Source organism: Phycicoccus mangrovi (assembly GCF_018729305.1).
Lineage (GTDB): Bacteria > Actinomycetota > Actinomycetes > Actinomycetales > Dermatophilaceae > Phycicoccus > Phycicoccus jejuensis.
This window is the reverse complement of sequence record NZ_JAHHWP010000022.1, coordinates 1-56621: the sequence shown is the minus strand read 5'-3', so window position 1 is coordinate 56621 and position 56621 is coordinate 1. Positions and strand designations below refer to the sequence as shown.

General features: G+C 72.9%; 52 protein-coding genes (1 of these 52 running past the window's edge). 28 read left to right on the top strand and 24 right to left on the bottom strand.

The features are described 5' to 3' along the window. The 3 genes from KMZ30_RS18860 to KMZ30_RS18850 form a co-directional block, all read left to right on the top strand. Window positions 1–247, top strand: partial view of a 2'-5' RNA ligase family protein gene (locus KMZ30_RS18860; protein ID WP_215514248.1) — the 3' portion only. 290 nt of this gene lie to the left of the window's left edge; only the last 247 of its 537 coding nucleotides appear in the window; its start codon lies off the left edge, out of view; the stop codon is at window positions 245–247. After that, window positions 244–633 (top strand): hypothetical protein, encoded by a 390-nt coding sequence (locus tag KMZ30_RS18855; protein ID WP_215514247.1) that lies wholly within the window; start codon window positions 244–246, stop codon window positions 631–633. Before KMZ30_RS18860 ends, KMZ30_RS18855 begins: the two co-directional genes overlap by 4 nt. 67 nt (window positions 634–700) lie before the next feature. Further along, complete coding sequence (locus tag KMZ30_RS18850) at window positions 701–1063, top strand: VOC family protein (RefSeq protein ID WP_215514246.1); 363 nt, start codon at window positions 701–703, stop codon at window positions 1061–1063. A gap of 50 nt (window positions 1064–1113) precedes the next feature. Here the strand turns inward: KMZ30_RS18850 and KMZ30_RS18845 are convergent, their stop codons facing one another. Next, on the bottom strand, window positions 1114–2703 hold the full coding sequence (locus KMZ30_RS18845) for an HNH endonuclease signature motif containing protein (RefSeq protein ID WP_215514245.1): 1590 nt from the start codon (window positions 2701–2703) through the stop codon (window positions 1114–1116). Between the two features lie 419 nt (window positions 2704–3122). Further along, entirely contained in the window at window positions 3123–4439 is a 1317-nt protein-coding gene (locus KMZ30_RS18840; RefSeq protein WP_226903265.1) for a PucR family transcriptional regulator, read from the bottom strand. A gap of 76 nt (window positions 4440–4515) precedes the next feature. Here KMZ30_RS18840 and KMZ30_RS18835 point away from each other — a divergent pair, with 76 nt between their 5' ends. The 3 genes from KMZ30_RS18835 to KMZ30_RS18825 are packed head-to-tail and all read left to right on the top strand — an operon-like array spanning window position 4516 to window position 8215. Continuing rightward, on the top strand, window positions 4516–5325 hold the full coding sequence (locus KMZ30_RS18835) for an oxamate carbamoyltransferase subunit AllH family protein (RefSeq protein WP_215514243.1): 810 nt from the start codon (window positions 4516–4518) through the stop codon (window positions 5323–5325). Beyond that, window positions 5322–6812 (top strand): AllF/FdrA family protein, encoded by a 1491-nt coding sequence (locus KMZ30_RS18830; RefSeq protein ID WP_215514242.1) that lies wholly within the window; start codon window positions 5322–5324, stop codon window positions 6810–6812. Before KMZ30_RS18835 ends, KMZ30_RS18830 begins: the two co-directional genes overlap by 4 nt. Continuing rightward, window positions 6809–8215 (top strand): YlbE family protein, encoded by a 1407-nt coding sequence (locus KMZ30_RS18825; RefSeq protein WP_215514241.1) that lies wholly within the window; start codon window positions 6809–6811, stop codon window positions 8213–8215. Before KMZ30_RS18830 ends, KMZ30_RS18825 begins: the two co-directional genes overlap by 4 nt. A 22-nt stretch (window positions 8216–8237) precedes the next feature. Here the strand turns inward: KMZ30_RS18825 and KMZ30_RS18820 are convergent, their stop codons facing one another. Further along, the gene (locus KMZ30_RS18820) at window positions 8238–8588 is read right to left on the bottom strand and encodes a hypothetical protein (RefSeq protein ID WP_215514240.1); all 351 of its coding nucleotides are present in this window, start codon (window positions 8586–8588) and stop codon (window positions 8238–8240) included. A gap of 248 nt (window positions 8589–8836) precedes the next feature. On the opposite strand from KMZ30_RS18820, the gene KMZ30_RS18815 reads away from it, so the two are divergent. Both KMZ30_RS18815 and KMZ30_RS18810 read left to right on the top strand, forming a co-directional pair. Continuing rightward, entirely contained in the window at window positions 8837–9718 is an 882-nt protein-coding gene (locus KMZ30_RS18815) for a bifunctional methylenetetrahydrofolate dehydrogenase/methenyltetrahydrofolate cyclohydrolase (RefSeq protein WP_215514239.1), read from the top strand. A gap of 1 nt (window position 9719) precedes the next feature. Continuing rightward, complete coding sequence (locus KMZ30_RS18810; protein WP_372447532.1) at window positions 9720–10832, top strand: calcium:cation antiporter; 1113 nt, start codon at window positions 9720–9722, stop codon at window positions 10830–10832. Between the two features lie 93 nt (window positions 10833–10925). Here KMZ30_RS18810 and KMZ30_RS18805 read toward each other — a convergent pair whose 3' ends face one another. From KMZ30_RS18805 to KMZ30_RS18795, 3 genes are all read right to left on the bottom strand, one after another. Continuing rightward, window positions 10926–11915 (bottom strand): malate dehydrogenase, encoded by a 990-nt coding sequence (locus tag KMZ30_RS18805; protein ID WP_215520097.1) that lies wholly within the window; start codon window positions 11913–11915, stop codon window positions 10926–10928. Window positions 11916–12057: 142 nt separating this feature from the next. After that, window positions 12058–12873: an aquaporin Z gene (aqpZ, locus tag KMZ30_RS18800; protein WP_215514238.1), complete on the bottom strand. Its 816-nt coding sequence runs from the start codon at window positions 12871–12873 to the stop codon at window positions 12058–12060. A 152-nt stretch (window positions 12874–13025) separates the two neighbouring features. Further along, a complete protein-coding gene (locus KMZ30_RS18795; RefSeq protein WP_215514237.1) occupies window positions 13026–15242 on the bottom strand; it encodes an NADP-dependent isocitrate dehydrogenase in 2217 nt (738 codons plus the stop codon). A 21-nt stretch (window positions 15243–15263) separates the two neighbouring features. Here KMZ30_RS18795 and KMZ30_RS18790 point away from each other — a divergent pair, with 21 nt between their 5' ends. From KMZ30_RS18790 to KMZ30_RS18780, 3 genes are read left to right on the top strand one after another with little or no spacing between them, the layout of a single operon-like run. Further along, window positions 15264–16652 (top strand): glycosyltransferase family 4 protein, encoded by a 1389-nt coding sequence (locus KMZ30_RS18790; RefSeq protein WP_215514236.1) that lies wholly within the window; start codon window positions 15264–15266, stop codon window positions 16650–16652. Continuing rightward, window positions 16649–17521, top strand: coding sequence for a sulfotransferase family protein (locus KMZ30_RS18785; RefSeq protein ID WP_215514235.1), 873 nt, complete (start codon window positions 16649–16651; stop codon window positions 17519–17521). Before KMZ30_RS18790 ends, KMZ30_RS18785 begins: the two co-directional genes overlap by 4 nt. Next, a complete protein-coding gene (locus KMZ30_RS18780) occupies window positions 17514–18188 on the top strand; it encodes a sugar transferase (protein ID WP_308279882.1) in 675 nt (224 codons plus the stop codon). The genes KMZ30_RS18785 and KMZ30_RS18780 overlap by 8 nt, the downstream gene beginning before the upstream one ends. Here KMZ30_RS18780 and KMZ30_RS18775 read toward each other — a convergent pair. Next, window positions 18166–19326: an aminotransferase class I/II-fold pyridoxal phosphate-dependent enzyme gene (locus tag KMZ30_RS18775; RefSeq protein WP_308279881.1), complete on the bottom strand. Its 1161-nt coding sequence runs from the start codon at window positions 19324–19326 to the stop codon at window positions 18166–18168. The two genes, KMZ30_RS18780 and KMZ30_RS18775, sit on opposite strands and share 23 nt — an antisense overlap. Before the next feature lie 158 nt (window positions 19327–19484). Between KMZ30_RS18775 and KMZ30_RS18770 the strand changes: the two genes are divergently transcribed. Next, a complete protein-coding gene (locus KMZ30_RS18770) occupies window positions 19485–20825 on the top strand; it encodes an O-antigen ligase family protein (RefSeq protein ID WP_215514234.1) in 1341 nt (446 codons plus the stop codon). Here KMZ30_RS18770 and KMZ30_RS18765 read toward each other — a convergent pair. From KMZ30_RS18765 to KMZ30_RS18735, 7 genes are all read right to left on the bottom strand, one after another. After that, window positions 20776–21996 (bottom strand): glycosyltransferase, encoded by a 1221-nt coding sequence (locus KMZ30_RS18765; RefSeq protein ID WP_215514233.1) that lies wholly within the window; start codon window positions 21994–21996, stop codon window positions 20776–20778. The two genes, KMZ30_RS18770 and KMZ30_RS18765, sit on opposite strands and share 50 nt — an antisense overlap. Further along, window positions 21993–23210, bottom strand: a complete 1218-nt coding sequence (locus tag KMZ30_RS18760) for a glycosyltransferase family protein (protein ID WP_215514232.1) — start codon at window positions 23208–23210, stop codon at window positions 21993–21995. Before KMZ30_RS18760 ends, KMZ30_RS18765 begins: the two co-directional genes overlap by 4 nt. A 74-nt stretch (window positions 23211–23284) precedes the next feature. Then, on the bottom strand, window positions 23285–24664 hold the full coding sequence (locus KMZ30_RS18755) for an oligosaccharide flippase family protein (protein WP_215514231.1): 1380 nt from the start codon (window positions 24662–24664) through the stop codon (window positions 23285–23287). A 32-nt stretch (window positions 24665–24696) separates the two neighbouring features. Further along, window positions 24697–25833, bottom strand: a complete 1137-nt coding sequence (gene wecB, locus KMZ30_RS18750) for a non-hydrolyzing UDP-N-acetylglucosamine 2-epimerase (protein ID WP_215514230.1) — start codon at window positions 25831–25833, stop codon at window positions 24697–24699. Continuing rightward, the gene (locus KMZ30_RS18745; protein ID WP_215514229.1) at window positions 25833–26933 is read right to left on the bottom strand and encodes a polysaccharide biosynthesis C-terminal domain-containing protein; all 1101 of its coding nucleotides are present in this window, start codon (window positions 26931–26933) and stop codon (window positions 25833–25835) included. The genes wecB and KMZ30_RS18745 overlap by 1 nt, the downstream gene beginning before the upstream one ends. After that, window positions 26930–27970: a polysaccharide biosynthesis protein gene (locus KMZ30_RS18740; RefSeq protein ID WP_215514228.1), complete on the bottom strand. Its 1041-nt coding sequence runs from the start codon at window positions 27968–27970 to the stop codon at window positions 26930–26932. The genes KMZ30_RS18745 and KMZ30_RS18740 overlap by 4 nt, the downstream gene beginning before the upstream one ends. A 70-nt stretch (window positions 27971–28040) precedes the next feature. Then, window positions 28041–29819 (bottom strand): polysaccharide biosynthesis protein, encoded by a 1779-nt coding sequence (locus KMZ30_RS18735; RefSeq protein WP_215514227.1) that lies wholly within the window; start codon window positions 29817–29819, stop codon window positions 28041–28043. 163 nt (window positions 29820–29982) lie between these two features. Here KMZ30_RS18735 and KMZ30_RS18730 point away from each other — a divergent pair, with 163 nt between their 5' ends. After that, window positions 29983–30576 carry an arsenate reductase/protein-tyrosine-phosphatase family protein gene (locus KMZ30_RS18730; protein WP_215514226.1) on the top strand — a complete coding sequence of 198 codons (594 nt, stop codon included), beginning with the start codon at window positions 29983–29985 and terminating at the stop codon, window positions 30574–30576. Between the two features lie 10 nt (window positions 30577–30586). On the opposite strand, the gene KMZ30_RS22505 is transcribed toward KMZ30_RS18730, so the two are convergent. Next, a complete protein-coding gene (locus tag KMZ30_RS22505) occupies window positions 30587–31972 on the bottom strand; it encodes a tyrosine-protein kinase domain-containing protein (RefSeq protein WP_215514225.1) in 1386 nt (461 codons plus the stop codon). A 159-nt stretch (window positions 31973–32131) separates the two neighbouring features. Between KMZ30_RS22505 and KMZ30_RS18720 the strand changes: the two genes are divergently transcribed. Continuing rightward, window positions 32132–33094, top strand: coding sequence for a beta propeller repeat protein (locus KMZ30_RS18720; RefSeq protein WP_215514224.1), 963 nt, complete (start codon window positions 32132–32134; stop codon window positions 33092–33094). Window positions 33095–33138: 44 nt separating this feature from the next. Then, a complete protein-coding gene (locus KMZ30_RS18715; RefSeq protein WP_215514223.1) occupies window positions 33139–33936 on the top strand; it encodes an exodeoxyribonuclease III in 798 nt (265 codons plus the stop codon). A gap of 30 nt (window positions 33937–33966) precedes the next feature. Here KMZ30_RS18715 and KMZ30_RS18710 read toward each other — a convergent pair whose 3' ends face one another. From KMZ30_RS18710 to cysC, 3 genes are read right to left on the bottom strand one after another with little or no spacing between them, the layout of a single operon-like run. Beyond that, window positions 33967–34722: a 3'(2'),5'-bisphosphate nucleotidase CysQ gene (locus tag KMZ30_RS18710; protein ID WP_215514222.1), complete on the bottom strand. Its 756-nt coding sequence runs from the start codon at window positions 34720–34722 to the stop codon at window positions 33967–33969. Window positions 34723–34754: 32 nt separating this feature from the next. Next, window positions 34755–35669, bottom strand: coding sequence for a sulfite exporter TauE/SafE family protein (locus KMZ30_RS18705; protein ID WP_215514221.1), 915 nt, complete (start codon window positions 35667–35669; stop codon window positions 34755–34757). Continuing rightward, window positions 35662–36795, bottom strand: a complete 1134-nt coding sequence (gene cysC / locus KMZ30_RS22155; RefSeq protein ID WP_308279878.1) for an adenylyl-sulfate kinase — start codon at window positions 36793–36795, stop codon at window positions 35662–35664. The genes KMZ30_RS18705 and cysC overlap by 8 nt, the downstream gene beginning before the upstream one ends. A gap of 107 nt (window positions 36796–36902) precedes the next feature. Here cysC and cysD point away from each other — a divergent pair, with 107 nt between their 5' ends. Both cysD and KMZ30_RS18690 read left to right on the top strand, forming a co-directional pair. Continuing rightward, complete coding sequence (gene cysD / locus KMZ30_RS18695; protein ID WP_215514220.1) at window positions 36903–37814, top strand: sulfate adenylyltransferase subunit CysD; 912 nt, start codon at window positions 36903–36905, stop codon at window positions 37812–37814. Next, window positions 37814–39055, top strand: coding sequence for a sulfate adenylyltransferase subunit 1 (locus KMZ30_RS18690; protein ID WP_215514219.1), 1242 nt, complete (start codon window positions 37814–37816; stop codon window positions 39053–39055). Before cysD ends, KMZ30_RS18690 begins: the two co-directional genes overlap by 1 nt. A gap of 76 nt (window positions 39056–39131) precedes the next feature. Here KMZ30_RS18690 and galK read toward each other — a convergent pair whose 3' ends face one another. After that, window positions 39132–40289: a galactokinase gene (gene galK / locus KMZ30_RS18685; protein ID WP_215514218.1), complete on the bottom strand. Its 1158-nt coding sequence runs from the start codon at window positions 40287–40289 to the stop codon at window positions 39132–39134. Between the two features lie 33 nt (window positions 40290–40322). Between galK and trpS the strand changes: the two genes are divergently transcribed. Both trpS and KMZ30_RS18675 read left to right on the top strand, forming a co-directional pair. Next, window positions 40323–41357, top strand: coding sequence for a tryptophan--tRNA ligase (trpS, locus tag KMZ30_RS18680; RefSeq protein ID WP_215514262.1), 1035 nt, complete (start codon window positions 40323–40325; stop codon window positions 41355–41357). An 11-nt stretch (window positions 41358–41368) separates the two neighbouring features. Continuing rightward, a complete protein-coding gene (locus KMZ30_RS18675; protein WP_215514217.1) occupies window positions 41369–41881 on the top strand; it encodes a 2'-5' RNA ligase family protein in 513 nt (170 codons plus the stop codon). Between the two features lie 13 nt (window positions 41882–41894). Here the strand turns inward: KMZ30_RS18675 and KMZ30_RS18670 are convergent, their stop codons facing one another. Next, the gene (locus KMZ30_RS18670; RefSeq protein ID WP_215520095.1) at window positions 41895–43067 is read right to left on the bottom strand and encodes a glycosyltransferase family 4 protein; all 1173 of its coding nucleotides are present in this window, start codon (window positions 43065–43067) and stop codon (window positions 41895–41897) included. Between the two features lie 89 nt (window positions 43068–43156). Here KMZ30_RS18670 and KMZ30_RS18665 point away from each other — a divergent pair, with 89 nt between their 5' ends. Both KMZ30_RS18665 and KMZ30_RS18660 read left to right on the top strand, forming a co-directional pair. Continuing rightward, on the top strand, window positions 43157–44233 hold the full coding sequence (locus KMZ30_RS18665) for a mannose-1-phosphate guanylyltransferase (RefSeq protein WP_215514216.1): 1077 nt from the start codon (window positions 43157–43159) through the stop codon (window positions 44231–44233). A 150-nt stretch (window positions 44234–44383) separates the two neighbouring features. Then, window positions 44384–46033 (top strand): DUF3352 domain-containing protein, encoded by a 1650-nt coding sequence (locus tag KMZ30_RS18660; protein ID WP_215520094.1) that lies wholly within the window; start codon window positions 44384–44386, stop codon window positions 46031–46033. Window positions 46034–46102: 69 nt separating this feature from the next. On the opposite strand, the gene KMZ30_RS18655 is transcribed toward KMZ30_RS18660, so the two are convergent. Continuing rightward, window positions 46103–47701 carry an ABC transporter permease gene (locus KMZ30_RS18655; RefSeq protein ID WP_215520093.1) on the bottom strand — a complete coding sequence of 533 codons (1599 nt, stop codon included), beginning with the start codon at window positions 47699–47701 and terminating at the stop codon, window positions 46103–46105. Then, window positions 47698–48612, bottom strand: a complete 915-nt coding sequence (locus KMZ30_RS18650; protein WP_215514213.1) for an ABC transporter ATP-binding protein — start codon at window positions 48610–48612, stop codon at window positions 47698–47700. The genes KMZ30_RS18655 and KMZ30_RS18650 overlap by 4 nt, the downstream gene beginning before the upstream one ends. A gap of 54 nt (window positions 48613–48666) precedes the next feature. On the opposite strand from KMZ30_RS18650, the gene KMZ30_RS18645 reads away from it, so the two are divergent. The 4 genes from KMZ30_RS18645 to KMZ30_RS18630 all read left to right on the top strand — a co-directional run bounded on the left by KMZ30_RS18645 (window position 48667) and on the right by KMZ30_RS18630 (window position 52293). Next, window positions 48667–49170, top strand: a complete 504-nt coding sequence (locus KMZ30_RS18645) for a GbsR/MarR family transcriptional regulator (RefSeq protein WP_215514212.1) — start codon at window positions 48667–48669, stop codon at window positions 49168–49170. Window positions 49171–49282: 112 nt separating this feature from the next. Further along, a complete protein-coding gene (locus KMZ30_RS18640) occupies window positions 49283–50500 on the top strand; it encodes an amidohydrolase (protein ID WP_215514211.1) in 1218 nt (405 codons plus the stop codon). After that, window positions 50497–50904: a cytidine deaminase gene (locus KMZ30_RS18635; RefSeq protein WP_215514210.1), complete on the top strand. Its 408-nt coding sequence runs from the start codon at window positions 50497–50499 to the stop codon at window positions 50902–50904. The genes KMZ30_RS18640 and KMZ30_RS18635 overlap by 4 nt, the downstream gene beginning before the upstream one ends. Before the next feature lie 99 nt (window positions 50905–51003). Further along, entirely contained in the window at window positions 51004–52293 is a 1290-nt protein-coding gene (locus KMZ30_RS18630) for a thymidine phosphorylase (protein ID WP_215514209.1), read from the top strand. 72 nt (window positions 52294–52365) lie between these two features. Here the strand turns inward: KMZ30_RS18630 and KMZ30_RS18625 are convergent, their stop codons facing one another. After that, the gene (locus KMZ30_RS18625; protein ID WP_215514208.1) at window positions 52366–52521 is read right to left on the bottom strand and encodes a DUF6131 family protein; all 156 of its coding nucleotides are present in this window, start codon (window positions 52519–52521) and stop codon (window positions 52366–52368) included. A 227-nt stretch (window positions 52522–52748) separates the two neighbouring features. On the opposite strand from KMZ30_RS18625, the gene KMZ30_RS18620 reads away from it, so the two are divergent. Then, on the top strand, window positions 52749–53843 hold the full coding sequence (locus KMZ30_RS18620; protein WP_215514207.1) for an adenosine deaminase: 1095 nt from the start codon (window positions 52749–52751) through the stop codon (window positions 53841–53843). Window positions 53844–53868: 25 nt separating this feature from the next. Here KMZ30_RS18620 and KMZ30_RS18615 read toward each other — a convergent pair whose 3' ends face one another. After that, on the bottom strand, window positions 53869–54702 hold the full coding sequence (locus KMZ30_RS18615) for an RDD family protein (RefSeq protein WP_308279876.1): 834 nt from the start codon (window positions 54700–54702) through the stop codon (window positions 53869–53871). A gap of 52 nt (window positions 54703–54754) precedes the next feature. On the opposite strand from KMZ30_RS18615, the gene KMZ30_RS18610 reads away from it, so the two are divergent. Together KMZ30_RS18610 and KMZ30_RS18605 are read left to right on the top strand one after the other, a co-directional pair. After that, window positions 54755–55750, top strand: coding sequence for a stage II sporulation protein M (locus KMZ30_RS18610; protein WP_215514206.1), 996 nt, complete (start codon window positions 54755–54757; stop codon window positions 55748–55750). A gap of 111 nt (window positions 55751–55861) precedes the next feature. Beyond that, on the top strand, window positions 55862–56425 hold the full coding sequence (locus KMZ30_RS18605; protein WP_215514205.1) for a DUF2231 domain-containing protein: 564 nt from the start codon (window positions 55862–55864) through the stop codon (window positions 56423–56425). Window positions 56426–56621: the final 196 nt, after the last annotated feature.

The following is a 56621-nucleotide window of genomic DNA, read 5'->3' as shown; positions in this document are numbered from 1 at the left end:
CGCCGCGCTGGCGCGCCTCGTGGCCCCGGTGTCCTCGCCGCTCGTGGAGCCGGGCCGGTGGGTCCCGCACGTGACGCTCGGCCGGCGGCTGTCGTCATCCCAGGTGGGGGAGGCGCTGGCGCTGCTCGGCGACGGGCCGGGCGAGGTGGTGTTCGAGGCCGCGCGGCACTGGGACTCCGTCGCCCGCGAGACCGAGGAGCTCACCCCGCCCCGCGGCCCGGCCGGCGCCCGTAGCGTCGACGGATGACGTCCCGCCGCTTCGACTTCGCGTTCGACCCCCGCTACCGGATCGCGGGGCTGCCGTTCGGCGTGCTGCCGGCGACGACGTGGGTCGAGGTGGGCGGCGGGCGGCTGCGGGCGCGGTTCTCGTGGTGGACCCTCGACACCTCGCTCACCAATGTGGCGGGGGTGGAGCAGTCGGGCGGCTACGCGTTCGTCAAGACCGCCGGTCCGCCGCACCTGTCGTTCACGGACCGGGGCGTCACCTTCGCCACCAACGGTGAACGGGGCGTCTGCGTCTCGTTCCACGAGCCGGTCCCGGCCATCGACCCGACCGGGACCATCCGGCACCCCGGCGCCACGTTCACGGTCGTCGACCCGGACGGCTTCGAGGCCGCCCTGCGCGACGCCTGATGATGTCCGTGGGGTCAGAGGCCCGCGGGCTACGCGTGCGGCATCGCCGACAGCGAGGACGGGGACCGTGGATGCGTCGCTGAGGGTCGAGATCTTCGTGGCCGACCTGGACGAGACCGTCAGGTTCTACGAACGGCTGGGCTTCGGGACGACCGGCCGGTCGGACGGGCCGCCGCGGTACGCGGCCTTCCGGATGGGGCGCGCACGGATCGGTGCCGCCGAGGCGCCGGCCGTCGACCCGGTCCGTCGAGCGGTCCCGGCCGGTGCCGAGATCGTCATCGACGTCGACGACGTCCGTGACGTCCGGGACCGGGTCGTCGGTGCCGGCCTCCCACTCGCCGAGGACCTGCAGGACAGGCCGTGGGGCCTGCGGGACTTCCGCCTGAGCGACCCGGACGGCTACTACCTGCGGTTCACCAGCCGTCACTGAACGCCGGACGTGGCCACGCCGGAGCTGCCGACGGTCCACGGTGCGTCGTGTCAGAAGGGGGGTGGGGCGATGACCCGGGAGGTGTCTGCTCGGCGCGATCGAGGGTGCGGCCGGAGCGCGCAGGTCATCGGGACCAGTGGGCGGATGACGTGGACGCGGCAGGCGGGGGCGGGGAGCTCGTGCTCGAGGTGGTGCTCGAGGGCCGAGTGGGGGCCGTCGGGCAGGGCGAGCCGGGGCCTTCGGCGGGGCGGCGGCTCGGCGTCGGTCCCGGTGTCCGGCAGCACGGTGAGACCGAGCCGGTCGGGCGGCTGGGTGGTCCGGACCCGGCCCGTGGGGTCGGTCCAGGTCATCGTGGCGTCGGGATGGAGGACGGCCCGCCAGCCGGGGCGCTGCTTGGTGCGGTGGTGGCGGCGGCAGAGGCAGGCGAGGTTCGACGCGCGGGTGGGCCCGGCGGGGAACGGGACGACGTGGTCGAGGTCGCAGAACCGGGCGGCGACGTGGCAGCCGGGGAAGCGGCAGTGCTGGTCGCGGTCGCGGACGAAGGCCGCCAGCCGGACACCGGGTCGGTAGGCCGCGGTGGCGAGGGCGCCGTCGGGGTCGACCGGCGCACCGCTGGACGGGTCGCAACGGAGGAAGGGTGTCGAGTCGGCAGCCTCGGCGCCGCTGTTGCGTTCGAGGACCGTGGCCAGCCATCCGCGGGGGACGAGGACCGGGTCGCCGGGGCGCAGGCCGGTGACCTCGACGAGGTCGGAGTCCGAGCCGGCAGCGAGCGGCGCCATCGAGTTCCGTTCGGCGACAACGGCGGAACCGACCGGGGTGGCGAGGCTGACCCGGAGGTCGATGGTGGCCTGTCCGATGACGAGGTCCGTGAGCGCCTTCGCGCGGGCGCGGTCGATGCGGTCGCAGACCCCGTCGGCGACGTACTGCTGGGCGAGCCGGTCGATGGCGGCCCAGGCCGCGCAGGCCTCCTCGGACGGGAAGGTGCCGTGCCAGGTGTCGACGCCCGGCTCGTCGACCCACCGCTGCAGGGAGGACTCGGAGCGGGCACGGACGGCGCGCTGCCGGAGCAGGTCCGGCGAGATGCGGGCAAGGGCGCGCCGGACCCGCCGGCGCAGCGCCGGCGCGGCCTCGCGGTCGAGGTGCTCGTCGATGGTCGCGACGACCGTCGCCGCCACGTCGGCGGGCACCTCCTCGAGCTCGTGGGCGACGACCTGGGCGCGGAAGGCGTCGAGCCGGCCTCCGCCCATCGCGTCGTGCAGCCCGCCGAGGCCGGTGTGGGTGCCGGTCCCGTCCGGACCGTCGGCCGCGCGCCGCACGGCGTCGCGGACCCGACGCTCCGCGGCGACGGACGAGAGGCACAGGACACCGGAGACGATGGCCGGCGCGTCGAGGGCGACGTGCCCCGGCGCACGACGGCGCTCGACGACCGTGCCGTCCTCGGCCACGTCCGTCTCCACGGCAGCCAGGGCGACGATCGCGCTGTCCTGCAACGCCGTCACGACGTTGGCGAGGGACTGGAGCTCGCCGACGAGGGAGGCGCAGTGCTCGAGCGAGCCACCGACCGGAGCCGGGGAGTGGACCCCGTCGAGAAGCTCGCGGGCGGCGCGCACGACCGCTGTGACCTGTGTCGGGTCGACCATGAGCACCCCCTCGTTGCGATGGCCCCAGTCTATCGAAAGCGTGTTCGAGAGGCAAGGGCTAGAGGGGCCAATCTTGTTGTCGGTCAGTCCTTTCCGTCACTTTCAGGGGCGTCCGCCTGGATGGGTGGCGCCGGTGCGGGCCAGGCGTTGGCGTCGGCCCGTTCCGCCCGTTCGGCGGCAGATGAAGACGGGCGGCCGGGCAACCCCGCCGTCACTGGGGTGACGCGGAAACTGGCGCTGGACGCGGATGTATCCGCGTCCGCGGGCGATTGCTGCGTCATCACGGTGACGACGCGGAAACTGGCGCTCGTCGGCGTGGGCGGTGACTCTCCGGCCCGGCCATAGGGGCCTGTGGCACACCGGACGAGGCCGCGCGGCCCGCTGCGACCCGCCGACCTCCAACCGGCAGCGTCCGACTGTCAGAGGCCCTTCATGCGGTGGACGCGCAGCGCGAGGGCGAGGGTGAGGCGCAGCTGGGGATCGGTCGTGAAGGGGCCGAGCATCCGCTCGAGCTTGGCGATGCGGTAGCGCAGCGTGTTGTAGTGGAAGAACAGCCGGCGCGCGGTCTCGGCGACGTTGAGGTTGGTGTCGATGAGCACCGACAGGGTGTTGCGCAGGTCGGCGTTCTCGGGGACGTCGTCGGTCGCGAGCTCGCCGAGGCTCTCGGTGACGAACCGCCGCAGGTCGGCCGAGTCGGGGACGAGCGCGAGCAGGCGGTAGATGCCGAGCTCGTCGAAGTGCGCGAGCCCGGAGTCGCCGTGCACCTGGCGGCCGACGTGCACCGCCGTCAGCGCCTCGTCGTAGGCGCGGGGCAGGTCGGCCGGCGAGGTGACGAGCCGCGAGACGCCGGTGGTGAAGGTGCGCCTCCCACCGCCGCCGTCGCCGCGGACGACCCGCGCGAGCTCCGCCACGGGGCGCAGCACGGCCTCGGTGTCGGCGTCCTCGTCGACCGGCAGGAGCACGACGACCTCCTGGCTGAACCCCGCGACCGCCACCGAGGTGTCGCGCGAGCGGACGGCCTGGGTCCACGCCCGGACGAACCGGTCCTGCAGCCCGCGCACCTCCTCGGCGCTGCGGGTCGTCGCCGAGTCGTCCTCGTCGGTCTCGGCGGCGACGACGACGAGCGGCCGGTCGACCCGCCACCCGAGGGACGCCGCGTGCGAGGCGACGTCGGCGGGGTCGCCGGCGCGCCCGGCGAGGGCGTCGCGCAGGAACTCCGCGCGGTACTTGCCCTCGACCGCCGCGACCGCCTGCTCCTTCGTGATGGCCAGCGCCGCCACGGTCGCAGCCCGCTCGAGCATGTGGACGTCGGTGCGGGACAGGGCCGGACCGGGGGAGTACGCGCCGAGCATCCCGAGGTCGGACGAGCCCGCGACGATGCGCACGAAGGCGCGGGTGGGGTCGGCGCCGCGGTCCGGGTCGCGCCAGCCGACGGGCTCGTCCTCGACGAGCAGGCGCCCGGTGCGGTCGAAGCAGGCGAGGTCGGTCACGTCGGCGACGCCGTCGAGCGAGCCCGCCTGCGACAGCAGGCGGCCGTCGGTCGTCGTCACGGTCGCCGCGCCGCCGAAGAACCCGGCGACGGCCTCGGCGACCTGCGCCAGCCCCCCGCCGTCGAGCACGACGTGGACGAGGACGCGGTGCACCTCGTCCTCGCGGGCGAGCAGGGCCCGCTGGTGCTCGACGAGGGCGGCGAGCTCGACCGGGTCCGCGCTCTGCTCCGGCGGGACGGCTGGCAAGGTCTGTGCGCGATCGGGCCCATCGTTGGCAACTCTGACCATCCGGGCACTCTAGCGGCGTCACTAGCGTCTCGGTATGCCCATCCCGGACCCCACCGCCGCGCCCCGCGTGCTGGCCGGTGCGGTCTCGCCGCTGACCGCCGACCTCGTCCACGGTCCGCCCCGACGCGCCGAGGTGCTCGCTGCCGGCCGCGTCGGCGTCTACCTGCGGCTCGACGGGCGCGTCCTGCCGGTCCTCGGCCCGGACGCCGTCGCCCTCCCGTCGGCCCTGCGGGTCGCCGAGCCCGTGCACGTCGCCGCCCTCGCCCCGGGGGACGGGGTCGTCGTCGGCGAGGGGACGGTGCGCCTGCCCTCGGCCACGGTCGTCGCGCGGCGCACCTGGCGTCCGGCGCGCGTGCCGGCCGGACGCCTGTGCAGTGACCTCGGACGGGTCGTCGCGCTGCTCGCCGCCGCCACCGCGGATGCTCCGGGGTGGCTCGTCGACGGCGTCGCCCACGCCGTGCACCGCGCCGAGCCGGAGGTCGCCGTCCGCGCCCTCGTGGGCCGCGGCCCCGGGCTCACCCCGAGCGGGGATGACGCCCTCGCCGGCGCCCTCCTCCTGCACCGTGCCGCCGGCTCCCCCTCCGACGCGCTCGCCGCCGCCGTCCGCGCGCGGCTCACCGCGACGACGGCGGTCTCGGCGGCCCTCCTCGAGGGCGCCGTCGACGGCTGGGCCGCCCCCGACGTCGTCGCGCTCGTCGCCGCCGTCGCCCGCGCCGACGCCGCCGGCGTCACCACGCACCTGCCCGCCGTCCTCGCGGTGGGCCACACCTCCGGCCGCGACCTCGTCACCGGGCTCGCCGCCACCCTCGCCGCCCTGGCACCCACCGGAAGGATCGCCGCATGACCGTCCACGTCGAGCTCCGTCGAGGGGCCTACCACGACTCGGTGAGCCTCATGCAGGTCTCCCGCAGCGTCGCCGGCGCCCCGGGGGTGCAGGCGGCCCAGGTCGCGATGGCCACCGAGCTCAACGTCGACGTCCTGCGCCAGATGGGTTTCGAGGTGCCGGCCGACGCCGGGCCCAACGACCTCGTCGTCGCCGTCCGCGCTGATGACGAGGCCGGCGTCGAGAGCGGCCTCGCGGCCGTCGAGGACGCCCTGCGCGCGCTCTCCGCCACCTCGTCCGACACCGGTGCGGCCGACGAGGTCCCGCCGGCCACGCTCGGCTCGGCCATCCGCCGGGCGGGCGCCGGCCTCGCCGTCGTCTCGGTCCCCGGCGCGCACGCCGTCACCGAGACCTACGACGCGATCGCCGCCGGCGCGTCGGTGATGCTGTTCTCCGACAACGTCTCCGTCGAGGACGAGGTCGCGCTCAAGGACGCCGCTGCTGCCGCCGACGTCCTCGTCATGGGGCCGGACTGCGGCACCGCGCTCGTCGGCGGGGTCGCGCTGGGGTTCGCCAACGTCGTGCGCCAGGGCCCGGTCGGCATCGTCGCCGCGTCGGGAACCGGTGCGCAGCAGGCGATGTGCCTCCTGGAGGCCGCGGAGGTCGGCGTCAGCCACTGCCTCGGCGTCGGCGGCCGCGACCTCAAGGCCGCCGTCGGTGGTCGCTCCACGCGGCAGGCGCTGCGCGCGCTCGCCGAGGACGCGTCGACCGAGTGGGTCCTCGTCGTCTCCAAGCCCCCGGACGACGCCGTGCTCGAGACCGTCCGGGCGGAGGCGGCCGACCTCGGCCTGCGCGTGCACTGGGCGACCCTCGGCGCCGGCCGGCCGGACCTCACCGCCGCCGTCGAGCAGGCGCTCGCCGCGGAGGGCGTCACCGTCCCGACCTGGCCCGCGACGACCGCCACCCCCGAGGACGCCGGCCTCGCCGTCGGCCCGGCCCTGCGCGGTCTCTTCTGCGGCGGGACGCTCGCCGAGGAGTCGCTGCTCGTCGCCACCGGGACGCTCGGGCCGATCGCGTCCAACCTCGGCCACGAGCCGGCGCTCGGCGCCGACCTCGCGGCCACCGGGCACGTCGTCGTCGACTTCGGCGCCGACGAGCTGACCCGCGGCCGGGCCCACCCGATGATCGACCCGACCCTGCGGATGGAGCGGATCGCCGCCGAGGCCGCCGACCCGACCTGCGGTGTCCTCCTGCTCGACCTCGTCCTCGGGCACGGCGCGCACCCCGACCCCGCCGGCGAGCTCGCCGACGCCGTCCGCGCCGCCCGCGACACGGCGCACGCCGACGGCCGCGCCCTGCCGGTCGTCGTCTCCCTCACCGGGACCGACGCCGACCCGCAGGGTCGCAGCCGCTGCGCCGAGGCGCTCGCCGCGGCCGGCGCGTCCGTCTTCCTGTCCAACGCGGCGGCCACCCGGCACGCCGTCTCCCTGCTCGGAGGTGCCCGATGACCGCCCCGCTCCGCGGCCTGCTCGCTGCCGACCCCGTCGTCGCCACCTCCGGCGTCGCGCTCTTCGCCGACGCCCTGCGCGACCAGGCCGTGCCCGTCACGGACGCCGGCTGGCACCCCCCGATGCCCGGCACCGACGGCGCCCTCGCCCGGGTCATGGCCGACCCGCGCCGCGAGGAGGCCAACGCCACCGCCCTGGCCCGGATGACCGCGGCCGAGGCCGTGCTCGTCGACGTCGCCCCCGCCTCGGAGGCCCTCGGCCTCGAGCGCGGCACCTTCCTCCACGCCGGGCCGCCCATCACCTGGGAGCGCGCGTCCGGGCCGCTGCGCGGGGCCCTCATCGGCGCGGTGCTCCTCGAGGGCCTCGCCGACACCGCCGAGGACGCCGAGCAGCGCCTCGCGGCAGGCGAGTTCGAGCTCGAGCCCTGTCACCACCGTGGCGCGGTCGGTCCGATGGCCGGCGTCGTCAGCCCGTCGATGTGGACCTACGTCCTGCGCGACGAGGTGCACGACAACACCTCGTGGTGCTCGCTCAACGAGGGCCTCGGCAAGGTGCTGCGCTACGGCGCGTACGGCCCCGAGGTCGTCGAGCGCCTGCGCTGGATGGGCGACGTCCTCGGACCGATCCTGCGACAGGCCGTCCGCAGCACCGGTCCCATCGACATCCGCGCGATCGTCGCGCAGATGCTCCAGATGGGCGACGAGGGCCACAACCGCAACCGCGCCGGCTCGCTCATGCTCCTGCGCGACCTGCTGCCCGGGATGATCACCGCCGACGCGTCCTCGACGGACGTCGCCGAGGCCGTGCGCTTCTCGGGGGCGAACGAGCACTTCTTCCTCAACCTCGGGATGCCCGCCTGCAAGCTGGCGACCCTCGCCGCCGAGGGCATCCCCGGGTCGAGCGTCGTCACGACGATGGCGCGCAACGGCACCGACTTCGGCATCCGCGTCTCGGGCACCGGCGACCGCTGGTTCACCGGCCCGGCGAACACCCCGCAGGGGCTCTTCCTCGGCGACTACGGTCCCGAGGACGCCAACCCCGACATCGGCGACTCGGCCATCACCGAGACCGGCGGCATCGGCGGCTTCGCGATGGCCGCCGCGCCGGCCATCGTCCGGTTCGTCGGTGGCGACGTGCCGTTCGCGCTCGCGGCGACCCGACGGATGTACGAGGTGACCGTCGGCGAGCACCCGGTCTACCAGGTGCCGGTGCTCGGCTTCCGCGGGACGCCGGTCGGCATCGACGTGACCAAGGTGGTCCGCACCGGCGAGCTGCCCCAGATCAACACGGGGATGGCCGGCCGCGTCGCCGGCACCGGGCAGGTCGGCGCCGGTCTCGTCATGCCGCCCGAGCAGTGCTTCACGCAAGCCGTCGAGGCCCTCGCGGAGGCCGTCCCCCGCTGACCGGCAGCCCGGCCTGCCGCGGTCAGCCGCTCGTCGCGTCGAGCAGCTGGAGCAGGTCGTGCGCGGCCAGCTCCACCTCCTTGTGGCGCCACTCCGACGCCCGGTACACGCACGCGATGAGCGCGCTGCGGTGCACGCGGCGGAAGTCCCCGGCGACGAACGCGTAGCGCGCCTTCGTGCCGTCGGTGGCGCCCTCGGTCAGGCCGAGGTGCCACGCGGCGTACTCCGGCCAGGTGTGGCGCTCGAGGAAGGCGTTCTGGGCGGCGGCGTCCGGCTGGACCGCACCCCAGTCGCTGTCGAGCACGTACTGGTGGGCCGCGATGCGCGCCCGCGCGTGCTCCACCGCCTCGTCGTTGACCCGGTAGACCGCCACCTCGACCACGCTAGCCGCGCGAGGGGACGTACGGCGTCCGGTCGCCGACGGAGGTCGTGCGCGACCGGCCCCATCCGGACCCCCGGACAGCTCCGAACGACTCGTCGTGACCGGCTCCTGGCAGAGGAGGACCGGCCACGGGTGCCGGTGGGGCGGCGTTGCAGAGGGGCCGCCCCACCGGTGCTCCCGTGCCCGGCGTGGTCCGGACGTCGTCCCCACCCCCGTCGCGTCGATGGGAGGATGGCCGGGTGAGCGCCACGACACTCGACGGCAAGGCCATCCTCGCGACGATCAAGGACGAGCTGCGCGCCCGCGTGGCCGCGCTCGCGGAACGCGGCGTGGTGCCCGGGCTGGGCACCGTCCTCGTCGGTGAGGACCCCGGCAGCCAGTGGTACGTCGGCGCCAAGCACCGGGACTGTGCCGAGATCGGCATCCACTCGATCCGCCGCGACCTGCCGGCGACCTCGTCCCTCGACGACGTCCTCGGGGTCGTCCGCGAGCTCAACACCGACCCGGCGTGCACCGGCTTCATCGTCCAGCAGCCGACCGGCCTCGACGAGAACGCGATCCTCTCGGCGGTCGACCCGGCCAAGGACGTCGACGGGCTGCACCCGACGAACCTCGGATGGCTCGTCCTCGGTGAGCCGGCACCCCTGCCGTGCACCCCCGTCGGCTGCATCGAGCTCCTGCGCCGCTACGACGTGCCGATCGCCGGCGCGAAGGTCGTCGTCGTCGGCCGCGGCCTGACCGTCGGCCGCCCGCTCGGGCTCATCCTCACCCGGCGCTCCGAGAACGCCACCGTCACGCTCTGCCACACCGGCACGCGTGACCTCGCGGCCGAGGTGCGCCAGGCCGACATCGTCATCGCCGCGGCCGGTGTGCCCGGCATCGTCACGGCCGAGATGGTCAAGCCCGGCGCGGCCGTGCTCGACGTCGGCGTCTCGCGGATCGTCGACGAGGAGACCGGCAAGGGCCGGGTCGCCGGCGACGTCGCCGACGACGTGTGGGACGTCGCGGGCTTCGTCAGCCCCAACCCCGGCGGGGTCGGGCCGATGACCCGCGCGATGCTCCTCTCCAACGTCGTCGAGGCCGCCGAGCGCGCCGCCGGGCTGCACCCCGGGGGTGGCTGAGGTGGCCGCTGCCGGCACGCACCCGATGGCGGCCAAGACGTGGACGGCCGCCCCGGTCGTCGCGCTCGTCGCCCTCGCCCTCACGTGGGGCCGCGACATCGGCACGCTCGTCGTCGTCCTCGTCGCGATCCTCCTGGCCCTCGCGGTGCTCGCCGCCGTCCACCACGCGGAGGTCGTCGCGCACCGGGTCGGGGAGCCGTTCGGCTCGCTCGTCCTCGCGGTCGCGGTGACCGTCATCGAGGTCTCGCTCATCGTCACGCTCATGCTCAGCGGCGGCGACGAGGCGGCGACGCTCGCGCGCGACACCGTCTTCGCGGCGGTGATGATCACCGTCAACGGCATCATGGGCCTCTCCTTGCTGCTCGGGGCGCGGCGCTTCGGGTTCGCCCGGTTCAACGCCGAGGGCACCGGGGGAGCGCTGGCGACGGTCGCGGCTCTGGCCGCCACCTGCCTCGTGCTGCCGACGTTCACCACCGGCCAGCCCGGCCCGGAGTTCACCGGCCCGCAGCTGGTCTTCGCCGCCGTCGCCTCGCTCAGCCTCTACGCGGCGTTCGTCGTCACCCAGACCGTCCGCCACCGCGACTTCTTCCTGCCGGTCACGAAGCAGGGCAAGCCGGTGACGGAGGAGGACAGCGACGACCACGCCGACCCGCCGACGAACCGCGAGGCGACCGTCTCGCTCGTCCTCCTGCTGCTCTCGCTCGTCGGGGTCGTCGGGCTGGCGAAGATCGAGTCGCCGGCCATCGAGTCTGCGGTCCTCGCCGCCGGGCTGCCGGTGTCGTTCGTCGGTGTCGTCATCGCGCTGCTCGTGCTCCTGCCCGAGACGATCGCGGCGGCCAACGCGGCGCGGCGCGAGCGCATCCAGGTCTCGCTCAACCTCGCGATGGGGTCGGCCATGGCGTCGATCGGCCTGACCATCCCGACCCTCGCGGTGGCGTCCATCTGGGTGCCGACGCCGCTGCACCTCGGGCTCGGGCCGACCCAGATCGTCCTGCTCTCGATCACGATGGTCGCGGCGGTGCTGACCGTCGTGCCGGGTCGTGCGACGCGGCTGCAGGGCACGGTGCACCTCACCCTGCTCGCGGCCTTCCTCTTCCTCTCGATGTCCCCCTGACACCCGTCGAGCGAACAGAACACGCCGTGCAGCCCGAGGGCCGCACGGCGTGTTCTGTTCACTCGACGGGGTGAGCCGCCGGAGGATCCGGGCTCAGATGAGGCCGAGCTCCTTGACGGCGTCGCGCTCACCGACGAGCTCGGCGACCGAGGCGTCGATGCGACCGCGCGAGAACTCGTCGATCTCGAGGCCCTGGACGATCTCCCAGCGACCGCCGGAGACGGTGACGGGGAAGGACGAGATGATGCCCTCCTGCACGCCGTAGGAGCCGTCGGAGCGGACGGCCATCGACACCCAGTCGCCGTCCGGCGTGCCCTCGACCCAGGTGCGCGCGTGGTCGATGGTCGCCGACGCGGCGGAGGCCGCCGAGGAGGCGCCGCGGGCGTCGATGATGGCGGCGCCGCGCTTGGCGACCGTCGGGATGAAGGTGTTCTCGAGCCAGTCCTGGTCACCGACGGCCTCGGCCGCGTTCCGGCCACCGACCTCGGCGTGGAAGAGGTCGGGGTACTGGGTCGCGGAGTGGTTGCCCCAGATCGTCATCTTCCTGGTCTCGGTCACCGGCACGCCGAGCTTCGCGGACAGCTGCGAGATGGCGCGGTTGTGGTCGAGGCGGGTCAGCGCCGAGAAGCGCTCGGTGGGGATGTCGGGCGCGTTGCTCATCGCGATGAGGGCGTTGGTGTTCGCCGGGTTGCCGGTGACGGTGATGCGGATGTCGTCGGCCGCGACCTCGTTGAGGGCCTTGCCCTGCGGGGCGAAGATGCCGCCGTTGGCCTCGAGCAGGTCGCCGCGCTCCATGCCCGGGCCGCGCGGGCGGGCGCCGACGAGGAGGGCGTGGTTGACGCCGTCGAAGACCTTCGTCGCGTCGTCGCCGATCTCGACCTTCGCGAGGGTCGGGAAGGCGCAGTCGTCGAGCTCCATGACGACGCCCTCGAGCGCCTTGAGGGCCGGGGTGATCTCGAGCAGGCGCAGCTCGACGGGCGTGTCCGGCCCGAGCAGCGCACCGCTCGCGATGCGGAACAGGAGGCTGTAGCCGATCTGGCCGGCGGCGCCGGTGACGGCCACCTTGACGGGCGTGGTGCTCACGGATGTAACCCCTTCGGACGAGCGAGTCTGGATGTCGGTTCGACGCTATCAGCGCGGCGCCCGACGCCCGTAGGCGCGGCCGGGTGGGGTTGGCCACTCCCGCCCGGCCCCGTGCGCAGCCGGCCGGGAGGGGCCGACTCCGTCAGCGGGGCGCGTCGGGGTCGACGCCGTCGGCGACGCGGACGTCCTCGGCCTCGATCTCGCCGGAGATGTCGCGGTCGCGGCGGTCGACGCCGGTGATGAGGTGGAAGGTGGCGCCCGCGATGGCCGCCCCGAAGATCGGCGCCAGCCAGAAGACCCACAGCTGACCGGGCGCACCCGCACCGTTGAAGAACGCCACGCCGGTCGAGCGGGCCGGGTTGACCGAGGTGTTGGAGATCGGGATCGAGACCAGGTGGATCAGGGTGAGCGCCAACCCGATCGCGATGGGCGCGAAGCCCTCGGGGGCACGCGAGTCCGTCGCGCCGAGGATGACGTAGACGAAGACGGCGGTGAGCAGCGCCTCGGCGACGAACACCGCGACGAGCGAGTAGCCGCCGGGGGAGTGCTCGCCGAAGCCGTTGGCGGCGAGGTTGCCCTCGGCGCTGAAGCCGTCCTTGCCCCGGGCGATGCCCCAGACGGCGAGGCCGCCGAGCAGGCCGCCGACGACCTGGGTGACGACGTAGGCCGGCACGTCGCGCCACTCGAAGCGCCGGGCCACGGCAGCGCCGATGGTGACCGCCGGGTTGAAGTGCGCTCCGGAGACGTGCCCCACGGCGTAGGCCATCGTCATGACGGTGAGGCCGAACGCGAGCGCGACCCCGACGAAGCCGATGCCGAGCTGCACGCTCTGGCCGGCGACGACGTTGGGCGCGAGGTAGGTCGCGGCGAAGACGGCCGAGCCGCAGCCGCCGAACACGAGCCAGAACGTGCCGAGCAGCTCCGCACCGAGCCGCTGCACCATCGTGGGGGTGGTCATGGCGCTCAGTGTGGCGCGTCACGGGCGCGGACGCACGGGTCCGTCGAGGGTGCGCCGGTCGTGTCGTTCCCCGCGGCGACGGCGCCGGACACGGCGGAGGCCGGGTCCCACCGTCGTGGTGGGCCCGGCCTCCGGCGTGGTGGCGCCTGCGGTCAGCGCTCGAGCGCGTCGAGGATGCCGTTGAGCGTGCTGCTCGGGCGCATGACGGACGCGGCCTTCGCGGGGTCGGGACGGTAGTAGCCGCCGATGTCGGCCGGCTTGCCCTGCACCGCGAGGAGCTCGGCCTCGATGGTGTCGGTCTGTGCGACGAGCTGCTCCGCGACGGGCGCGAACACCTGCGCGAGCTCGGCGTCCTCGGTCTGCGCAGCGAGCTCCTGGGCCCAGTAGCGGGCGAGCCAGAAGTGGCTGCCGCGGTTGTCGATCGAGCCGACCCGGCGCGCCGGGGACTTGTTCTCGTCGAGCAGCGTGCCGGTGGCGCGGTCGAGGGCGTCGCCGAGAACACCGGCGCGGGCGTTGCCGCGGTCGGCCTCGTGGCGGAAGGACTCGGCCAGCGCGAGGAACTCGCCGAGGCTGTCCCAGCGCAGGTAGTCCTCGGCGACGAGCTGCTGGACGTGCTTCGGGGCCGAGCCGCCGGCGCCGGTCTCGAAGAGGCCGCCACCGTTCATCAGCGGGACGACCGACAGCATCTTCGCGGAGGTGCCGAGCTCGAGGATCGGGAAGAGGTCGGTGTTGTAGTCGCGCAGGACGTTGCCGGTGACCGAGATGGTGTCCTCGCCGCGCCGGATGCGCTCGACCGAGAGCTTCGCGGCCTCGACGGGCGAGAGGACGCGCAGGTCCAGGCCGTCGGTGTCGTGCTCGGGCAGGTAGGCCTCGACCTTCGCGATGAGGTTGCGGTCGTGGGCGCGCGTCTCGTCGAGCCAGAAGACGGCCGGGGTCTGCGAGGCCCGGGCGCGGGTGACGGCGAGCTTGACCCAGTCCCGGATCGGGGCGTCCTTGGTCTGGCAGGCGCGCCAGATGTCGCCCGCCTCGACGTCGTGGCTCATGAGGACCTCGCCGGAGCCGTCGACGACCTCGACGCGGCCGGCGGCCTCGATCTCGAAGGTCTTGTCGTGGCTGCCGTACTCCTCGGCCTTCTGCGCCATGAGGCCGACGTTCGGGACCGAGCCCATCGTCGTCGGGTCGTAGGCGCCGTGGGCCTGGCAGTCCTCGATGACGGCCTGGTAGACGCCGGCGTACGAGGAGTCGGGGATGACCGCGAGGGTGTCGGCCTCCTCGCCGTCCGGGCCCCACATGTGGCCGGCCGTGCGGATCATCGCCGGCATCGAGGCGTCGACGATGACGTCGCTCGGGACGTGGAGGTTGGTGATGCCCTTGTCGGAGTTCACCATCGCCAGGCGGGGGCCGTCGGCGAGGCCCTGCTCGAACGCCGCGCGGATCTCGGCGCCGTTCGGGAGGGCGTCGAGGCCGTCGAGGATGCCGCCGAGGCCGTTGTTCGGCGAGAGGCCGGCGGCCGCGAGGTCGTCGCCGTACTTCTCGAAGACCTCGGGGAAGAACGCCGTGACGACGTGGCCGAAGACGATGGGGTCGCTGACCTTCATCATCGTCGCCTTGAGGTGCACCGAGAAGAGGACGCCGTCGGCCTTGGCCTGCGCGACCTGCTCGCGCAGGAACGCGTCGAGGGCGGCGGCGCGCATCACGGTGGCGTCGACGATCTCGCCCTCGAGTACCTTGAGGCCGTCCTTGAGGACGGTCTCGGTGCCGTCGGCGGCCACGTGGCGGATGGTCAGGGTGTCGTCGGCGGGGAGGACGACGGACTGCTCGTTGCTGCGGAAGTCGTCGGCGCCCATCGTCGCGACGCGCGTGCGGCTGTCGGCCGACCAGGCGCCCATCGAGTGGGGGTGCTTGCGGGCGTAGCCCTTGACGGCGGCGGGGGCGCGGCGGTCGGAGTTGCCCTCGCGCAGGACCGGGTTGACGGCGCTGCCCTTGACCTTGTCGTAGCGGGCGCGGACGTCGCGCTCCTCGTCGGTCTGCGGGCTGTCCGGGTAGTCGGGAAGGGCGTAGCCCTGCGACTGCAGCTCCTTGATGGCCGCCTTGAGCTGCGGCATCGACGCCGAGATGTTCGGCAGCTTGATGATGTTCGCCTCGGGCGTCGTCGCGAGCTCGCCGAGCTCGGTGAGGGCGTCGCCGATGCGCTGCTCCTCGGTGAGGTGCTCCGGGAAGAGGGCGAGGATGCGGCCGGCCAGCGAGATGTCGCGGGTCTCGACGTCGACGCCGGCGGAGGAGGCGAAGGCCTCGATGACCGGGAGGAACGAGTACGTGGCCAGCATCGGGGCCTCGTCGGTCAGGGTGTAGATGATCTTCGTGGCCATGGTCGTCGTCGACGCTCCTCGGTGGTGGCGGTTATCTTGACGTCAAGACAAACTTTAGCGGAGTCGCCGAGGGCTGGCCAGCGCCCACCACGGCCCGACCGGGCGAGCGGGTGGTCGCGGTTATGCTCGTTCCCCGACGCTGTCGCCCATGACAGTGCGTCGTCACGGAGGGGTTGGTCAGGCGTGCGGATCCGCGCGGTCCATCGCTACTTCTGGCCTGACTCGCCGCCCTATGCCACCTTCCTGAAGGAGATGGCGAGCGACTGGGTCTCTCGAGGTCACGAGGTCGAGGTCGTCACCGCCCGCACGAGCGGCGCGGACGGTCGGTGCAGCAGGACCGCCGAAGGCGTTCGTGTCTCGCGAGTTCCCGTCGTCGCGGAGGGGGGACGGCTGCCGGCGCAGCCGGCGAACCTCGTGGTCTTCCCGATCGGCGTCGCGTTCCGTCTGCTGCGGGGAGAGCGGCCGGACGTGATCATGTGCTCGACAGCGCCCCAGGTGACCCTCGGCGTCGCCGTGTCACTGGTCGCGCGATGGCGACGAGCTGCGTTCGTCTACCACTGCATGGACCTCCACCCCGAGATCGGGCGTCTGTCCGGTGAGTTCGCTCGACCGTGGGTCTACCGCCTGCTGCTGCGACTCGACACCGCGACGATGCGCCGGGCCTCCCGGGTGGTCGTCCTCAGCGAGGACATGCGACGAGCCGTCGTGGCACGCGACCCAGGCCTCGGTGGTCGGACGACGGTGCTCAACAACTTCTCGCTGGGGGATGACGACGGGCGGCCCAGTCCGCTCCCCGAGCCGGCGAGCGGACGACTGCGGATCGTGTTCACGGGCAACTTCGGGCGCTTCCAGGGGCTGGCCGACCTGGTCGCCTGCGTGGGTCGCCTCCCGTCCCACGTCGACGTCGAGCTGGTGCTGATGGGTGAGGGGCGCGCCCGGGCCGAGGTCGATCGCGCCGTCGCGGCGCTCCCGACCGACCGGCAGGATCGCGTGCTCGTCCTGCCGCCGGGGCCGCCTAGCGCTGCGCGCGCTCTCATGCGCAGCGCCCACGTGGGCGTGGTGTCCCTCGCTCCAGAGGTGGCGAGGTACGCCTACCCGAGCAAGACGGCGACGTACGCCGAGCAGGAACTTCCGCTGCTGGTGATCTGCGAGGGCGACACCGAGCTGGGAGCGTCGACCGTGACCGAGGGTCTGGGCTGGTCGGTGGAGCCGGGTGACGTCGATGGGCTGGCCTCCGCGGTGGCCCAGGCCTTCGACGAGCTCGCGTCGGGCACGCTGGAGGGCCGGCGCCGACAGGTGCGGGAGCACTTCGAGAGGACGTTCGACAAGGACCGCCTCCTCGAACGGTGGACGGGCCTGCTGGACGAGCTCGCGGCGGCGCGACGGGTCGAGAGGGAGTCGAGGGCATGAGCGAGTACGTCATCATCGTCGGGGCGCCGCGGTCCGGGACGAACATGTTGCGTGACCTGCTCACGAGCGCTCCGGGGTTGGGAACCTGGGACTGCGACGAGATCAACCTCCTGTGGAAGCACGGCAACCTCGACGTGCCCCACGACGAGATCGGCGTCGACCGCGCGACACCCGACCTCTCGGCCTTCATGCGCAGGGCCTTCGACCGGGTCGGTCGTCGCACCCGGAGCGAGATCGTCGTCGAGAAGACGTGCGCGGTCTCCCTGCGTGTGCCCTTCACGCGGGCGCTGTTCCCGGATGCTCGGTACATCTTCATCCGCCGGGACGGCATCGATGCGACGGCCTCGACGATGCAGCGATGGAACGCGCCGTTCGAGCTCGGCTACACCCTGCGCAAGGCCCGGTACGTCCCGCCGCTGGATCTTCCTCGGCACGCGGCCGCGCTCGTGCGCAAGCGGGTCACCCAACGACTGCGGGGCGAGGTGCGTCAGGACGAGAGCGACCTGCGGGTGGGGACGTGGTGGGGGCCGCGGCCGCACGACCACCGCCGGCTCCAGCGCGAGCATCCGCTCGAGGAGCTCGCCTTCATCCAGTGGCAGCGCTGCGTCGAGCAAGCGGCAGCCGGTCTGGACGGGCTGCCGGAAGACCGGCTCATCGAGGTCGTCTACGAGGACTTCGTGGCGGACCCGACGGCCGGGACCGCACGCCTGCTCGACTTCCTGGACCGGCCGCAGCTCCTCGAGGACATCGACACCAGCAGGGTCTCGGCCACGAGCGTCGGCAAGGGTCGCCAGCGTCTGGGTGCGGAGGCGGTGGCTCGGCTCGAGAAGCTGGGCGGTGCGACCTTGGCGAAGTACGGCCGTGCCTGACACCCAGTCGAGGGGCCTGACCGCTCGGCAGGCGGCCGGCAAGCGTGCGATGGACATCGTGGTCGGCGGGGCCGCGCTCGTCCTCACCGCGCCGCTGTCGGCGGCGGCGATCGTGGTGGCCCGTCGTGACACGGGGGAGTCCGGCGTCTTCGCGCAGGAGCGCGTGGGGCGGCACGGGCGGATCGTCCGGGTCCACAAGGTCCGCACGATGCGTTCCTCCACCACGGTGACGACCTCGGTCACCACCAGCGGCGACCCCAGGATCACGCCGTGGGGTCGCCGCTTCCGTGCGTGGAAGATCGACGAGCTCCCGCAGCTCGTCGACGTCCTCCGGGGCCGGATGAGCCTGGTCGGCCCGCGGCCGGACGTGACGGGCTGGGCGGACCGGCTCACGGGAGAGGACCGGCTGGTCCTGAGCGTCCGTCCGGGCATCACCGGACCGGCCTCGCTCGCCTTCCGCCACGAGGAGGAGCTGCTCGCGGCGGCGGAGGATCCCGAGGCCTTCAACCGTGATGTCATCTGGCCGGAGAAGGTGCGGATCAACCGGGAGTACGTCGAGACGTGGTCCCTGCGGGGTGACCTGCGCTACCTGGCCCGGACCGTGCTCGCCGTGTTCAGGAGAGACCAAGGGACCGGATCCGGCCTCACTCGGCCAGCGCCTCCGTGAAGACGCCGACCACACGCTCGATGTCGCCGTCGGAGAGCGCGGAGCCGCTGGGGAGGGTGACACCCCGGGCGAACAGGTCCGCGCAAGCGCCCGTGTCGACCATCTGCGCGTCGCGGTACATCGGCTGCAGGTGCATCGGCTTCCACAGGTGCCGGGCCTCGACGCCGGCCGCCCCCAGGTACGCGACGACGGAGTCGGGCGTGGCCCTCGTGGCCTCCGGGTCGAGCACGACGCAGGTGAGCCAGCAGTTGTCCTCGTCATCGCTGCGCGCGGCGTCACGTCCGAGGACGGACACGCCGGGCAGGTGGGCGAAGGCCTCGACGTAGCGGTCCCGGATGGTGCGTCGGCGCGCGATCATCTCGTCCAACCGGGAGAGCTGGCCGACGCCGAGGGCGGCGAGAAGATTGGACATCCGGTAGTTGTAACCGGCCTCGGTGTGCTCGTACCACGGCGCCGGCTGGCGGGCCTGGGTCGCGAGGTAGCGCGCCCGCTCGATGAGTGCGAGGTCGTCCGAGAGCAGCATCCCGCCGCCTGACGTCGTCATGATTTTGTTGCCGTTGAAGGACAGCGCGGCAGACTGGCCGAAGGAGCCGGCCGCCCGGCCACGCAGCCCGGCGCCGAGCGCCTCGGCGGCGTCCTCGACGTGCGGCACCCCAAGGTCCGCGAGGCCGGGGTCGATGACGTCGTGGTCCGCGGTTCTGCCGAACAGGTCGACGGTCACGACGGCCGCGACGTCGCGTCCGTCCCGGAGCAGACCCGCCACCGTCTCGAGCAGCAGACCGGGGTCGACGTTCGCGTCATCACGTCGGGAGTCGACGAAGACCGGCTCGGCCCCCGTGTAGAGCACGGCGTTCGCGGTGGCGGCGAACGTCATCGAGGGCAGGACGACAACGCGCCCGGGGCGGGCGCCGGCGTGCAGGAGCGCCAGGTGCAAGGCAGCCGTCCCCGAGGACAGCGCGACCGCGGAGCGAACCCCGACCCGTGCGGCGACCTCGGACTCGAAGCGGTCGACGAAGGGTCCGAGAGGAGCGACCCAGCCCGAACGAAGTGCCTCGAGAACCAGTTCTTCCTCGACGCGCGTGACATGGGCCTGTGAGAGGAGAACGCGAGTGGCGGGCTGGTCAGGATTCAAGGTCACAGGTGTCAATTCTAGGTCCAGCGCCCAAACCACCGGACGGCGCGGGTTGAGAGAGCAGATGGGATCAGCGAGGCGTCGGGGACGTCGAGATGGCAGACAGTTCACGTTCGCGAGTGTCCGGAGCCGAGACACCACGAAGTCGCGTACAGTTCGTCGCCATGTCCTCGCACGTCCGATCAGCAGTTGCTGTGCACGAGGACCGGCGACGGCACTACAAGCCTCATGAGGTTCTGTTCGCCGTCGCGATGGCCGCCAGTGTTCTGCCCGCCCTTCCGCCGATTGCCGCCCTGAGTGGGCTCATCGGTATCCCGGTGCAAGCTCCGGCAGTAGCACTGTGGACAGCGGCGGCGCTTATCTTCGGGTCCGTCGTAAGGGGGGTGTGGCTTGCATTGATTCTCGCCGTTGTCGGAGCAGCGGCCACCTTGCCGATCGGCGACTCTGAGTTGACGCGGGCCTGGTTCGGCGTGCTCTTGGTGCCTCTCGCGCTCTTCGTTGGCCTGCAGGCGGTCGATACCGATGAGGTGCAGCACGCGCGGGCAGCCTTCCGGTGGGTCCTCTTCGGTGCCTGCGGGGCACAGGTCTTCTACTACGTCGCCACAGCTGGCATCCGGGCGCTGGCGTCACCCTCATCCGTCTACGTGAATCACACCAATGTGGATTTTTGGGGAGAGGCCGGAAAGCATGTTCTCGCCAACCCGAACAACGCCGCAGTCATTTTCTGTACCGCCTTCGGGTGGGCTGTGGCTGAGCGAGCTTCGGGAACCCAAGGACGCCTCTCTGCCGCCTTCGTGCTGACCAGCGCGACGGCGATCTATCTCACCGGCTCGCGCGGTGCCTGGTTGACCGCGGGAGCGATCCTGCTTCTTGCGGCGCTGTTTCACGTCCGATCTCGTTCGCGTGTCGCGCTGCTTCTGACCATTGCTGTCGCCGCCTACATCGCTGTCGATGCGTGGGTCGCGAGATTCGAAATGGTGGCGCGGACGGGTGACTCGGCCAACGTGCGCCTGCAGGCGCGGGTGGTCACCGTGTCCGAGGTGATCGATCATCCGATAGGTCATGGCGTCGGCACGACAGCTGATGTGCTGCGTGACCGACTGGGGGTCGTCTCGTTCTTGAGCAGCGACACCGCCGGCGCCACCAGCCATGACCTCTTCCTGAACTGGGGAGTCTGCGTGGGCTGGGTTGGGCTGGGTCTGCTCCTAGTGCTCTTGGCAGTTGCCGTTCGGGATGGGTACCGCGGCGCAGGGTTTCTGGCACTGTTACCCCTCCTCGGTTACATGCTGTGTGGCGAACTGGTTGGGCTGGACATCCTGAACTCGACCAACGCCGCCTGGTCAACGGTTCTCGTCGTACTTATCGGGTTGGGGTGGCGAGGCGGCGTTGTCTCCGGACCAAGCGCGCCGTCGCGACGATCGACGAGCGCAGGACGCCTCGATCTGACCCGCCGGCCTACCCGGCCCGCTCAGACGCCTTCGAGAGTGTCCGAAGGAAAGAGCTGATGCGGACGCCCTGTGCGGGCGGCGAGCAGGCTTCGGTGACGAAGGAGCGCGCGGTGGACCCCAACTGCCGCAGTTCGCCCGGCGCGAGAGCGAGCGTCGAATCCAAGGTCGCCGCCATGGATGCAGCGTCGTCCTCGGTGTAAACCACGAACGGGTCGTAGCTTGAGGGGATCGTGGGGAGATGGGTGGTCACGACCGGCGTGCCCGTGGTCATGTACTCGAGCAGCTTGGAGGGAAAGGAGTACTGGACGAAGTCGGTCTGCAGCGGCCGAGGGTTCACGAGCACGGTGGCGTCGGCGTAGCCGCGGCTCAGCGAGTCGAAGTCCACGACGCCGTGGAACACGACACGGGGGTTCTTGTCTGCGGCGACACGACATTCCTGCTCCATGGGGCCTCCGCCGTACAAGTGCAGCTGCCATGAGTCGTCGCTCAGCGCAACGGCTTGCAGCAACGCCTCTACGCCGTACTCCCTCTTCAAGCCGCCGGCGTAGAGCACTACCGCGCGGGTCCCGGACTTTCGGTGCGGCGACGCCTCCGAGGCCCGGTCCTGCAGCGGACGCGCAATGCCTTCCATCAGGAGAAGAGGCCTGCCCGGTGCGAAGTCCCTCGCGAGTGCTTCGGTGAGGCTGACGACGCCTTCTACTCGTTGTAGCCCCGACTCGATGAGTCTCTTGTCCACGCGCTTCATCAGCATGGCCGCCGCGCGATCGAAGCGGGTGCGCAGGCTCGGAGGGTCGGTCATGATCACGACCACGGGGACTCCCGCGCGTCTTCCGGCTCGGACCGCCGCCCAGATGAAGGGGCTGTGCACTCCGTGGACCAGGATCGCGGAGTGGCACTCCGTGCGCAACGAGCGCGAAAGGGCTCCTAGGGCGGCGGCGTAACGCGTCACGTGCTTCAGACCGGTGATATTGAGGAAGGGCAGCAGACGTCCTCTGACTCCGTCCGCTGTCCTGAAGTTACCGGCGCGGAAGACCACTCGGCGGTTGTGCGGGAAGTCGGCTGCCGGCGCCGCCGAGAGGGCGGTCACGTCGAGCCCCGCCGCCATCAAGGACTCGATGACAGACCATCCGAACCGTTGGGTCGCCGTCGGCATCCCAGCGTCCGTTCGCACCAGTTCGGCGAACTCATCCTCCGGGAGAGCAAAGCCGAGAAAGAGCACTCTCGTCATGACGATGTTGCTCTCAGGAGTGCTCGGCGCAACCGTTCCTGGGTCTCGGGCCTGCCGAACTCTTCGCGCAGGGCGGGCTCGGTGGACCCTTGGCGATCGGGCTCCTGCTCCAGCCTCTGACAAAGGGCGGCGACGGCGTCGTTCAGGACGCTTGGCGAGGTGCCGTTCCCTCCGAACATGGCTGCACCGGTGCGCACAAGGGTGGCGATGCTCGCTTGGTCGGAGGGGCCCACCGCGAGGACTGGACGGCGTGAGGCGAGGTACTCCGGCACCTTGGTTGACACCGACAGGCGCGTGAAGCTGGTGATTCCCGGGTCGGTTGACTCGAGAAAGAGCAGAGCATCCGCGCCGACGATCGTGCGCGGTACGTCCTCGGGCGCCACGCTGCCGTCGTTGGTGATGCTGCTGACCTCGCGAGCCAGCTCATCAGCCCGAGGGATGTCGTGCGCCGGGACGTTGAGCGCGAGACGCCACGGACGCGTGGCATGGGGCTGGTCGGACAGCACCTGCCCGACCTGGCGCAGAACGTCAGCCCGCCCAAGATGCAGGCCGCCGACGTAGCGCAGGGTGATCGGCCCGTCGCTTGAGGCCTGACGCATGGTGACGAGATCTTCGAAGGCGTCGAAGTCGACGCTGTTGCCCACGACCTCGGCAGGGCGTCCCAAGGTTCGCTCGTACTCCCTCTGCATGCTCCGGCCCACGGTCAGAATCAGAGGAGACCGCTCGAGCACCTGACCGATAGATCGCTCCGCTACCCGCCGCGCGTAACCGCCGAGCTGTCCGTCCGTGAACACGTTGTCCATCCAGTCGTCCATGAAATGGGGGACGACCGGGACATCCAGCCGTCGAGAAAGAGCACTGACGAACTTGGTGATTCGCACCCCGCCGAGCAGTGAATGAATGACCTGGGGGCGAAATCTCTCGATCTCCTCGAGCCACCGGCCCCGGACCAAGACCGGACCGATGTCATTCGCGGACGTCACGGCCAGACGCAGCCTCGTTGCAGCCGAGACATGACCAGTTCGGCGCACCGATGGATTCAGACCATCCGTGACCGGCTTCGGCATCCGGTTGCCCAGGGCGGTGCGCACCAACCCATCGAGAGGCGCGACAGACAGCGGGGCGACGCGAACGTGCGGGCCCGTGGCCGACTGCGTCTGTCGTGTGTGCGTGTACAGCTCGAACAGCTGGTCCGAAGGCCAGGCTTCGAACATGGACCCAAGCGTTACGCCGGTATTGGTGGGGGACCCGATCGGGTTGAAGCCCACATGGAGGACCCGGGGGTGGTTCATGACTGTCCTCCGACGGTCGAGAGGGGCGGGTCGCTCAGGCGAAACTTCCGCAGGGTGCCCCGGTAACCCATCAAGCAGGCCGGCCAGATGCACGCCACGAAGGCAGCAGCTCCCACCCAAGGGATCCAGACGAAACCGTGGCGTTGAGCGACCCACCACTTCAGCGGGAGGCTCACGAGAAGAACGGTGTAGCCGATGGTCTGCGGGGCGAGGACCTCCGCCCCGTTTTGAGCCATGAAAGCGGGCCCAGTAGCCGCCTGGACGAACCACCACACGGCCAAGCCGGCCCACAGGAAGGGCTCCCGACTGATGCCTGACTGCAGCCAGATGTCGACCGCCGCAGGGCCGGCCCACACAGCGATCGCCCCAGCCGCCGCCACGATGCTGAGCGTGACGACCGTCATCCGGCGTGTGATGGTCGACACCCACTCCACGTCGTGATGAGCCAGTGCTTGAGCGTGCAGGGGCCAAAGAGGCTGCGTGAGGGTCAGCGTCAAGGTCCCGATGAGGGCGAAGATGCGTGCCGGGACTGCAAAGGTGGGGACGTCCGCGAGCGCCGCCGTGTGGGCCACCAGCCAAGGGTCGATCTGCGTGCATATCGTCAACAGGACCGTGACGAGAAGAAAGCGGCTGCCAAGGCGCAGCAGCTCTCGGAGCACCGTCGACGAGTACAGGTGCAGGCTCGGGCGTATCCGACGCCCGTCCTGAGACACGAGAAAGAAGGTGGCTGTGTTGAGCGACGCGATCCCCACAGGGGCGAACGCGCACCAAGCGACGAAGGCACCCGGGCCGACATCAAGCTTCACGGCGAGGAGAGCAGCTCCCAGCGATGTGATGCTCGCTGCTCCCTGCCAGATGTTCGACACCGCTTGCTGGCCGATCCCGTATTGAATCCGCACCACGAGACTGGCGACGATATTGCCGAGGAAGGCGGCGAGGGTCACTACGGCGATGGCACTCACGGCAGGATCGTGGGGGTCGTCCGCACCCAGAAAACGCGCCCAGGGCACCACTTGCGTCGTGAGCAAGAGGAGCGACCATCCGAGAACGACGATGAAGGCTGCCATCACATAGGCGTTGGTGACGTAGGCCCGGGCTAGCTGCGCGTGGCGGCCGCCATCTTCCGGGGTCCCGGCCGAGAGCTGCCCCAGCCTGGTCATGAGGCCTGTACCGAGACCCAGGTCGGCGAACAGCATCAGGCTCGTCACGGCCAGCGCCGCGGACCACGCTCCGTATCCCTCCGCGCCGAGGTAGTCGAGGCTGATGGGAACCAGCAGCAGGGGGGTGAGAGCGGCGAGGCCTCGGCTGAAGACAGAGGTGACGACACCTCCGAGAAGGGTACGGACCCGACGTCGACGGGCGTCGACGGTGGCCACCTCGTTCGGGGGCGTGCGCGATGGCACATCCCTCATGACGACCTGCGAATGCCCGCCCAGGCGTGGTGGCGCCGGGCCGTCGACAGGATGAAGTTGACAGTGCGCTCGCTGGTGTTGTCGATGAGGTAGTCGTCCGGCGTCAGGTGTCCGACCCCGTCGCGACTGTGCCCGGAGGACATCGCGACGGCGACCGCCTCGACGACGTCGTGCGCGTCGAGGCCGGTCATGAGGATGCCGCCGGTGTCGAGGGCCTCGGGGCGCTCGATGGAGTCACGCAAGGTGACCGCAGGGAACCCAAGCAGGGTGGACTCCTCGGCGATCGTCCCGCTGTCGGACAGGCAGCAGGCGGCCTTGAGCTGGAGGTGGTTGTAGTCGTGGAAGCCCAAGGGCTCGCTGAACGTGACGCCCTCCGGCTCCGACCACTCGGGGAGCGCCTCCAGCCGCTTGCGCGTGCGCGGGTGGGTCGAGACGAAGACGGGCAGGCCGAAGCGCTCGCGGACGGCGACGAGGCAGTCGAGGAGGGCGCGCAGCCGCTCGGGGGAGTCGACGTTCTCCTCGCGGTGCGCGCTCACGAGGAAGTAGCCGCCCTCCTCCAAGCCGAGACGCGTCAGGACGTCGGAGGCGAGGACCTGGTCACGGTAGGCGTCGAGCACCTCGCGCATCGGGGACCCGGTCTTGATGATGCGACGCGGGTGCAGGCCTTCGGCGAGAAGGTTGCGCCGGGCGTGCTCGGTGTAGACGAGGTTGAAGTCCGCGACGTGGTCGACGAGCCGGCGGTTGGTCTCCTCGGGCACGTTCTCGTCGAAGCACCGGTTGCCGGCTTCCATGTGGTACACCGGGATTCGCAGCCGCTTGGCCATCACGGCGGCGATGCAGGAGTTGGTGTCGCCGAGGACGACGACGGCGTCGGGACGCTCCTCGAGCATCACCTTCTCCGCCGCCACGAGCGTGCCGCCGAGGACCGCGCCCAAGGAGGAGGTGTCGACGCCGAGCATGTGGTCGGGCTGACGGATGCCGAGGTCGCGGAAGAACACCTCGTTCAGCGAGTAGTCGTAGTTCTGCCCCGTGTGCACGAGCACGTGCTCGACCGTGGCGTCCAGCCGCGCGATGACCCGCGAGAGGCGGATCAGCTCAGGCCGGGTGCCCACGACGGTCATGACCTTGAGCATCAGGCTCCGGCCTCCTGGATGACGGGGTGAGGGAAGGTGTCGGGTGCGTCCGGGCGGAAGAGCTCGTGCGACCAGAACTGTGTGAGGAGCACATCATCCCCGGTGTTCGTGATGTTGTGCGCCCAGCCCACGGGCATGTCGACCGCGCACGGGGCGTCGCCCGACACGGCGAACTCCACGACCTCGTCGTGGAACATGCGACGCAGGGCGATGGTCGCCGTGCCCTGGACGACGGCGAAGCGCTCGATCTTGGACAGGTGGTAGTGCTCGCCGCGGGTGATGCCCGGGACCGTCGTCGAGATGCTCGACTGTCCCTCGCCGCCGCGGCTGCGCACCGTCTCGACGAAGGTGCCCCGGGCGTCCGCGTGGGGGGTCAGCGTAATCGGGTAGCGCTGGGGAAAGATGGCCGCACGGTAGGTGTTGAACAGTGCGATCCGGAACGGAGTCGACAGATCAGGGAACTCGCCGGTGGAGTAGCTCGCCTCGAACTCGTGGAGGAGGTCGAGCACTTCTTGGACGCCCACCCGGGTCCCGCGCGGGTCGAGGCGCTCCGAGTCCGTCGTGAGGCCGTCCAGCATCGCCTGCGCTGCGTCCTGCACGTGGAGCAGCTCGACCGGCCGGTCGGTCACCTCGGGCGACTCTCCGGCGGCCACCGCGTGGACGAACGTCGCCACGAAGCTGTTGTAGCGGGGCCGACCGTGCTCGCCGAAGATGTTGGGCAGCCGGACGTCGACCACGGAGTGCCCCTGCGCCCTGAGGGACGACAGGGTCGAGCCGGCCGTCGCCTTGCCGGTGCCGTACGGGGTGCCGTTGCCGTCCTGGATGGAGTTCGCGTACACGACACGAACCGGACGGTTTACGGCGCGCACCGCTGAGGCGACGTCGTTCGCGAGGTCGATGTTCCCCTGCTCGACCTCTTCGTCGGTCCCACGGTTGACTCCGGCGACGTGGATGACGGCATCTGCGCCGGCCACGAGGGAAGGCAGGTCCGACCAGGTCTTCCGGGAGACCGGGACGACGTCGTGCTCACCCAGGGCGTGGGCCCGCAGTCGGGTGTGCCAGCCGAGGAAGCCCGCCGCACCCGTCAGGACGACCTTCATGCGCGTGACCCTGCGCGCAGGTCCTGGATCTCCGGGAGGGTGAGCAGGAGCGCTTCCGTCTCCTCGACCCCCATCTGCTCGGTCGTCGTCGAGTCGTACTCCTCGACGACGGCGCTGCCCGGCTCGCCGCGGTCCTCGTAGATGCCGTAGTCGAGTGCTCGTGCGTCGAGCGAGATGCGGAAGTAGTCCCCTTGGTCCTCCGAGCGGGACATCTCCTCGCGGGTCAGCAGAGTCTCGTACATCTTCTCGCCGTGGCGGACACCGATGACCTGGATGTCCGGCTCGCCGTACCCGAGGACCCGGGCGGTGGCCCGCGCGAGGGTCTCGACGGTGCACGCAGGGGCCTTCTTGACGAAGAGATCACCGGGGTTGGCGTGGAGGAAGGCGTGCTCGACGAGGTCGACCGACTCCTGCAGGGACATGAGGAAGCGCGTCATGGAGGGTGCGGTCAGGGTGAGAGGCCTGCCGGCACGGAGCAGCTTGACGAACAGCGGAATCACCGATCCCCGCGAGTACAGCACGTTGCCGTAGCGGGTCACGGAGACGGTCGTGGAGGACTCGGGGTGGTTGCGCGCGAACGCCTGGGCGGTCTTCTCCATCAAGGCTTTCGACATGCCCATCGCGTTGACGGGGTAGACGGCCTTGTCCGTGCTCAGGCAGACGACCGAACGCACGCCGACGCGGTGCGACGCCTGGATGACGTTCTGGCTGCCGAGCACGTTCGTCTTGACGGCCTGGTCCGGGAAGAACTCGCACGAGGGGACCTGCTTGAGTGCCGCGGCGTGGAAGACGAAGTCGGCGCCCGTGACGGCGGCGTTCACGCTCTCGTAGTCACGGACGTCGCCGACGAAGAACTTGACGCGTGGGTCGGCGAGCCGCTGGCGCATGTCGTCCTGCTTGGCCTCGTCGCGGCTGAGGATGTTGATGCGCTCCACACCTCGCTCGAGCAGGTGCGTGACCATCGTCGAGCCGAACGATCCGGTCCCCCCCGTGATGGTCACCGTGGCGCCGGCAGCGGTCAGGGCAGAGTCAGTCATCAGAGTCCTTCTTCAGTGCGTGCACAGGATGTGGGCGGGTCGTTCGGACCCGAACAACGGTCACGGTCGCTCAGGGACGCGAGCTCACCTGGCTCGTGCCGGAGTACGCGACGAGCCACGAACGGACGTCGTGCGCGGCAGGGAGGTCGAGGGTGTCGCACTCGAGTCCCGGGACCTCCACGGTGGTGATGAGGGGGTGGCTGGACGCGCGGACAGCCTCGCCCGGAGTGAACAGCTCCTCCGAGAGCTTCTCGCCCGGGCGCAGGCCCGTGTAGACGATCTCGACGTCGGTGCGACCGGACATGTGGATCATCGTGCGGGCCATGTCGGTGATCTTCACCGGGGTCCCCATGTCGAGCACCATGACCTCGCCACCGTCGCCGATGCTCGCCGCCTGGAGGACCAGCTGGCACGCCTCGGGGATGAGCATGAAGTAGCGCTCGACGTCCGGGTGGGTGATGGTCACCGGGCCGCCGGAGCGAATCTGCTCGGTGAAGGCGATGACCACGGAGCCGCGAGACCCGAGCACGTTGCCGAACCGCACGCTGATGTACCGCGCCTCGGGCTCCTGGGCGTCGGCTGCCGCGGTCAGGCGCTCCGCTACCCGCTTGGACCATCCGAGGACGCACTGCGGGTTGGCCGCCTTGTCGGTGGAGATGTTGACGAACGTCGACACCCCGACGTGGCGCGCGGCGTCGAGCACGTTGCGAGTGCCCAACACGTTCGATTTCAGCGCCTCGGCGGGGTGACGCTCGAGCATGGTCAGGTGCTTGAGCGCGGCCGCGTGAAAGACGACGTCCGGACGGGTGCGCTCGAAGACCTCGCGCAGGCTGTCGGCATCGCGGATGTCGCAGAGCACGAGGGAATCCGAATCGAGCAGGGCGTGACCCTCGATGGACATCTGCGTCGCGTGCAACCCCGACTCGTCGTGGTCGAGCATGAACAGCTGACCCGGGAAGAAGCGGGCGATCTGGCGGCAGAGCTCGGACCCGATCGACCCGCCCGCGCCGGTGACGAGCACGCGTCGACCGGAGAGCTGCTCGGAGATCGCGGCCATGTCGAGCTCGATCGGCTGGCGGCCGAGGAGGTCGGCGACGTCGAGGTCGCGCAGGTCCGAGGCGGTGGGCCGACCGCCGAAGATCTCACGCACTGCCGGGAGGACCAGGACGCTCAACCCGGCGTTCGTGGCGGCCGCCGAGAGCTCCCGCACGAGGTCCGCGGGTGCGGTCGGGACGGCGATGACGAGGGTGTCGGCGTCCGTGCGGCGCGCGACCTCGGCGAGGTGCTCACGGCGGCCGCGGACCTTCACCCCCGCGATCGAGAGCCGCTGCTTGGTGTGGTCGTCGTCGAGGAGGGCGACCGGGCGGATTCCGCTGCCCGGGTCGCTGACGAGGCTGCGGACGAGCATCCGGCCGCCTCCGCCGGCGCCGAAGACGACGGCTCGGCGGCTGTCCCGACCCACGTAGACGCGGCGGGTGGCCCGGGCCCGGACGACGAAGCGCGCGGCGAACATCCCGCCGAGCGCCAGCACGGTGGCGGTGACCGGCACGCTGCGCGGGAGGGCGATCGCGTCGAGTCCGACGACCGCCGCGGCGAGAACGACCCCCGTGACAGCGGTGGCCCGCGCGAGCTCGCCCACCTCCTCGAAGGAGCCGAGCTCGTGGCGGACGGCGTAGGGCCCCCAGACCCACCCGATGGCGACCTGCAGGCTGAAGGCGACCGCGGTGGCGAGAACAAGGCCTCGGTAGTACTCGGTGGGGATGCCGAAGTCGAGCCGGAGCGAGGTCGCGACGGTGAGCGCGACGGCCCACACGAGAGCGTCCACAGCGGTCCAGCGCAGGCGCGTCATCAACCGGCTCGCCGGAGTGGGCGGCGCACTCTCACCGGACATGGCAACTCCCCGATCGACATAGAGTAGGCGCCCGCGGCGATGTCATGGCGCCACGGGTTCCTCAGTCCGCGCACCCCCCTGCCGGATCGCGACCGCGACGAACGATACCAAGGAGACAGGTGTGACGAACAGTGGGACCGTGCTCGTGGTGTGCACCGGCAACGTCTGTCGCTCGCCCTACCTGGAGCGGAGACTGCGTCAGGAGCTGGTCGGCACCGGCATCACGGTGTCGGGGGCCGGCACGCGGGCACTGACCGGGCGGGACATGGACCCCGGCACGCGCGAGCGCCTGCTTGCCGCCGGCGCGGACGCCGAGGGCTTCGCCGCCCGGGACCTGACCGTGGAACTGCTGCGTGGGGCGGACCTGGTCATCACCGCCGCGCGTGAGCACCGAGCCGCCGCGACCCGGCTCTTCCCCGGAGCCCTGCGCCGCACGGTCACGCTGCGCGACCTCGCCGACCTGCTCGACGGGGTGGCCCCCGCTGACCTGCTCCAGCCACCCCCTGCCGAGGGCACCTCGTGGGTCCGGCACGTCGTCGACCGCGCCCTGCTACGGCGGGGCACTGTGCCGGCGCGGCAGGACGGTGTTGACGTCCACGACCCCATTGGTGAGGGCCCGGAGGGCTTCGCCCTCATGGCTCGGCAGGTCGACGACGCGCTCGGCCCGGTGGTCGCGGCGCTGCGCGCCGGTGTGGCGGCGTCTCGCACGCTGTGACCGGAGCGCGTCAGCCGGCGACCCGCGCGCGGTCCCGCCGAGTGGCGTCGTCCTCGGGGGTGTCGTAGGCGTAGCGGCCGTACGCGCCGAGGCTGCGGACCGGGACACGGTTGAGGACGATGCCGAGGACCCGCCCCCCGACCGATGCGAGCGTGTCGAGGGTCTGGGCGAGCTGGTCACGGTCGACGAGACCGGAGCCGGCCACGACGATCGCCCCGTCGGTGAGCTTCGAGAGGACCACCGCGTCGGTCACCGGCAGGGTGGGGGGAGCATCGACGATGACGTAGTCGAAGCGCCCGGCGAGGTTCTGCAGGAGCGAGCGCATCGCCGACGAGCCGAGCAGCTCGGACGGGTTCGGAGGGATGCGGCCTGCGCCGAGCACCCACAGGTTGGTCCCGCCGTAGGGCTGGATGACGTCGATGACGTCGGCGCGGTCGATCAGGGCGTCGGTCAGTCCCACGGCGCCCTCGAGGCCCATGTACTCGAGGACCTTGGGCCGACGCAGGTCAGCCTCGATGAGGCAGACCCGCGCCCCGGCCTGGGCCATCGTGAGCGCGAGGTTGGCCGTCATCGTGCTCTTGCCCTCACCGGCGAGCGAGGAGGTGACGACAATCGTGCGGGGGTGGTTGGCGACGTCGACGAACTGGAGGTTGGTGCGCAGCGACCGGAACGCCTCCGCCCGCGGCGAGCGGGGGTCGACCTCGACGATCAGCGGACGCTTGCTCGTCTCAGGGTCGTGGGCGATGGCGCCGAGAACAGGTGCCTCGGTGACCTGCTTGACATCGTCGGTGGTCTTCACGCCCCGGTCCAGCATGTCGCGCAGTACGGCGGCGCCGAGACCGAGCAGCAGGCCGAGGACGACGCCGAGCGCGAGGTTGCGCACAGGGTTGGGGCTGACCGGAGCGGTCGGCGCACTGGGGGACTGGACGACCGTCACCTTGACCGGGCTGGCCTTCGCACCCTCGGGGCTCTCCAGCTCGGTGACCGCGGAGGGGAACTCGGTGGCGATGGCCTTTCCGATGGCCTCGGCGCGGGCCGGGTCCGCGTCACGGACCGCGACCCCGATGAGCACCGTGTCGGGGGGCGTCGTGGCCGTGACCTGGCGGGCGATGGCGTCCGCGGAGCCACCGACCTCCTCGGCGACGGGTTCGAGGATGCGGGGGGTGGTCAGCAGCTGCGTGTAGGACTTGACGCGTTGCTGCGTGAAGGTGCTGCCCTGGAGGAGCGAGACGCTGTCCTCGGACCCCGTCGTGGAGACGAAGAACTGCGAGGTCGACTCGTAGACCTTCGTCGAGGCCAGGGTCGCGGCGGACGCCATCATCACGGTCGTGAGGACGACGAGGGCGATCAGCCGCCAGCGCTTGCGCACGACGAGCAGGTAGTCCTGGAGTTCCACGATCCGTCCTCAGAGGTTCGGCGCCGACGGCCGCTGCCCCCGGTCGGACGAATGATAGCCGCGTCGACGCGGGTCGGCATCGTGGCGCGGGCGGGTACGGTCGGCCGGTCTTCGTCGAACGCGTTGTGACTGGAGGGACTCTCGGGAATGCTGGGACCCATGGACCGCCGGAGCCTACTCACCGCGGGGCTGGTGGCGTTCCTCGTCGTCGACCTCGTCCTCGTCGTGCTCGCGCTGCGCTCGGTCGCCGGGCCCGCTTCCGGTGCACCTGCTCCGTCCGGTGGATCCGTCAGCCGGACCACTGAGCCGTCACAGACCTCGACTCGTCGTCCGACACCGTCCCCGTCGACCGAGACCTCCGAGACGGCGCGTCCCGCCGTCGCTCCCGCCATGCGCCTCATCGCGGGGGTGGATGACACCGTCGTCTGGGCCCTCGATGTCGGAGGCTGCGGCGACCCGAGCGCGGTTCACGTCAGCACCGACGGCGGTCGGCGGTGGTCGACGGAGGCGGCCCCGGGAGGTCTGACCCGCCTGCGGCCCGCCGACGCCGAGCGGGCGTTCGCCGTCGGCGGCGACGATGGGTGCGCCTTCCGGCTCTGGGACACAGCGGACTCCGCCGCGTCCTGGTCCGAGCCGCGCTCCGCGACGACGGCATGGGGACGTGACCCGCAGGACCCCACGCTCGTCCACGTGCCGGGGGGTGACACCGGCGCTCCGTGCCGCCGGAGCGCAGAGGTCCTCGACCTCGCAGGCCTGGGCAACGGGGTCGCGTCGGTGGCCTGCTCGGACGGAACTCTTCGCTCCACCGACGACGGCGGCGCCTCGTGGCGCACCGCCGGGACGGTCGACGGCCTCGCCGCCCTCGCGCTCACCGGCCCGGGGGTCGGCGCGCTCGCCGCGCTCGACGACGGGTGCGAAGGTGTGCGCGTCCTCACGCTCGTCGACGGTGAGGTCGGGGACGGCCAGTGCGTCGGGGACGAGCGCCCCCGGCCCGGCCGGGTGAGCCTGTCGCTCGACGGCTCCGGTGCCTGGCTGGTCGCCGGGGACTCGGTGCTGCGGGCCGGCTCGGCCGACCTCGCCACCGCCGACTTCGCCGTGACGGGGGAGTGGCCCCGGGGGTGACCCCGACGGCCGGCTCGCCCGGCGTCGATGGTGGACTGGTCCGCATGATCGTCGCCTCCGCCAACGTCAACGGCATCCGGGCCGCACAGCGCCGCGGCGGCGTGGAGTGGCTGGCCGCCAGCGGCGCCGAGGTCGTCACGCTGCAGGAGGTGCGGGCCGACGACGGCCAGCTGCGCGCGGCCCTCGACGGGTCGCCGCTCGCGTCCTGGGAGCTCGCGCACAGCCCGTCCGGCGCCAAGGGCCGCGCCGGCGTGGCCGTCCTCTCGCGTCACCCCGTCAAGGACGTGCGCACCGACGTCGGCGAGGAGTTCGACGGGACCGGGCGCTGGGTCGAGGCGGACGTCCTCGTCGCGGGCCGGCTCGTCACGGTGGCCTCGGCCTACGTCCACACGGGCGAGGCCGGCACGCCCCGCCAGGACGAGAAGTACCGCTTCCTCGACGCGGTCGGCGCGCGCGTCGGGGCGTGGGCCGCCGACGGACGCCTCGCCGTCCTCACCGGCGACCTCAACATCGCGCACACGCAGGACGACCTCAAGAACTGGAAGGGCAACCGCGGCAAGGCCGGCTTCCTGCCCGAGGAGCAGGCCCACCTCAGCCGCTGGGCCGCCGAGCACGGGCTCGTCGACGTGACCCGACGCCTCCACGGCCCCGGCCCCGGTCCCTACACGTGGTGGTCGTGGCGCGGGCAGGCCTTCGACAACGATGCCGGATGGCGCATCGACTACCAGCTGGCCACCGCGCCGCTGGCCGAGCTCGCCGTCGCCGCCTCCGTCGGGCGGGCGCCGAGCTACGCCGAGCGCTGGAGCGACCACGCGGCCGTGCTCGTCGAGTACGCCCTGTGAGCGGCCCCGCCTGACCCGCGGCCGCTCGGCTCAGGCGAGCCGGTCGAGCGCCTCGCGCACCTCGGCGAGCACCTCCGGCCGCGCGACGACGAGGTCGGGCAGCCACGGGTTCTCGCGGTTGTACTGCAGCGGCGAGCCGTCGAGCCGCGTCGGCGCCAGGCCGTGCCCGAGCGCGACGGCGACCGGCGCCGCCGAGTCCCACTCGTACTGGCCGCCGGCGTGCAGGTAGGCGTCGACCGTGCCGTCGACGACGGCCATCGCCTTCACCCCGGCCGAGCCCATGGCGACGAGCTCGGCGCCGAGGGACTCGGCGAGCGCGACGACGAAGGCCGGCGGGCGGCTCCGGCTCACCGCGAGCCGCACCGGGCCGTCCGGGCGCGCGGGGAGCGGGGACGGGCGGTCCATCCGGTGCACGACGCCGCGCGCGGGGATGCCGACGGCGCCCGCGACGAGGTCACCGTCCTGCCACAGCGCGACGTGCACGGCCCAGTCGTCGCGCGGCCGTTCGGAGAACTCGCGGGTGCCGTCGAGGGGGTCGACGATCCAGACGCGGGAGGCGGCGAGGCGGACGGGGTCGTCGGCGCCCTCCTCGCTGAGGACCGCGTCGTCGGGGCGCAGCTCGCCGAGCAGGCGCACCATCAGCTCGTGGGAGCGGCGGTCGCCGAGGTCCTTGAGCTCCTGCCCCTCGAGGTCGGTGTGCTCCGCGCGGAGCGCGACCAAGAGGGCGCCGGCCTGCTCGGCCACCTCCGCGGCGACGGCGTGGTCGTCGGCTGATGGTGTGGTCACGGTGGTCCTTCGTCGAGCGTCGGGTTCGGTGGTCAGAGGTCGGACGTGCGGGAGGTGCGGAACGGGGTCATCCCGTGCCGCACCCGGAGGAGGGCCCACGCGAGCGGGCCGAGGACGAGGAGGGCGGCACCCGCCGCGCCCACGCCGAGGGGCGGGACGCGGAGCAGGCTCAGCCCGGTGAGGGTGAGGACGATGACGATGCCCCGCCGGACCGCTTGCGACGGGATCCACGACGAGAGCCGTGCCCCGAGGAAGGTGCCGGGGGCGCCGCCGACGACGAGGGGGATGAGCACGGCCCAGTCGACGCCGGTGACGACGACGTGGCCGATGGCCGCGGCGATGACGAGCGGCACGGCCTGGACGAGGTCGGTGCCGACGAGGCGCTTGACCGACATCCCGGGGTTGAGGAGCAGGAGCGAGATCATGATGATCGAGCCCGAGCCGACGCTCGTCAGGCCGACGAGGAAGCCGCCGACCGCGCCCACGAGGACCGTCGGGAGGGGCTTGACCCGGCGGGTGTCGTCCGAGCGCGCGCCCCAGTCGAGGAACGTCGAGCCGTAGACGCGCGCCGTGTACGTCACCGCGGTGAGCAGGAGCGTCACGCCGATGGCCAGCCGCAGCGTCTCCTGGGCCTTCTCGCCCGACCCGAGCTGCCCGACGAGCCACGCCCCGACGAGGGCGCTCGGCACGGAGCCCGCGACGAGCATCCCCGCGAGCCGGAGGTCGGGAGAGCCCTGCCGGGTGTGCACGGCGGCGCCGATCGACTTGTTGACCGCCGCGGCGACGAGGTCGTTGGCGACCGCAGCCGTCGGCGGGATGCCGAGGAACACGAGCGCCGGTGTCATGAGGGCGCCACCGCCCATCCCGGTGAGGCCGACGACGACGCCGACCCCGAGGGCGACGACGAGGACGGCGAGGGCGTCGGTGGTGAACAGCGCGTCAAGCACGGTGGGTCCCGTCGGTCGGTCGGAGCAGCGCGAGCACCTCGTCGGCACAGCCGGCGACGTCGCGCCCGGTCGTGTCGAGGCGCAGGTCGGGGTCGGCGGGCACGTCGTAGGGCGCCGAGACGCCCGTGAAGTCGGGGATCTCGCCGCGCCGCGCGGCGGCGTACAGGCCCTTGCGGTCGCGGCGCTCGCACTCCTCGATGGGGGTCGCGACGTGGACGAGGACGAAGCGGCCACCGCGCTCGCGGACGCGCTCGGCGACCTGCCGGCGGACCTCGTCCTCGGGGGCGATCGGACTGCAGACGGCGATGCCACCGTGGTGGGCGACCTCGGCCGCCACCCAGCCGATGCGCAGCACGTTGGTCCGCCGGTCGGCCGGGCTGAAGCCGAGGCCGGCGGTGAGGCTGCGACGCACGACGTCACCGTCGAGCAGGGTCAGCGCGCGACCGTCCTCGACGAGCCGGGTCGAGACGGCCCGCGCGACGGTCGACTTGCCCGAGCCGGAGAACCCGGTGAGGAAGAGGACGACGCCACCGAGGCCGTCGGGGCTCCCGTCCGGGGCGGGGGCGGCGTCTGACGCGGCGCGCGCGTCGTCGACGCCGAGGGTCGTGAGGAGGGCACGCCGGCGCCCGGGGTCACCGGGGGGGAGGGGCAGCACGAGCACCCGGGCGCGGTCCCCCGTCGCGGCGAGGGCCGCGCGGACGGTGTCGACGGCCTCGGACGGTCCGTCGAGCGAGGTCGAGACGAGGGCGAGGACCACGGCGCCGGCAGGGACCTCGTCGGGGACGTCGGACGGGTTGTCCACCAGCAGGACCGGGCGACCGGTGAGGTCGACCGGCTCGGCGGGGTGCAGCTCCTCGAAGGGGCGGCTCGAGGGCCACCCCAGCCACTGCGGGCGTCCCGCCACCGTCCCGCCACCGGCGTCGTCGAGCCCTTCGAGGCGGACGACCGGCACGCCCTCGGGGTCGACGACGACCAGCCCGCCGGCGGCAATCGCGTTCTGGCGGACGTCGTCGGGGAGGGGCAGCGGACGGAGCCGGGCGTCGCTGCCGTAGAAGCCCCTCCGCAGCAGGACGAGGTCGTCGAGATCCGCCCTCGGGGGGCTGAACGTCGGCAGAGGGTCGGTCACGCGGCCAGTCTGCCCACAAATCGGTGTCCGAGGTGCAGATTCCCACGACGTGGGGTACACGGTCGCGGGTAGGGTCGGCCGCGACCCGTCACGGAAGGCAACATTCAGTGCAGACCCATGCCGACTACCGGCTCTCGCAGCTCGACGAGCTCGAGTCCGAGTCCATCCACATCTTCCGTGAGGTGGTCGCCGAGCTCGAGCGACCTGTCCTCATGTTCTCCGGCGGCAAGGACTCGATCGTCATGCTCCGGCTGGCCGAGAAGGCCTTCTACCCGGCGCGGCTGCCGTTCCCGCTGCTCCAGGTCGACACCGGGCTCGACTTCCCCGAGGTGCTCGCGACGCGCGACAGCTGGGTCGAGCGCCTCGGCGCACAGATGATCGTCGCGTCCGTCGACGACGCCATCGCCAACGGTGTCGTCGTCGACGACGGCCGCACGAGCCGCAACCGCCTCCAGACGGGCACCCTGCTCGACGCCATCGAGAAGAACGGCTTCACCGCGGCGTTCGGCGGCGGCCGGCGCGACGAGGAGAAGGCCCGCGCCAAGGAGCGCGTCTACTCCCACCGCGACGAGTTCGGCCAGTGGGACCCGAAGAACCAGCGCCCCGAGCTGTGGTCGCTCTACAACGGGCGCCTCCACGCCGGCGAGCACATGCGGATCTTCCCGCTGTCGAACTGGACCGAGCTCGACATCTGGCACTACCTCGAGCGCGAGGAGGTCGAGATCCCCTCGATCTACTTCGCCCACCGCCGCCGCGTCTTCGAGCGCGACGGGATGCTCCTCAGCGAGCACCCGGCCAACCCGTGCCGTGACGGCGAGGTCGTCACCGAGCGCACCGTGCGGTTCCGCACCGTCGGCGACCTCAGCCTGACCGGCTGCGTCGAGAGCGAGGCGAGCACCCTCGCCGAGATCGTCGAGGAGGTGTCGGTCGCCCGCGTCACCGAGCGCGGCGCCACCCGCGGCGACGACCGGTTCTCCGAGGCCGCCATGGAGGACCGCAAGAAGGAGGGCTACTTCTGATGGACCTGCTCAGGTTCGCCACCGCCGGCTCCGTCGACGACGGCAAGTCGACCCTCATCGGTCGCCTGCTGCTCGACTCCAAGGCCATCTTCGAGGACCAGCTCGAGGCGGTCGAGGCCACGTCCAAGACCAAGGGCTTCGACTACACCGACCTCGCACTGCTCACCGACGGCCTGCGCTCCGAGCGCGAGCAGGGCATCACGATCGACGTCGCGTACCGCTACTTCGCCACCCCGCGACGGAAGTTCATCATCGCGGACACGCCGGGCCACGTGCAGTACACGCGCAACATGGTGACCGGTGCCTCGACCGCCGACCTCGGGCTCGTCCTCGTCGACGCCCGTCAGGGCCTGACCGAGCAGTCGCGCCGGCACGCGGTCATCCTCTCGCTGCTGCGGGTCCCGCACCTCGTCCTCGCGGTGAACAAGATGGACCTCGTCGACTGGGACGAGGAGACCTTCGACCGCATCCGCACGGAGTTCGTGCAGTTCGCGCAGCGGCTCAACGTGCCCGACCTCGCCGTCATCCCGATCTCCGCGCTCCAGGGCGACAACGTCGTGACGCGCAGCGAGAACATGCCGTGGTTCGAGGGCTCCTCGCTCATGCACCACCTCGAGAACGTCCACATCGCCTCGGACCGCGACCTGCGCGACGTGCGCTTCCCCGTGCAGTACGTGGTGCGCCCCAAGTCCGACGAGCACCACGACTACCGCGGGTACGCCGGCCGGGTGGCCAGCGGGGTGCTCAAGCCCGGCGACGAGGTGCTCGTCCTCCCGAGCGGCCTGACGAGCAAGATCGCGGGGATCGACCTGTACGACAAGGAGGTCGATGAGGCCTTCCCGCCGATGTCGGTCGTCGTGCGGCTCGAGGACGACCTCGACGTCTCGCGCGGGGACATGATCTGCCGCGTGCGCAACGCGCCGGAGCCGACCCAGGACATCGACGCGATGGTCTGCTGGATGACGCGCCAGCCGCTGCGACCCGGGCAGAAGCTCGCCATCAAGCACACGACCCGCTCGGCGCGCGCCCTCGTCAAGGACGTGCAGTACCGGCTCGACATCAACACGCTCCACCGCGACCAGGAGGCGGGTGAGCTCGGGCTCAACGAGATCGGGCGCATCCGGCTGCGGACGACGCAGCAGCTGTTCGTCGACCCCTACGAGCAGAACCGCACGACGGGCTCGTTCATCCTCATCGACGAGGCGACCGGCACGACGGTCGGTGCGGGGATGACGAACTAGGTCCCGCCGGCACGAGAGGGCGCTCCGCGACCGCGGGGCGCCCTCCGTCGTGTCGGGCCCTGTGTGAGGCGGGCGGTCAGGCGTCGCGCGCGGCCGGCCCGCCGGCGGTGACGGTGAAGCACACCGGCTCCGCCCAGCCGCGGGCCCCGAACGCCGCGCGGACGGCGGTGACGGCGTCGTCCGCGGAGTCGCGCGGGACGAGGGCGATCGACGAGCCGCCGAAACCGCCGCCCGTCATCCGCGCCCCGAGCGCGCCCGCGCCCTCGGCCGCCTCGACCGAGACGTCGAGCTCGTCGCAGCTGACCTCGTAGTCGCCGCGCAGCGAGGCGTGCGAGGCCGTGAACAGCCGACCGACCTCGTCGAGGTCACCGGCCCGCAGCGCCGCCACGGTCTCGCGCACGCGCTCGATCTCGGTGACCACGTGGCGGGTGCGCCGGCGCAGCTCGTCGGTGGAGAGGCGGTCGAGCGCGGTGTCGAGCGTGGCGGGGTCGACCTCGCGCAGCGACGCGACGCCGAGCTCGGCGGCCGCCGCCTCGCAGGCCCGCCGGCGCTTCTCGTACTGGCCGTCGTTGAGCGCGTGGGAGGCCCGGGTGTCGGTGACGAGCAGCACCATCCCGGCGGCCTCGAGGTCGAACGGGACGTGCTCGGTGGCGCCGTCGCGGCAGTCGAGCAGGAGGGCCGAGCCCGGTCGGCAGAGCAGCGCGGCCGACTGGTCCATCCCGCCGGTGGCGGCGCCCGCCACCTCGTTCTCGGCCCGCACGCAGGCGGCGGCCAGGCGCGCGCGGGCGGCGTCGTCGCCGAGCAGGTCGAGGCCGAACAGGTCGCTGGCGGCGGCGCCGACCGCGCACTCGAGCGCCGCCGAGCTCGACAGGCCGGCGCCGAGCGGCACCTCGCTCGTCACCGTCACGTCCATCCCGCGCACCGGGTGGCCGTCCTCGCGCAGCGCCCACAGGACCCCGGCGACGTAGGCGGCCCAGCCGTCGGGGGAGCCGGGGCCGACGGTGCCGAGGTCGACCTCGACCGTCTCGCCGGTCTGCACCGAGTGCACCCGCAGGAGGTCGTCGGTGCGGGGCGACGCCGCGGCGGTCGTGCGCTGCGGCAGCGCGATCGGGAGGGCGAGACCGCCGTTGTAGTCGGTGTGCTCACCGATGAGGTTGACCCGGCCGGGGGCCGACCAGACGCCCTCCGCCGCGTGGCCGTGGACGTCGCGGTGGGTGGTGGCGGCACTCGTCATGCGGGTGAGTCTAGGGACGTGGGGCAGGGCACAATGGGGGCCATGCCCACCCAGCCCCCGTCCGATGCCGCACGCCCCCGGATCCTCTCCGGGATGCAGCCGACGAGCGACTCGCTCCACCTCGGCAACTACCTCGGGGCGCTCGTCAACTGGGTCGGGCTGCAGGACGACTTCGACGCCTACTACTTCGTCGCGGACCTGCACGCGCTCACCGTCCCGACCGACCCCGAGCTGCTCCGCCGCCGCACGCGGGTCACCGCCGCGCAGTTCATCGCCGGCGGGGTCGACCCGGAGCGCTCGGCCGTGTTCTGCCAGAGCCACGTCACGGCGCACGCCGAGCTCGGCTGGGTCATGAACTGCCTCACCGCCTTCGGGGAGGCCAGCCGGATGACGCAATTCAAGGACAAGACGGCCAAGGGGCAGAACGCCAACGTCGGGCTGTTCACCTACCCGATGCTCATGGCGGCCGACATCCTCATGTACGACGCCGCGTACGTCCCCGTGGGCGAGGACCAGCGCCAGCACCTCGAGATCACCCGCGACCTCGCCGAGCGCTTCAACACGCGCTTCGGCGACACGCTCGTCGTCCCCGAGCCCTACATCGTCAAGGGCTCGGCCAAGATCCAGGACCTCCAGGACCCGACCGCCAAGATGAGCAAGACCGGCTCGTCCGCCAAGGGCCTCATCGACCTCATGGAGGACCCGGCGCGGATCGCCAAGAACATCCGCTCGGCCGTCACCGACACCGAGGCCGAGGTCCGCTACGACCCGGAGACCAAGCCCGGCGTCTCGAACCTGCTCGTCATCCACTCGGTGCTCTCCGGCACGCCGGTCGAGGACGTCGCGGCGTCCTTCGCCGGCCGCGGCTACGGGGACCTCAAGAAGGAGGTCGCGGAGGTCGTCGTCGACGCGGTCACCCCCTTCCAGGAGCGGATGCGCACGCTGCTCGACGACCCCGCCGAGCTCGACCGCACCCTCGCCCGGGGCGCCGAGCGCGCCGCGGTCGTCGCCGACGCGACGATGACCCGCGTCCGGGACGCCGTCGGCCTGCTGCCGGCCGCGCGCTGAGGGGTCGGCTCGTGCCCGTCCACGGCGTCGCCGTCACCATCCCCGAACCCTGGGGTGAGCAGCTGCAGTCCGCGCGAGCCGGGTTCGGCGACCCGATGGCCGACGCCATCCCGCCGCACGTCACGCTGCTGCCGCCGACGGCCGTCCCGCCGGAGCAGCACGAGGCGTTCGTCACCCACCTGGAGGAGGTCTGCCACTCGGTCGAGCCCTTCGAGGTCGTGCTCTCCGGCACCGGGACCTTCCGACCGGTCTCCCCGGTCGTGTTCGTCCAGGTGTCCAAGGGCATCGGGTCGTGCGAGCGGCTCGAGAGCGCCGTGCGCGGGGGGCCGGTCGAGCGGACGCTGGACTTCCCCTACCACCCGCACGTGACGGTCGCCCACCACCTCGACGACGCCGCGCTGGACCGGGCGTTCGAGGGGCTGGCGGAGTTCCGGTGCGCCTTCACCGTCGCGAGCGTCGAGCTCTACCACCACGACCCGGACGGCGTCTGGCGCGTGGTGCGGTCGCTCCCGCTCGGCGGCTGACGACCGGGCGGGCTCAGGCGGCGCGGCGGCCGCTCCGGGCCCTCCGGCCCGCGACCGCCGTCTCGTAGTGGCGGACCAGCTCGGCCGTGACGCCGGCCCATGTGCGCCCCTCGACCGCCACCCGGCCGGCCCGGCCCATCCGGTCACGCAGGGCCGGGTCGGCGACGAGGGTCGCGACGGCCCCGGCGAGGGCGCCGGGCCGGTCGGGGTCCACGAGGAGGCCGGTCCGTCCGTCGTCGACGAGGTCGAGCGGACCGCCCCGCGCGGGGGCGACGACGGGGAGCCCGCTCGCGTGCGCCTCCTGCAGCGTCTGGCCGAACGTCTCGCGGGTGCCCGTGTGGACGAAGACGTCGAGCAGGCCGTAGGCCTCGGCCAGCGACTCGCCCGACCGGGCGCCGAGGAGCACCGGCGGCCGGTTCGCGCGACCGGGGCCGTCCGCCACCGCCTCGGCCAGCAGCGCGGCCGTGCGGGCGCGGTCCGGACCGTCGCCGACGACGACGAGCCGCACGCCCGGGACCCGCGCGACCTCGACGAGCCGGTGCAGCTCCTTCTCCGGGGCCAGCCGGCCGACGTACCCGACGAGGACCTCGCCGTCGGGGGCGAGCTCGCGACGGTGGGGCGCGACGGCGTCCCGACGGTCGGGACGGAACAGGTCGGCGTCGACCCCGCGCCCCCACCGGGCCGTGCGCGGCACCCCGTGCGCCGCCAGCTCGGCCATCGTGTGGCGGGACGGCGCGAGCGTGAGGTCCGCCAGCCCGTGGACGCGGCGCACCCACCGCCACGCGGCCTGGGCCGCTCCGGACCCGACCGGGCCCGGGGCGTGCTGGGCGAGGTAGCTCGGCATGTCGGTCTGGTAGACGGCGACCGACGGGATGCCCAGCCGCTCCGCCTCGCGCAGCGCCCGTGCTCCGAGGACGAACGGGGAGGCGACGTGGACGACGTCCGGGGCGACCTCCTCGAGGACGTCCCGGACCGCCCCGGACGGCAGCCCGGTGGGAAAGGCCCGGACCGGAACGGTGGGCACGGTGTGCACCGGCATCCCCGCGTGCTCCGACGGGGCCGGGCGCGGTGCAACGACCGAGGCGCGGTGTCCCTCGGCGGCCAGGCACTCGACGACCCGGCAGACCGACGTGGTGACGCCGTTGAGCGTGGGGAGGAAGGACTCGGTGACGACGACGATGCGCACGACCCCCAGCGTCCGCGCCCCGGGCGACGCCCCGGCGACCGCCCGGTGCGTGTCCGGTGGCCGACGGGTGACGGGATAACCTCGACGGCATGCCGGAGATCGAGGGGTTCTGGGCGGTTGTCCCCGCCGGAGGTGCCGGCACGCGGCTGTGGCCGCTGAGCCGCGCGGGCCATCCGAAGTTCCTCCTCGACCTGACCGGCGGCGGCCGCTCCCTGCTCCAGGCGACGCTGGACCGGCTCGCCCCCCTGACCGGCGACCACGCCGTCGTCGTCACCGGCGCCGCGCACGCCGACGCCGTGCGCGCTCAGCTGCCGGACCTGCCGGCGGGTCGGGTCCTCGCCGAGCCCGCCCCGCGCGACTCGATGGCCGCCATCGGTCTGGCGGCCGCCGTCGTCGAGCGCACCGACCCCGACGCCGTCATCGGCTCGTTCGCCGCCGACCACGTCATCCCGGACGCCGACGCGTTCCGGTCGGCCGTGCGGGAGGCGGTCGACGTGGCCAGGGACGGGCACCTCGTGACGCTCGGGGTGGAGCCGACGCACCCCGCGACCGGCTTCGGGTACATCCGGGCGGGTGAGCCCCTGGCGGGCTACCCGACCGCGCTGCACGCGGTCGAGTTCGTCGAGAAGCCGGACGCCGAGCGCGCGCGGGCGTACGTCGAGTCCGGCGAGTTCCGCTGGAACGCAGGGATGTTCGTGGTCCGTGCGTCGGTCCTGCTCGACCTGCTGGCGCAGTGGCACCCCGACCTGGCCGCCGGCCTGCGCGAGATCGCCGCAGCGCCCAGCCGCCTCGACGACGTGTGGCCCGGGCTGACGCGCATCGCCATCGACCACGCCGTCGCCGAGCCGGCCGCGGCGGCCGGGCGGGTCGCCGTCGTGCCGGCGCCGTTCGGGTGGGACGACGTCGGGGACTTCGCGAGCCTGTCGGGCCTGCTGCCCGTGGAGGACGGTGTCGCGGTGCTCGGTGACCGTGCCGACGTGACGGTCCTCGACGGCTCCGGGGTCGTGGTCCCGGGCGGCGGTCGGCGGGTCGCGGTCGTCGGCCTCGACGACGTCGTCGTCGTCGACACGGCGGACGCCCTCCTCGTGACGACCCGGGCCCGCGCGCAGGAGGTCAAGGCGGTCGTCGACGCGCTGCGCGCCGAGGGCCGCACCGACCTGCTCTGAGCCCGGCGTCACCCGTTCGGTGGAGCCGGGCCCGAAGCGGCTACCGCCCGTCGTCCCGCGCGGATAGGGTGCGCCCCGGTGCAGCCGTGGTGATCGGTCGTGCCGTTCGAGCCCGCATCCCCTCGTGGATGCCCACCGAGGGGGAGCCCCATGTCGTCGTCGTCCGTCCCGCCGTCCGGTCCGCTGCGCGGTCCCGAGCCGCCCTTCGACCCGCCCGCCTACGCAGCCGTCGACGGCTCCGCGGCCGCCGATGGGTCCGCCGAGCCGGTCGTCACCGAGCAGCCCGGTCCGCGCCGCGGCCTGGGACGCGGCCTCCTCGTCGGTGGTGTCGCCGCGCTCGTCGTGGTCGGTGGCGCCGGTGCCTGGGCGTGGACCGCGCTCGGCGGGGGCGGCGACCGCCCGGCCGACGTCCTGCCCGGGACGACCTTCGCGTACGCGGCCGTCGACCTCGACCCCGGCGCGGGGCAGAAGGTCGAGGCGCTGCGCACGCTCTCGAAGTTCCCCGGGCTGTCCTCGACGGGCGTCTCCGAGAAGTCCGACCTCGGCACGACGCTCACCGACCTCGTCCTCTCCGACGACGAGTGCCCGAACCTCGACCCCGCGCGCGACGTCACCCCGTGGCTCGGGCAGCGGGCGGCCGTCGCCGGCGTCACCGTCGGCGAGGACTCCGTGCCGGTCGGCGTCGTCCAGGTGACCGACGACGAGGCCGCGGGCCGGGGGATGCTCAAGCTGCTCGCCTGCGCCGAGAACGACGACGCGGCGAAGACCGACGGCCTGACGCCGACCTGGGTCGTCCGCGACGGCTGGGCCTACGTCGCGCAGGACGCCGACACCGCGACGCGCGTCGCCGACGCCGCCGCGAAGACCACGCTCGCCGGCTCCCGCGACTACGCCGAGTGGACCGGCGCCGTCGGCGAGCAGGGACTCGTGACGATGTACCTCGCGCCGAAGCCCGGCAGCCAGATCCGGTCGCTCGTGACGTCGCTCGACCTCGGCGAGGACCTCGCCGGTCTCGATGCCGCCACCGCGCAGTACGACGAGTTCACCGGCGGCGCGATGACCCTGCGCTTCGCCGGGGGAGGCCTGGAGCTCGAGGGCGCGAGCGGGGTGGACGGCGCGAGCCGCTCGATGCTCGGCGCCGGTGCGGGGACCTCGATGGCCTCGCTGCCCGACGACACCCTCGCCGCGCTCGCGGTGAGCCCGGGCCCCGGGTGGTTCGAGGCACAGGCCGCGCAGACGTCCGCCCAGACGGGCATGGACGTCGAGGAGCTCTACTCGACGATCGAGGCGGCGACCGGTCTCGAGCTCCCCGGTGACCTCGAGACGCTCTTCGGCACGAGCACCGTCCTCTCCCTCGGCGGCGGCTTCGACCCGGCGGCGCTCGACACCGCCGGTCCGGCCGCCCTGCCCGTCGCGGCGAAGGTGACCGGCGACGCCGCCGGCATCCAGGACGTGCTCCGTCGCCTCGGGGCGCTGGACCCGAGCGTCGGCCAGCTCCTCGCGACGACCCAGGCGGGCGACCGCACGGTCGTCGTGGGCCCGGACGCCGGCTACCGCGAGAGCGTCGCCACCGGTGGCTCGCTCGGCAGCCAGGAGGCCTTCCGCTCGGTCGTCCCGCACGCCGACACCGCCGTCGCCGCGTTCTACCTCGACGTCGACGGCCGCGACAACTGGCTCGCGAAGCTCGCGGAGAGCGACCCGGAGGCCGCGAAGAACCTCGAGCCGCTCGCCGCCGTCGGCATGTCGGTGTGGCCCGACGGCGACACGCTGCACACCCGCCTGCGCGTCACGACCGACTGACCCGGTCCACCGGACGGCGAGGGCCGTCACGCGACCCCGCCCGGCACCCGCCGGGCGGGGTCGCGGGCGTCAGGTGACGTCGCGCCGCCCGTACGCCACCGCTCCGGCAGCCACGAGCGCCGCTGAGAGAGCGGTCATCACGGCGGCGGCGAGGGCGGCGACGTCGCCGCCGGGGAGCTGGCCGAGGTGGGCGAAGGGCGAGGCGTCGACGAGCCACCCCGGCAGGTGCATCGTCGGGCCGAGCTCCCCGACGACGAAGCCGACGAGGAGGAGGCCCCAGGCGAGCGGTGCCACGCGCGGGCGGGCGCCGACGAGCAGGCCGGCCACCCCGACGAGCACCCAGACCGCCGGGAGGGTGGCGGCGAACGCACCGAGCGTCGCCCAGAAGCCCGGGGCGCTGTTGCTGGCGACGGAGCCGACGACGCCGACGGTGGCCCCGATGACGACGAGGAAGAGGGTCGTCGCCAGCACCGCGACGAGGACGTGCGCGCCGTACCAGCGCAGCCGGCTGGTGCCGGTCGAGAGCACCGACTCGCCGAGGCCCGACCGCTCCGCGGCGCCGAGGCGCAGGACGAGGGCGACACCGGCCGCGGCGACGGCGACCGCGACGAAGCGCGTCTCGCTCGCGAGGTAGATGTCCTCGATCGTGCCCGCCGACCCGCCGAGCGCCTCGAGGAAGCGGGCCATCGCGGGGTTGGCCGTGAGGTCGCCGACCGCGCCCAGCAGCGCCCCGAGGACGACCCCGCCGACGAGCATGCCGACGACCCACCCGGTGACGGTCCCCGTGGCGAGGCGAGAGACCAGGCTGACCGGGCCCGCGAGGCCGCGCGCGGCCCGCGCCGGACCCCGCCGGGTGGGGAGCACACCGGCGCCGAGGTCGCGCCGGTCCAGCACGGCGAGGCCGACGCCGACGCCGACGACGAGGAGGGCGAGCCCGAGCAGGACGAGCCAGGAGCGGTTCGGCCCGTACGGCTCGACCCGGCCCGCCCAGCCGAGCGGCGAGAGCCATCCGAGGGCGTGGACGACGCCGCCGTCGACCGAGTCGGCGGCCGCCCGCAGGACGAATGCGGCACCGAGCGAGCCGAAGGCCAGCCCGCCGGCCCCTCGGGTCGTGGACGCGAGCTGCACCGCCGTCGCGGTGATCCCGACCCAGGCGAACCCGGCTGTCGCCCAGGCGAACCCGAACGCCACGGAACCCGCCGGCTCCATCCCGAGGGAGATCAGGCCGAGGGACGAGAGGCCGCTCGCGGCGACGACGGCGAGGAGGGCGACGAGGACGCCGGCGGCGAGCGGCGCCCAGCGACCGACGGCCCCCGCGCCCACGAGCTCGAGGCGGCCCTCCTCCTCCTCGGTCCGGGTGTGCCGGCGCACGACGACGACCGCGAGGACCGCGACGAGGACGGCGCCCATCATCACGGTCTTGAAGACGGCGAGGGCGTCGGCGTCCGCGGCGCTGATCGGGCCGTACATGGCGACCACGGCCGGGTTGGCGACGATGTCGCCGAGGCCCGCGGCCGCCGAGGCGTCGTCGGGGAAGAGCGCGAGCGTGGCCTGTGCGGAGCCCACGGAGAGCAGGACGAGGCCGAGGACGCTCGCGGGCAGGATGACCCGGTCGCGCCGCAGCGCCAGCCGCAGCAGCCGGCCGAGACCGGCGAGGCGGGTGGTCATGCCGGCACCTCCTCCCGGCGCGGCTCGGTGCGGTAGCGGGCGAGGAAGAGCTCCTCGAGGGTCGGGGGCCGGCAGGTCAGCCCGGTGACCCCGCGGGCGGAGAGGGCGGCGACGAGCGCGTCGAGGTGGTCGGGGTCGACCGCCAGGCGCACCGTCGACCCGTCGACGGAGACGTCGTGGGTCCCCGGCCACGCCGCCACCTCCGCCGCCGTCGGCACGTCGCGCAGGTCGGCCTCGACGGTGGTGCGGGTCAGGTGGCGCAGCTCGGCGAGGGTGCCGGAGTCGACGACCCGGCCGGCCCGCACGATGCTCACCCGCTCGCAGGCGCGCTCCACCTCGCTGAGCACGTGGCTCGACAGCAGCACCGTGCGCCCCTCCCGGCGCAGGCCGGCGAGCTCCTCCTGGAAGACCTGCTCCATCAAAGGGTCGAGCCCGGCGGTCGGCTCGTCGAGGACGAGGAGCGGGGCCGCGCTCGCCAGCGCCGCGACCAGCGCGACCTTCTGGCGGTTGCCCTTGCTGTAGGCCTTGCCCTTCTTCGTCTCGTCGAGCTCGAAGGCGTCGACGAGCCGTCGGCGGCGGCCCTCGTCGAGGCCGCCCCGGAGCCGGCCGAGCAGGTCGATGGTCTCGCCGCCGGTCAGCGTCGGCCAGAGGACGACGTCGCCCGGGACGTAGGCGAGGCTGCGGTGCAGGTCGGTGCTGTCGCGCCAGGGGTCGCGCCCCAGCACGACGGCCCGGCCGTCGTCGGCGCGCAGGAGGCCGAGCAGGATCCGCAAGGTGGTGGACTTGCCCGAGCCGTTGGGCCCGAGGAAGCCGTGGACCTCGCCCTCGCGCACGGTGAGGTCGAGGCCGTCGAGGGCGGTGGTGCGGCCGAAGGACTTGCGCAGCCCGCGGACGTCGATGGCGGTGGTCACGTCGTCCACGCTACTCCGGTTTCACAATCTTGTGAATGTTGTAATGTTCGACGCATGGCGACCTCCGAGCCGAGTACCACGGGGCGCGACCTCCCGGACCCCGCCGTGGTCGAGCAGGTCGGCGGGACCCTCGCGTCGCTGGGGATGCAGCTGCAGCCGGCCCGGGTCTTCGCGGCCCTCCTCGCGACCGAGGACGGCCGGCTCACCTCCGCCGAGCTCGTGACGCTCCTGGGCCTCAGCCCCGCGGCGGTCTCCGGCGCGGTCCGCTTCCTCACCTCGGTCCGGATGGTCCGGCGCGAGCGGGAGCGCGGCAGCCGCCGTGACGTCTACGTCGTCCAGGACGACGCGTGGCACGACGTCATGGTCCAGAAGGAGAGCCTCTACGGTCCGCTCGTCGTGGCGCTGACCGCCGCCCGGGACGCCGTCGGCGAAGGGACCCGCGCGGGGGAGCGGATGCAGCTGTCGGTCGAGTTCCTCGAGTTCGTCATGACCGAGATGGACCGGATGGCCACCCGCTGGGACGAGTACAAGGCCCGCCGGCCCGCCCCGTCCGCCTGAGACGCGCCGTCGCGGCTCGGACGCGGTCGCGTCCCGCGGGTCGGGACCGGGGCGGCGGTTCGGCGGGTTCGGTCCGGGCGGCGAGGTCCGCGGCGGTACAGTCGGTCCTCTGATGAACGACGATGCCCTCCTCGCCGCCCTCGGCGAACGCATCACCTCGCTTGCACCCGAGCTCATCGAGATCCGGCGCGACCTCCACGCCCACCCCGAGCTGTCCCGCGAGGAGACGCGCACGACCCAGTCCGTGGCGCGACGGCTCGACGCCGCCGGCGTCGCCGTCCGGCTGCTCCCCGGCACCGGCGTCCTCGCCGACCTCGGGGCGGCCGAGCCCGTGCACCGCATCGCGCTGCGCGCCGACATGGACGCCCTCCCGGTCCGTGAGCGCTCCGGTCTGGAGTGCAGCTCGCGCACCGAGGGCGTGTGCCACGCCTGCGGCCACGACGTGCACACCGCGGCGCTCGTCGGCGCGGTCCTCGCGCTGCACGAGGTCGAGGACGCCCTCGCCGACCGCGGGATCGCCGTCCGGGCCGTCTTCCAGGCCGCCGAGGAGGTCATGCCCGGCGGCGCGCTCGACGCGATCACGGCCGGTGCCCTCGAGGGGGTCGACTCCGTCTTCGCCGTCCACTGCGACCCGAGCATCGACGTCGGCCAGGTCGGGCTGCGCGAGGGGGCGCTCACCGCGGCCGCGGACCAGGTGCACATCACGCTGCACGGTCGGGGCGGTCACACCTCGCGCCCGCAGCTGACCGAGGACCTCGTCTTCGCGCTGGCCAAGGTCATCACCGACGTGCCGGCCGTCCTCGGCCGCCGGCTCGACCCGCGCACCGGCGCGGCCCTCGTGTGGGGCAGCGTGCAGGCCGGCCGGGTCGCCAACGTCATCCCGTCCTCCGGCGAGTGCCGTGGCACGCTGCGGATGCTCGACGCCGAGTCGTGGCACACGGTCGGGCCGCTGCTCGAGGAGATCGTCCACGGGGTCGTCCAGCCGTACGGCGTCAAGGCGCAGGTCGAGCGGGTCAAGGGGGTCCCGCCGGTCGTCAACACCGCCGACGGCATCTCGGCCCTGCGCCGCGGCGCGCTCGCCGGCCGGCTGACGCCCGTGCCCACCGCGCAGTCGCTCGGCGGTGAGGACTTCGCCTGGTACCTCGACCACGCGTCCGGCGCGATGGCGCGCCTGGGCACCCGCACGCCGGGTGGTCCCACCTACGACCTGCACCAGGGCGACCTCGTCGTCGACGAGCGGGCGATCGCCCTCGGGGCGCGGCTGCTCGCGACCGCCGCGGTCGTCCGCGGGCTCGACGCGCGGCGCCAGGCCCCGAAGGAGGAGTCGTGACCGCTGCCGACGTCGACTGGGAGGCCCTGCGCGTCGAGGCCGTCCGCATGACGACCCTCGCGTACTGCCCCTACAGCGAGTTCCCCGTCGGGGTCGCCGGGTGGGTCGACGACGGCCGGATGGTGTCCGGCTGCAACGTCGAGAACGCCGGCTACGGCGTCACGCTCTGCGCCGAGTGCGGCATGGTGTCGACGCTGCACGCGACCGGTGGCGGCAGGTTGACGGCCGTCTGGTGCGTCGACGGCCGCGGCGACACCCTCATGCCGTGCGGCCGGTGTCGACAGCTGCTGTGGGAGAACGGGACTCCGGACACCCTGCTGCAGACGCCGGAGGGCGTCCTCACGATGCGCGAGGTGCTGCCGCAGGCCTTCGGCCCCGACGACCTCGCCACCCGCCGCCCCTGACACCCGCTGTCGGGACGGCAGATCTCGACGAGAACGGGCCCGAGCGGCGGTCACCCGGGGGCGTTCTGACGGGGTGCCCGCTCCTGCCATGATGGGCGGATGACCGAAGCCTTCGACGCCGTCGACGTCATCGTCCACAAGCGCGACCGCCGCGAGCTCTCCGACGACGAGATCCGCTGGGTCGTCGACGCCTACACCCGGGGGGTCGTCGCCGAGGAGCAGATGAGCTCGCTCGCGATGGCCATCCTCCTCAACGGGATGACCCGCCGCGAGATCTCCACCTGGACCACCGCGATGATCGCGAGCGGCGAGCGGATGGACTTCTCGTCCCTCTCGCGCCCGACCGCCGACAAGCACTCCACCGGTGGCGTCGGCGACAAGATCACGCTCCCGCTCGCGCCCCTCGTCGCGGTCTTCGACGTCGCGGTGCCGCAGCTGTCCGGGCGCGGCCTCGGCCACACCGGCGGCACGCTCGACAAGCTCGAGTCGGTCGCCGGCTGGCAGGCGGGCCTGACGAACGAGGCGATGATGCGCCAGCTCGACGACGTCGGCGCCGTCATCTGCGCCGCCGGCTCGGGCCTGGCGCCCGCCGACAAGAAGCTCTACGCGCTGCGCGACGTCACCGGCACGGTCGAGGCGATCCCGCTCATCGCGTCCTCGATCATGAGCAAGAAGATCGCCGAGGGCACGGGTGCGCTCGTCCTCGACGTCAAGGTCGGCTCGGGCGCCTTCATGAAGACCCGCGAGAACGCGACCGAGCTCGCCCGGACGATGGTCGACCTCGGCACCGACGCGGGCGTCACGACGGTCGCGCTGCTCACCGACATGTCGACCCCGCTGGGCCTCACCGCGGGCAACGCGCTCGAGGTCCGCGAGTCCGTGGAGGTGCTCGCCGGTGGTGGGCCCGAGGACGTCGTGGAGCTGACGGTCCGCCTCGCCGAGGAGATGCTCGAGGCCGCCGACCGCGGCGGCCAGGACGTCCGGGCCGCACTGACCGACGGGCGCGCCATGGACGTGTGGCGCCGGATGATCGCCGCGCAGGGCGGCGACCCGGACGCCGCGCTGCCGACCGCTGCGCACACGCACGAGGTCAAGGCCACCGCGTCGGGCACGCTGACCCGCCTCGACGCCTACGCCGTCGGCGTCGCGGCCTGGCGCCTCGGCGCCGGCCGCGCGCGCAAGGAGGACCCGGTGCAGGCCGGCGCCGGCGTCGAGATCCACGCCAAGCCGGGCGACACCGTCCGCGAGGGCGACGTGCTGCTCACGCTGCACACCGACACCCCGGAGCGGTTCGCCCGCGCCGAGGACGCGCTCGAGGGCGGCATCGAGGTCGTCGAGGGCGGGACCGCGCAGACCCCCGAGTCCGTCGTCATCGACCGGATCGCCTGAGCCGCAGGCTGACACGCCAGAGGGCCGCCCCCCGCGCAGTGCGGGAGGCGGCCCTCCGTGGTGCGGTGGCGCTCAGTACCAGTGGTTGCGGCCGCCGATGGCGCGGCCGGTGGCGCCGAGGATCGCGAGGACCGCGCCGACGACGAGAAGGATGACGCCGATCGTCGTGAGGATGGAGATCTTGGCGATGAGGCCGATCACGAGGAGGACGATGCCGAGGATGATCACGTTGGGCTCCTTTCAGGTGGCTCCGGCGTCACGCTAGACCTCCGGGGGGCCCGCAGGGCTCCTCGTGTGCAGGCGACTCCGCGGGCGCTCCCGGCGGGCCGGTCGCGGGCCGCCACCGCCGGACCGGGGGAGCGGGCGTGCGGTGTGCCGGAGGTCGCTACGCTGGGCCTCGTGGTTGACCTCTGGACGACGGTGACTGGCCCGACGACCGGCAGGGGGACCGGCCGATGAGCGCCGCCGCCGCCCCGACCGCGGAGGTCGTCCGCCGCGCCCCGAAGGCCCTGCTCCACGACCACCTCGACGGCGGTGTACGCCCCGCGACGATCGTCGAGCTGGCCGCCGCGTCCGGCTACGACGGTCTGCCGACGACCGACCCGGACGCCCTCGGCCGGTGGTTCCGCGACGCGGCCGACTCGGGCTCGCTCGAGCGCTACCTCGAGACCTTCTCGCACACGGTCGCCGTGATGCAGACGCGCGAGCAGCTGACCCGCGTCGCCCGTGAGTGCGCCCTCGACCTCGCGGCCGACGGCGTGGTCTACGCGGAGTCGCGCTTCGCGCCCGAGCTGCACATCGAGGGCGGGCTCTCGCTCGAGGAGGTCGTCCGGGCGGTGCTCGCCGGCTTCCGCGAGGGCGAGGCGGAGGCTGCGGCCGCCGGCACCCCCATCCGGATGGTCGCGCTGCTCACGGCGATGCGGCACGCCGCGCGCTCCCGTGAGATCGCCGAGCTGGCCGTCGCCCACCGCGACGACGGCGTCGGCGGCTTCGACATCGCCGGGGCCGAGGCCGGGTTCCCTCCCACCCGACACCTCGACGCGTTCGAGTACCTGCGACGTGAGAACGCGCACTTCACGATCCACGCCGGCGAGGCCTTCGGGCTGCCGTCGATCTGGGAGGCGATCCAGTGGTGCGGCGCCGACCGGCTCGGGCACGGCGTGCGCATCGTCGACGACGTCGAGGTCCTCGACGGAGGGTCGGTGTCGCTCGGCCGGCTCGCGGCCTACGTCCGCGACCGGCGCATCCCGCTCGAGATGTGCCCGTCCTCGAACCTGCAGACGGGGGCGGCGGAGTCGATCGCCGCGCACCCGATCACGCTGCTCAAGGGCCTGCGCTTCCGGGTCACGGTCAACACCGACAACCGGCTGATGAGCGGGACGTCGATGTCGCGCGAGATGCAGCTGCTCGTCGACGAGGCCGGGTGGACCCTCGAGGACCTGCGTTGGGTGACCATCAACGCCCTCAAGTCCTCCTTCCTGCCGTTCGACGAGCGGCTCGAGCTCATCGAGCACGTCGTCAAGCCGGGGTACGCCGCCCTCGGCGCCTGACGCTCCAGCGTGCGAGGAGCTCGGGTCAGGCGAGCGGGTCGGCGCCGACGACGCGCCGGCGCAGGGCGTCCTCGCGGGCGAGGCGCTCGGTGTCGCGCCGGCGGCGCTCGGCGATGACGGCGGAGAGCACGTACTCGGGGTGGAAGCCGGCCGGCGGCGCCGGGGCGACGAAGCGGAGCACGTCGGCGAGCAGCTCGCGGGCCATGGGCTCGCGCGAGGCCGGGGTCAGGCTGCCCGAGCGGGCGAGGAACTGGCGCACGGCGACGGTCAGCCCCGCGGGGAGCGCCGCGACGTCGGCGGCGCCGGCCCAGGCGGCGAGCGGCGGGGGCATCTCGGGCGGGGGGAGCAGGCGCATCCGGCTGCGCTGGGTGACGACGTAGGTGCCGGCGGCGTAGTCGCCGAGCCGCTTGCTGCGGGCGCTGACCACAGACGACACGAGCGCCGGGACGCCGAGGAACGGCGGGGTCCACAGCTCGACGACGCCGACGAGCGCGCGGGTCAGGGCGTGGCGGACGGTGATCGGGCCGCCGTCGTCGCGCACCGTGCGCAGGCCGAGGGCGAGCTTGCCGAGGGTGCGTCCGCGGGTCAGGGTCTCCATCGCCGTCGGGAAGGCGACGAGCACGGCAACCGTGGCGACGAGCCCGAGGGCGGTGGCGACGGCCGTGCTCGAGTTCGCGACGAGCCAGCCGACGCCGAAGCCGATCCCGATGAGCAGGACGATCGTGACGACGACGTCGATGAGCCCGCTCGCCGCCCGGACGAGGGTGCCGGCGACGGGCAGCTCGACGGCGACGCCCTCGCCCGTCACGACGTCCTCGCTCGCGTACGCGCGGTAGCCCGTCCCCTCGCTGCTGCTCACGGGCACAGGCTAACCGGGTGGGCCGACGCGTGAGGTCGCCTAGGCTGAGCCCGTGGACCTCGACGCCTACGTGGCCGCCCACCAGGCGCAGTGGAACCGGCTCGAGACGCTCGTGGGGCAGCGTCGGCACACCGGCGCCGAGGCGGACGAGCTGCTCGACCTCTACCAGCGCGTCTCGACCCATCTCTCGGTCGTGCGCTCGGCGAGCCCGGACCCCTCGCTCGTCGCCCACCTCTCTTCGCTCGTCGCCCGCGCGCGGTTCGCGACGTCGAGCCGCCGCGGGACCTGGTGGCGGACGCCGATCACGTTCTTCACGACGACCTTCCCCGCCGCGCTGTACCGGCTGCGGTGGTGGTGGGTGACGACGGCGCTCGTCAACGTCGGGATCGCCTTCCTCGTCGGCTGGTACGCCTACCGTCACCCGCAGGTGTGGACCCGGACGATGACCCCCGAGGAGATCTCGCAGTTCGTCGACACCGACTTCGAGAACTACTACAGCGAGTACGCGCACCTGGACTTCACCGGGCTCGTCTGGACGAACAACGCCTGGGTGTCGGCGCTGGTCATCGCGCTCGGCGTGCTCGGGCTGCCGGTCGTCTACATCCTCGCGAACAACGTGCTCAACGTCGGCATCTCCGGGGCGCTCATGGCCTACCACGACCGCACCGGCCTGTTCTTCGGGCTGATCCTCCCGCACGGGCTGCTCGAGCTGACGGCCGTCTTCGTCGCCGGGGCCGTGGGACTGCGGATCTTCTGGTCGTGGGTCAGCCCCGGCGGGCTGCCGCGTGGACGGTCCCTGGCCCGGGAGGCGCGCACGGGGACGGGGGTCGCGCTGGGGCTCGTCGCGGTGCTGTTCGTCAGCGGCGTCATCGAGGGGTTCGTCACGCCGTCGGGACTGCCGACGTGGGCACGCATCGCCATCGGCCTCCTCGCCGAGACGGCCTTCGTCCTCTACGTGTTCGTCGTCGGGCGGGCCGCGGCGGCGCGGGGGGCCTCGGGTGACGTCACCGCGCGGGACGCCGGCGACTCGGTGCGCGTCGCCGCCTGACGCGCGATGCAGCGCTCGCTCCCGCCCGGGGCGTTTGCCGAGCGATGCGGTTGTGAGGAGGATCGAGCGGGTAGGCGACCGACACGTCGTCACCGTCGAGAGGGGACCCCCATGAGCTCGGTCGAGAAGCTGCCGCCGCACGTGTCGGCGATGCTGCGCCTGGAGGAGGCCGACGGACTGGACCGCGCGGTGGCCGCGGTCGCGCCGGTCGTCGATGCGGCCTTCGCCACCGGCTGGCGCGGGCGCCTGCTGCGGGGTGACTGGCTCGGCCACGCGCTGCACCCCCTGCTCACCGACGTCGTGATCGGCACGTGGACCTCGGCCACCGTGCTCGACGCCGTCGGTGGTGACGACTCCCGCGGGGCGGCGCGCACCCTCGTCGGGGTCGGGCTCGCCGCCGTCGGTCCGACGGCGTGGACCGGCTGGGCCGAGTGGTCGGGCTCCGGGCCGCGCGAGCAGCGGGTCGGCGTGGTGCACGCCGTGACCAACGGCGCCGCGATCGGGCTGTACGGCGCCTCCTACCTCTCCCGGCGTCGCGGGCGGCACGCCTCCGGCGCCGCGCTCGCTCTCGCCGGGGCCGCAGCGATGGGGGCCGCGGCCTACCTCGGCGGGCACCTGTCGACCGCCCGCGAGGTCGGCAGCCGCCATCCGGCCTTCGAGGCCACCGCCGCCTGAGCGAGGGGCGGCCACCGCACGTGCCGGACGGCTTCGGGGCGCGCTCTCGTCAGGCTGCTTCGCCCGACTGGTCGTCGGGTGGGTGGCGGAGGGTGTCGAGGTGGTGGTCGTAGGAGCCGGGGGTGAGGTCCCAGGTGACGTGGTGGCCGTCTTGGTCGGGGTGTGTTCGGACGGTGGCCCAGAGGCGGCGTTGGTG

What these genes read in the sequence shown, in the direction of transcription:
- KMZ30_RS18855 (WP_215514247.1), top strand. Translation starts at nt 244, where the DNA reads ATGACGTCCCGCCGCTTCGACTTCGCGTTCGACCCCCGCTACCGGATC.
- KMZ30_RS18845 (WP_215514245.1), bottom strand. Translation starts at nt 2,703, where the DNA reads ATGGTCGACCCGACACAGGTCACAGCGGTCGTGCGCGCCGCCCGCGAG.
- KMZ30_RS18835 (WP_215514243.1), top strand. Translation starts at nt 4,516, where the DNA reads ATGCCCATCCCGGACCCCACCGCCGCGCCCCGCGTGCTGGCCGGTGCG.
- KMZ30_RS18830 (WP_215514242.1), top strand. Translation starts at nt 5,322, where the DNA reads ATGACCGTCCACGTCGAGCTCCGTCGAGGGGCCTACCACGACTCGGTG.
- KMZ30_RS18825 (WP_215514241.1), top strand. Translation starts at nt 6,809, where the DNA reads ATGACCGCCCCGCTCCGCGGCCTGCTCGCTGCCGACCCCGTCGTCGCC.
- aqpZ (WP_215514238.1), bottom strand. Translation starts at nt 12,873, where the DNA reads ATGACCACCCCCACGATGGTGCAGCGGCTCGGTGCGGAGCTGCTCGGC.
- KMZ30_RS18795 (WP_215514237.1), bottom strand. Translation starts at nt 15,242, where the DNA reads ATGGCCACGAAGATCATCTACACCCTGACCGACGAGGCCCCGATGCTG.
- KMZ30_RS18785 (WP_215514235.1), top strand. Translation starts at nt 16,649, where the DNA reads ATGAGCGAGTACGTCATCATCGTCGGGGCGCCGCGGTCCGGGACGAAC.
- KMZ30_RS18770 (WP_215514234.1), top strand. Translation starts at nt 19,485, where the DNA reads ATGTCCTCGCACGTCCGATCAGCAGTTGCTGTGCACGAGGACCGGCGA.
- KMZ30_RS18765 (WP_215514233.1), bottom strand. Translation starts at nt 21,996, where the DNA reads ATGACGAGAGTGCTCTTTCTCGGCTTTGCTCTCCCGGAGGATGAGTTC.
- KMZ30_RS18760 (WP_215514232.1), bottom strand. Translation starts at nt 23,210, where the DNA reads ATGTTCGAAGCCTGGCCTTCGGACCAGCTGTTCGAGCTGTACACGCAC.
- wecB (WP_215514230.1), bottom strand. Translation starts at nt 25,833, where the DNA reads ATGCTCAAGGTCATGACCGTCGTGGGCACCCGGCCTGAGCTGATCCGC.
- KMZ30_RS18745 (WP_215514229.1), bottom strand. Translation starts at nt 26,933, where the DNA reads ATGAAGGTCGTCCTGACGGGTGCGGCGGGCTTCCTCGGCTGGCACACC.
- KMZ30_RS18740 (WP_215514228.1), bottom strand. Translation starts at nt 27,970, where the DNA reads ATGACTGACTCTGCCCTGACCGCTGCCGGCGCCACGGTGACCATCACG.
- KMZ30_RS18735 (WP_215514227.1), bottom strand. Translation starts at nt 29,819, where the DNA reads ATGACGCGCCTGCGCTGGACCGCTGTGGACGCTCTCGTGTGGGCCGTC.
- KMZ30_RS18720 (WP_215514224.1), top strand. Translation starts at nt 32,132, where the DNA reads ATGGACCGCCGGAGCCTACTCACCGCGGGGCTGGTGGCGTTCCTCGTC.
- KMZ30_RS18715 (WP_215514223.1), top strand. Translation starts at nt 33,139, where the DNA reads ATGATCGTCGCCTCCGCCAACGTCAACGGCATCCGGGCCGCACAGCGC.
- KMZ30_RS18690 (WP_215514219.1), top strand. Translation starts at nt 37,814, where the DNA reads ATGGACCTGCTCAGGTTCGCCACCGCCGGCTCCGTCGACGACGGCAAG.
- galK (WP_215514218.1), bottom strand. Translation starts at nt 40,289, where the DNA reads ATGACGAGTGCCGCCACCACCCACCGCGACGTCCACGGCCACGCGGCG.
- trpS (WP_215514262.1), top strand. Translation starts at nt 40,323, where the DNA reads ATGGGGGCCATGCCCACCCAGCCCCCGTCCGATGCCGCACGCCCCCGG.
- KMZ30_RS18665 (WP_215514216.1), top strand. Translation starts at nt 43,157, where the DNA reads ATGCCGGAGATCGAGGGGTTCTGGGCGGTTGTCCCCGCCGGAGGTGCC.
- KMZ30_RS18660 (WP_215520094.1), top strand. Translation starts at nt 44,384, where the DNA reads ATGTCGTCGTCGTCCGTCCCGCCGTCCGGTCCGCTGCGCGGTCCCGAG.
- KMZ30_RS18655 (WP_215520093.1), bottom strand. Translation starts at nt 47,701, where the DNA reads ATGACCACCCGCCTCGCCGGTCTCGGCCGGCTGCTGCGGCTGGCGCTG.
- KMZ30_RS18645 (WP_215514212.1), top strand. Translation starts at nt 48,667, where the DNA reads ATGGCGACCTCCGAGCCGAGTACCACGGGGCGCGACCTCCCGGACCCC.
- KMZ30_RS18640 (WP_215514211.1), top strand. Translation starts at nt 49,283, where the DNA reads ATGAACGACGATGCCCTCCTCGCCGCCCTCGGCGAACGCATCACCTCG.
- KMZ30_RS18630 (WP_215514209.1), top strand. Translation starts at nt 51,004, where the DNA reads ATGACCGAAGCCTTCGACGCCGTCGACGTCATCGTCCACAAGCGCGAC.
- KMZ30_RS18620 (WP_215514207.1), top strand. Translation starts at nt 52,749, where the DNA reads ATGAGCGCCGCCGCCGCCCCGACCGCGGAGGTCGTCCGCCGCGCCCCG.
- KMZ30_RS18605 (WP_215514205.1), top strand. Translation starts at nt 55,862, where the DNA reads ATGAGCTCGGTCGAGAAGCTGCCGCCGCACGTGTCGGCGATGCTGCGC.